Raw genomic sequence first — 53113 nt, 5'->3', positions numbered from 1 at the left:
ACGCCTCACGCCTCACGCCTCACGCCTCAGCTAGATAAATGCTATGATGCGCCCCAATTAATTAGCCAGCCATCACCGTTTGTGATGGGCGGAATCGAGGTGAAGTGGTGAGTGAAACGGTACCTACGTCATGGTTAGTTTACTGCCGTCCTGGGTTTGAGAGTGATGCGTTGGCAGAGCTACAGCATCACGCAGCATTACAGGGCATCGCCTGTGAGTCATCTCATGGTGAGGGGTGGGTAAGCTTAACGCGTGTTGATGGTGAAGCGGTAAATGATTTACACCGCCAGGCAGCGTTTAAAAAGCTGATTTTTGCGCGCCAGAGCTTAGCGGCTTTACCTGCGCTCACTCTTTCACGTGACGATCGTCTTACCGCTATCTTGGAACAGGTCAAAGCCAGCCGTTGGAGCTTTGAAGAGATTTGGCATGAAACGCCGGATACCAACGATGGCAAAGCACTGGCCGGGCTGATTAAGGCGCTTACCAAGCCGCTGGAAAGTATGTTGAAAAAACGTGGTGCGTTAAGGCGCAGCGCGGGCGCACGACGTTTACATATTTTCTGGACTGACGGTGATCAAGTGCAGCTGGCGATGAGCTTCCCAGGCAATCGTAGTGATTTGATTAATGGTATTCGGCGGCTGCGCTTCCCCTCCCGTGCGCCTAGCCGCTCAACGCTGAAGTTGGAAGAGGCGTGGCACGAGTTTATTCCTAGGGATGAGTGGGATGTGCGGCTAGCACCGCATATGCAAGCAGCTGACTTAGGGGCCGCCCCAGGAGGTTGGACGTGGCAGTTGATTCAGCGCGGCATGTACGTGTATGCCATCGATAATGGCCCGATGGAATCACAGTTGATGAAGACTGGGCAGATTGATCATCTCAAAGAGGATGGCTTTACCTGGGAGCCACCACAGCGCTTAGACTGGCTGGTCTGCGACATTGTTGATAAACCAGTGAGAGTGCTAGCCATGGTGGAGCGGTGGCTGATTCGTAAATGGTGCAAAGAGGCGATCTTCAACCTCAAGTTGCCCATGAAAAAGCGCTGGGATGAGGTGACACGTTGTCTAACGGCGCTGGAAGAGTCGCTGGAAAAAGCGGGTGTGCATGCCAACGTATCATGCCGTCACCTCTATCACGATAGGGAAGAGGTAACGGTGCATGTAAGGCTTAGGGATTAATGCTAGTGAAACCCATGTTTAATAGCTTGGCTCGTAAATCCGGATAGTTTCATCTTCGGTTAACAGCGGTAAAATACGCTGCATGGCCATTGCCCGCGCTTCGCTTGAGTGCCACTCCTTCCAAGCGCGGAGGTCACGCCATTTGGTAATCATCAGTCGGCGATCGGTATGACCCAGTTCTACCAATGTTTCACCACTGATAAAGCCCCTTACGCCTAGAGAAACGCGCATTGCCTCTCGCGCTGCTTGCTCAAATTCTTCTTCAAGACCGGGCATAATTCGCCGTTCGATGATAACTTTAATCATACTTTCTGTTTCCTACATCGAGGATATTGATGGCTGATAATACGGGTACGTTACCCAACGTTGATGCGGTATTGGACACCACAGGACTCTACTGCCCAGAGCCGATTATGCTGATGCATAACAAAGTGCGCGACATGACCCCAGGCCAAGTGCTCAAAGTGATTGCCACAGATCCAGCCACCACGCGAGATGTGCCCAAGTTTTGTCAGTTTTTAGGGCACGAGCTGCTAGAGCAGCACACCGTCTCTGAGAGCAACTACCTCTACTTTATTCGTTTAGCATAACCTTTTGAGATAGACCTTTGAGATAGTCCGTCGAAATAGCCCGAAAAGCCATGCGAGGCTCAAATCAAAATCGTTGATGTTGGCCTCGCTCACAAAGCGACATTAAGGCACTCGATTAATCACTGGCCACAACCATCATGGCTAGCGCATCAAGCGTCGCTGGATCTTCTTCCAGGATACGGTTGGCGATATGACGCTGGAAAAAGTAAACGGTCTGATGGCGGGCGTGAGCGCTGTACAGGCATTCATCCCCTAACAAAATCGGTGTCATCGCCGCTTTGTTCTCGTCGGCAAGGAGCGCGTCAAGGCTACCGTCGCTGTAGAGACGCCAACCGTAAACGGGCTTCATATGCCAGGGTGAATCGGGGTGATTCATGCACAGCGCGTGGGTGCCCAGAGTGTCGGGGATTTGCTGAATAAGGGTGACTTCGCCAGAAGCCTCATAATCAAAGTATTCAGCCGCCGCAACTAGCTCGTGGTATTTGTGATCCGGTGGCGTATCAAAAATTTCTTCCGTTTCAGGATCGCGATAACCTACGAAGTAGCCATTTTCCTGGCTGTTCAGATCATGGCAGGCTGCCAGGCTTTCCATCCACGGCACCAAACCGATGACGCTACCGTCCTCTCTTAACCCCCAGGCCAAAATAGGTAAGCCATAGTAGGCGTCGGGACTCGCAGCGAGCTGGTACACCATCTCTAAGCCATCTAGCTCAGGGGCTAAACGGACAAGGCACTTTTGCGCCTGCTGACGCTGGCGCACAGTTTCCAGGTCGATGACCTGGGCAGAGCGGGGTGACAAGGATGCGCCCATTGTGTCCCTCCTTATGCTGCGTGGTCATCAGATTGGCAAAGCTGATTCATTTGCCTCTCATATCCACAAATAGCACAACTTGCTCATAAGGTTAAGGGTTCTGCGCTTTTTAATTATCTGAACAAGTTGGAAAGCGAACTCGCAGCGCTTGATGCTCAGAGAGCGCTTGCTGAAACTGGCCCCAGGGCGCTTGGGCATTATCCAGCGAAAGCCAGCGTTCCTGGTAGCGTTGAATCGCTATTGGCTTGCCTACCTGCTGTGCGTCAATTAAGCGATTGATCGCTGTTAGCCATTGCTGGGCAGCGTTCTCCAAGCGCTCAAGCGACGGCGATTCCCAACGGCTTAAGCAACGTGTGGTATCACTCTGCCGAGCTAACAATGCATTCGCTTCTGTTAAGCGTTGAGTGGCGAGTAGCAGGGCGCGCAACACCTCAGCGGTCAATGGCCGCTCTTGCAGGGTTTTCAAATGGTTTTCAAGGGTTGAAGAGTCCTGCTGCCAGTCGAGGTCAAACTGGTGATCCGTCATTTGCTGCAAGTAATCGATCGCTTCAAGCTGGCCAGCAATAGTAGTTTCATCGATGTTAGATAAAGGCTGGCTTGCTCGTGAGAAGCTTTTAACCCACTCGCTGGAATCAAAAATAGCGTTCCAGCTTACCGCGGGTAACTGTGTCGTTTTAGTCGTGGTTAATCGGTTTAGGCGCGTTCTATCTTCATCGCTTAACTGCTCGGGAACTTCGCTATTTAAGCAGGTGCTTAGCCGCTGCCATAGAGTGCGCTCATATAGCCACTGTTGGCTAGGCGGTGCTACACGCCCCAGTTGATTGTTACGTGCAGCGATTAGCGACGTGATTTGGCATTCGCGTAGCGCGTATACATTCAACAGGCTGTCCCGGGTTTCGGGGATATCTATAATTCGATCGGGGCGCTCAGGGAAGTCGCCAATATTACCCGGGTCAGCTCTTTGAATGTTTGATAGTGCAAGGTCATTGGCGAGTTGCTGATGATAACGCTGCCACTGCTGCTCAGCGGGGTTGTCCCCACAGCCAGACAGAAGGGCGCTTAGGATGATAGCTAGAGAAAAGTTTCTCCATCGAGCCATGTTTACTCCCGAATGCTAATACGCTGTAAACGCCAGCCAAGTAGCAGTGCTGCGGTGCTCAAGCCCGCAATCAACCCAATCCAGTAGCCATGAACACCTAGCGGGGCGACCTCGCCCACTCCATAGGAGCCCAGCCAGTGGCCGCCACCCAAGCCTACAATCCAGTAGGAGAGCACCGTAATCACCATCACAATGCGGGTATCTTTATAGCCGCGTAAAGCACCCGCTAAATTGACCTGTAACGAGTCTGAGAGCTGAAAAATAACGGCTAAAGCAATGATCGAGAGCGCTAGCGCCTGTATCTCACTATTGGAGGTGTAAAGTGCGATTACCGGCTCGGCGCTAACCCACAGTACGAGGCTGTTAATAGCGGCAATGATGACGCTGATGACAATTCCATTCCAAGCGACTTTACGGGCTAGTGCTAAGCGCTGCTGACCCAGCGTATTACCCACTCGTACGGTCAGTGCCATACTCAGCGACAGGGGCAGCATAAACAGAATGGAGGTGAAACTTAGCGCTATTTGGTGAGCTCCCACCGTGACTTCACCAAAGCTGGCAATGAAGAGCGCAATGAGTGTGAACAGAGTCACTTCAACAAAAATGGCTACGCCAATGGGAACGCCCACCACCACTAATTCACGTATACCTAGCCACTGGGGCGGTGTCAGTTTTTGCCAAATCGCAACGCTTTTATAAGTACTTCCCCTGCGCGTGTAGTAGGCCATCGCGAGTGCCATCGTCCACATGGAGAGCGCCGTCGCAATGCCGCAGCCAAAAGCGCCCAAGGCAGGTAACTGTTGCAGACTAGTGGGAACCCAGGCGCCAAATAAATCAACCAAACCATCACCGCCGTAGATCAAGAGGTAGTTGGCAGGAATGTTCACGCTTAAACCGACCAAGCTGATCCATAGCGCCGGACGGGTATGATTCATACCATCTGAAAACGCTCTAAGCGCCTGAAATAGAGCGATCCCCGGCATGCCAAAGGCGACGGCTGACAGATAGGCGGCAGACTGGCTGGCGACCGCTGGGGGCACACTCATTAATTCAAATATCGGCATGATAGCCGACCAAAGCAGCACAGCCGCGATAGCGCCTAGTAGCAGCGCGACCCAAAGCGCCTGATGAACGGCTGGACGAATAGCCTCATTGCGCTTCCCACCCAGCAAATGCGCCACAATTGGGGTAAGCCCCATTAAAGTGCCCGTCATAAATAGCATGAGTGGCATCCACAGGCTCGAGCCCACCGATACAGCGGCAAGTGAGGTGGCGTCATGCCGACCGGTCATCATAACGTCGACGACACTCATCCCTGCCTGAGCCAACTGAGCACCGCAAATAGGCAGTGCCAAGTGCATTAACATTCGTGTTTCTGGCCAGTAAACCGATTTAATTTGCTGAGTAAAGCCGCCCACTTGTTGGCTCCTGAAGGGGAAAAGTTGCTGTGAAAGGCCGCTATATTAGCAGGAGCGACTCACTTTTGGGGTTAGCCGTTAGCTTGTATTAATCGTGTGGGTATAATGCCCCAAAACCAGTATCAAACGAGGTCAATGTGAGTGACAGGCAGGAGCGATGGACGCTCGAGGATATTACCGCGCTTTTTGACGGGATTTTTGCTGAGCGGTATCAAACCCGGTTGATTCGGGGCGGGGATGAGCCTCTCTATCGGCCCGCTAACAGTGAAACCCCTTATCATCAGGTTATCTTTGCGCGGGGTTACTATGCCAGTGCGCTGCACGAAATCAGCCATTGGTGTATTGCGGGAGCACAGCGGCGCCAACAAGAGGATTACGGCTACTGGTACTGCCCTGATGGGCGCGATGCTGAACAGCAAAAAGCGTTTGAGCAGGCTGAGATTGCGCCACAGGCGTTGGAGTCTATCTTCACCCGTGCCTGTGGTCGCGTGTTTCATGTCAGCGTGGACAATCTAGGCGGCGATATAGAGGTAGATATAGAGGCATTTGCAGCGCGAGTGGAGGCCCGCGCCCAGCGCTACTTGAAGGAGGGCTTTCCAGCCCGCGCAAACGCCTTCCAGGTGGCGCTTAAACGCTTCTACTCTGACCAGGCGACGCTAGCGGAAGCCGTGGCACAGGCGCATGCCACGTTGGATAAAATGGATAAAGCGCTGCCGGCTTAATCCTCTTCGGTCAGGCGCTGATGCATCGATAGCATCACTTCCAGCTCATGCTCTGGGCGCATCGGCTCTAAACCCAGCTCGCTGAACGTTTCGCGCCGTTGGCGGTGCCATTCGCCTGGGGTAAGTGAAGGGTAGAGCACCGACGCTGGGGCTAGCTCAACAAAAGGATCAAGCCCGTAGGTGTCAAAAAGGCGCGCTAGTGCCGCTTCGTCGTCGCCATTGTCGCTGGTATACAGCGTGGCGGAGAAGTGGTCGTTCTCAAGCTCGCGAATTACCTCAAGCGGACTAACCCCTAAGCTCTCCAGCTCTTCCATGCTGTAAGCGCCCATGGCATTGGTATCCTCTTTGATCCAGCTATCGTCCGGCTGAATCAATGTTTGCTTCACCCGGCCATCGGGGAGCGACCAGGCAATGGCTAGCGGGAGCCCATCGTCTTCGCCTGTTTCAATGGCTATAAACCCTGGATAATCGGCCACGCTAATACTCCTTTTAAGATTCCGTGGGAAGACGGAAAAAACGCTGGGCGGTCTGTGTGGTTGCCGCACCTAGCTCTGTTTCGCTAATACCATGCCACTGGGCGATCTCGCGGACAATCCACGGTAGCAACGCCGGTTCGTGTCGGCGACCCTTTAATTTCGCCGGTAGGTTACGGGGTAACAGATAAGGGCAGTCGGTTTCTACCATCAAGCGCTCTAAGGGTATATCGCTTACCAATGGGCGCAGGTGATGACCGCGCCGCTCGTCGCAAATCCAACCCGTCAACCCTATATGTAAGTCTAGGTCGAGATAACCAAACAGCGTATCGCGGTCAGCGGTAAAACAGTGCACCACCGCGTGGCTGATGTCGTCTCGCCACGCATGCAGGATTTCGCGCATACGCTGGCCAGCATCTCGTTCATGTAAAAACAGCGGCAAACCGCTTTCTACTGCGAGAGCCAGCTGCGCTTCAAGGGCACGCTCCTGCCCCTTGGGCGTCGAAAAGTTGCGATTAAAATCCAAACCACACTCGCCTACGGCGACCACTTCCGGCATGGCATGCAGGGCCGCCATGGCATGTTCAAGGTTCTTATCCCAGCGACTGGCATCATGGGGGTGCACTCCCGCCGTGGCGTAGAGGCCAGGATACTGCTTGGCCAGGGCAACCGCTTGCTTGGCGTGGGCAAGGTCGGTGCCAGTAACGATCATGGTCGTTACCTGCGCCGCCTGGGCGCGCTGGATAACCGCCTCAAGATCACGCTCGAAGCTTTCATGGGTCAAGTTAGCGCCGATATCCACCAAAGGAGCGCTAGGCCGAAACTGTAGTGCTTCGGGTAAAAAGTCATCGGCATCAGCAGTGGCCAAAGGTCTCTCCCGTTCAATTATACAAAGGCACCATTCATTGTAACGGCATGCGCGAGCATCGACTAATGGTGTATTGAAGAAGGTGAGCGCAAGGAAATGGCACGAATTGCAAAAAATCTGGCTCGATAGGTAAACAGCTAGGGCTTATTACCGCCTAAGATGAACGCAAGCTATTACGTGCTACGTCACTACGATTGATTCAATAACACCCTTTAATAACAACAAAAGAGAGTCACATAATTATGCAACAATCTTATCGTTCATCTCATCGTGCATCTTACCGCTTTGCTACTTCCACTCTCGCCGCTGCCATTCTGGTGGTCTGCTATGTGCCAACTACCGTCGCTGCTGAGGGTATCTCTGATAACGAAATCCGTATTGGCTATTTAGCCGATATGTCCGGCGTTTATCGCGACCCCATTGGCCCGTTGGGCGAAGACGCTATCCATATGGCGATTGAAGATATGGGCGGCAGTGTCAATGGGGCCAATATTGTGGTGTTTAGCGCCGATGACCGTAATAGCCCGGATGTAGGCTCAAGCGTCGTGCGTGAGTGGATCGATGAGCGCAACGTCGATATGGTCACCGGGCTGGTGGCATCTTCTGTCACTCTGGCGGCGGTGAGCCTGCTGGAAGAGGCGGATAAACTTGGGCTGGTCAATGGCGCTGTCTCTTCAAGCATTACCAACGAGCACTGTTCGCCCAATCATATTCACTGGGTTTATGACACCTGGGCGATGTCCAACGGTACGGCAAAGGCGATTACTGATGAGGGCCACAAAAATTGGTATCTGTTAAGCGCTGACTACTCTTTTGGTCACGCACTGGAGGCCGACGTCACGCGCGTAGTGACTGAAAATGGCGGCACTATCGTAGGCAGCGCTCGCCACCCTTTCCCCAGTAGTGACTTCTCCTCCTTTATGCTTCAGGCGCAAGCCTCTGGCGCTGATGTCATCGCGCTGAATAACGCTGGTGGCGATACGATCAACGCGGTGCAGACAGCAGGTGAGTTCGGCATTACCCAGGCAGGGCAGATTCTGGCGGGAATGGTGCTGTTTAGTACCGATATACGCAGCATTGGCTTAGAGAACGCTCAGGGGCTGCAGTTCACCAAAGCATGGTACTACGATTTAAACGATGAAACCCGCGCATGGGCGGAGCGCTTCCGTGAGCGTACCGGCAGCATGCCCACCATGGTACATGCGGGTCTCTACTCCAGTACTCGCCACTACCTTGAAGCGATTGAAGCCACCGGTACTGATGACACTCAAACCGTTCGTCAGCAAATGGCCGATACCCCCATCAACGACATTTTCGCCACCGGTGGCTACATCCGTGAGGATGGCCGCATGGTTCACGATATGTATTTAGTAGAAGTGAAAACACCTGAAGAGTCGCAAGATGAGGATGATCTCTTTCATGTTATTCGCACCATCCCTGCAGAAGAGGCCTTCCGTCCGCTTTCAGAGAGTGTCTGCCCGTTGGTAAACAGTTAAGAAACCTCTGATTAACTATTGCGCTCGGCCATACGGCGTTAAAAATCGTCTCAAAATGCTCATTTACAACCCGTAAACTCCGCTTTTTCGTTGATTTTTGCCTTGTCTGGCCTTCGCTCATTACGCTAATCAGAGGCTCCTTAAGTCTCTGCTAATAACAACTCAGAGGATTTGGCATGCCGGAAACGTCGGTTATTCAGCAAAACAGTATCGGGGCTGCTTTAAACCGCAGCGCTCGAAAATACTCACACCAGCTGGCGCTGGTATTTGGCGAGCGCCAATGGCGCTATCAAGCGCTCAACCAGGCAGCCAACCGCGTAGCCAATGGCTTGCTGGCAGCTGGGCTTTCGCCAGGTGACCGGCTGGCGGTATATGGCAAAAACTCCGATACCTATGTCATCGCCTGGCTAGCCGCTGCTAAAGCGGGTTTGGTACATGTGCCGATCAATTTTGCCTTAAGCAGCGATGAGCTGCGCTATATCCTTGACCAGTCTGGGACAACGGGTTTGCTCAGCGATATCAGCCTCGCCGACAAAGTGAGTGTCGTGACCGAAGGCTTGGATCTAGCCCTGATGGTAACCCTGCACGCGGATCAGGGGCAGGATGCAGCAAGCTTTGATGTACTCGCTCATGCTACGTCAGGATCCAATAGTGAAGAGCCCAATGTGACGGTCGACGGTGCCAGCCTTGCTCAGTTGCTCTATACCTCGGGCACCACCGCCGCGCCGAAGGCCGCGATGATGACCCATCAGGCACTGATGGCCGAATATATGGCCTGCATGGTTGAACTGGATATCAAAGGCAGCGACGCCATGCTCGCCGCGCTGCCGCTTTACCACTCAGCACAAATGCACGTCTTTCTGATGCCAGCGCTGTTGCTCGGTGCGCCTGTCTATTTGCTAGAGGCGCCGCTTCCCGAGCTGTGCTTAAGCGCCATAGCTAATCACCAGATCGCGTCATTTTTTGCCCCGCCCACGGTCTGGATCAGCCTACTGCGCCACGCTGAATTTGATCGCTTTGACCTTGGCGCCCTCCACAAAGCCTATTACGGTGCCTCGATTATGCCGGTGCCTCGATTATGCCGGTGCCGGTACTGGAGGAGCTCCAGCAGCGTATACCGGGCGTAAGGCTCTATAACTGTTATGGACAGAGCGAAATTGCTCCCTTGGCGACCGTGCTGCGCCCTGAAGAGCACGCCGAGCGCCCAGCGTCCGCTGGGCGGCCGATTCTGACGGTGGAAACCCGTATCGTCGATCTCGATATGAATGACGTCCCACCCGGCGAGCATGGCGAAATCGTCCACCGCTCACCTCAGCTTATGAACGGGTACTGGGATAAACCGGCGATGACTGAAGAAGCCTTCCAGGGTGGTTGGTTCCACTCCGGGGACGTGGGCTACTTCGATGAAGCGGGCTATTTATACGTTGTTGACCGTATCAAGGATGTGATCAATACCGGCGGCGTGCTGGTGGCTAGCCGTGAAGTAGAGGAGGGGCTATTCAAGCACCCGGCGGTATCCGAAGTGGCGGTGATCGGCCAGCCGGATGAGAAGTGGATCGAAGCCATTACGGCAGTGGTGGTACTGAAAGAGGGTCAAGAGGCAAGCGAGGAGGAACTGATCCATCATGCAAAAACGTTGATGGCGCCTTATAAAGTACCTAAGCGCATCCTCTTTGCCGATGCGCTACCCAAGAGTACCGCAGGCAAAATTCTCAAGCGCCATCTACGTCAAGACCTCAAGGGGTGAGCATGGACGAGCAAACGACCGACCTGTTTCACGCCATGATCAAACGCTGCCTAAGCCAGGAGGTTGCCCCGTACTACGATGAGTGGGAGGCAGCGGGTGAAATACCCCGTTCACTATGGCATTCATTGGGCGCTGCGGGGCTGCTCGGCATTGACCTTGACGAACAGCACGGTGGTTCAGGAGCCGATATCGCCATCACCCAGCTGGCGCTGGAAGAGCTCTCCCGCCAGGGGTTTGGTGGCCTTGCCAGTGCCTATAATATCCACGCCAATATCGTTATGCCCTACCTGCAGAATCTGGGGACAGCGGCTCAATGTGAGCGTTGGCTACCTGCCATGGCCCGTGGCGATGCGCTTGGGGCCATTGCCATGACCGAACCCCATGCGGGTAGTGATCTTGCGTCAATGAGAACTAGGGCGAAGCGCACTAACGATGGCTGGGAGTTAAGCGGTAGCAAAATCTTTATCACCAATGGCCAGTTTGCCGACCTGGTGATCGTGTGTGCCAAAACCGACCCTTCCGCCGGGTCAAAGGGCGTGTCACTTTTTTTGGTCGACACCCGCTTACCCGGCTTTTCGCGGGGGAAACCGATTAAAAAGATCGGCCAGCACGCCAGCGATACCGCCGAGCTTGCCTTTGATCAAATGCAGTTGCCCCATGATGCGCTGTTGGGAGAGGAGGGCGCCGGGTTCCGCTACCTAATGCAGGAGCTGCCCCGTGAACGCCTGGGCGTTGGTGCACAGGCGCTGGGCGCCGTGGAGGGAGCGCTGGCGCTGACGTTGGAGTACGTACAGCAGCGCCAAGCGTTTGGACAGCGGGTGGCGGATTTTCAAAATACCCGCTTTACCTTGGCGGAGATAAAAGCCCAGCAGGACGTGGCCCGTGCCTACTTTAAGCACTGCGTCGAAAAGTACCGCCAGGGCACCATGAGCAGCACGGATGCAGCGATTTTAAAACTGCAGCTCAGCGAGCTGCAGTGTCAAGCGGTGGATCGCTGCCTGCAGCTATTTGGCGGTTACGGCTACACCCACGAATATCCCATTTCACGCTTTTATCTGGATGCCCGAGTACAAACGATCTATGCCGGCAGCTCAGAGATCATGAAAGAAGTTGTCGCCCGCTCGCTGCTGGGCAAAGTGGCGTAGCAAGACGGTGAGTTTGAACACAGGAGAGAGCCATGCGGTTGGATGATGTAGTGATTTTAGGCGGTGCACGAACCGCGATCGGGAGTTTTGGCGGGTCGCTCTCAACCAAGGCGCCGTTTGAGTTGGGGGCGATAACCGCCAAAGAGGCGTTGCGCCGTGCTGGCGTTGAGGGCGGAGATATCGATCACTCGGTATACGGCCACATTATTACCACCGGCCCCCAGGATGCCTATCTGGCGCGTCATATTGCACTGGAAGCAGGCGTGCCGAAAGAAGCGGGGGCCTTCAACGTCAACCGGCTGTGTGGTTCAGGTGTACAGGCGGTGGTCTCAGCCGCCCAGCAGATTGCTATGGGCGACAGCCGCTTAGCGCTGGCAGGTGGCGCTGAGTCGATGTCGCGCGGGGCTTATCTGCTGCCTCCTCAAGCGCGCAACGGCGTGCGTATGGGGGATGTGAACGTTGAGGATTTAACCCTAGGCATTTTGAGCGACCCCTTTGGCAGCGGCCATATGGGCTGCACTGCCGAGAACATCGCTAAACAGTATGGCCTAAGCCGTGAGCAGTTGGATCAGTTTGCCCTTGAGAGCCATCAAAAAGCGGCGCGTGCCATCGCGGAAGGCCGCTTTGACGATCAAATCGTAGCAGTGGAGGTCAGTCGCGGTAAGCAAACGGTACTTTTCTCCCGCGATGAACACGTGCGCGATGTCGTCCAACTTAGCGATTTGGCGCGGCTCAAGCCCGCCTTCCAAAAAGACGGCATGGTGACCGCAGGCAATGCCTCGGGTATCAACGATGGTGCAGCCACGTTAGTGCTGGCCCATGCCGATGAAGCCTCACAGCGGGGCTTAGCGCCCAGGGCGCATCTTCGTGTTGCCACAACAGCAGGCGTTGAGCCAATGCTGATGGGCCTTGGCCCGATTCCTGCTGTGAAACGCTGCCTGCAGCAGGCAGGGCTAAGCATTAATGAGATTGATGTGATTGAGTCCAATGAAGCCTTTGCTGCCCAAGCCATGGCGGTGGCCGACACGCTAGGTTTTCCGTTAGAGAAACTAAACCCTAACGGCGGCGCGGTTGCCTTGGGGCATCCGGTGGGGGCCACAGGAGCTGTTCTGATTCTCAAAGCGCTACACGAATTGGAACGTATTAACGGTCGCTACGGCTTGATAACGCTGTGTATTGGTGGAGGGCAGGGCATCGCCCTGCTTATCGAGCGCGGCTGATCCGACTTGATTGCCACAAGAACAAGCTTATAGGAGTGTTTATGCCTTCAGTTACCCCGAAAATTTTACCCGCCGCGGCCTCTGCGACAAATCCTGCCTTGATGATTGGCGACCTGCTGGAGGCAGGCGTGCGAATGGCGGGCGACAATCAGATTGTCTACCGGGATCAGAGCCGCCATAGCTACGAGCGTTTTCGTGAGCGGGTGCATCAACTGGCCCATACGCTGACATCACAGGGCGTGCAAGCCGGTGACGTGGTGGCGGTGCTGGATTGGGATAGCCATCGCTACCTGGAGTGCTTCTTCGCCATTCCGATGATCGGCGCGGTACTCCACACGGTGAATGTGCGCCTGGCTCCGGAGCAAATCCTCTATACCATGGATCACGCCGAAGACGTTTTCGTCATCGTGCACGAAGAGTTTGTGCCACTGCTTGAGCCGCTGGCCGATAAGCTACCCCAAGTACGTGGCTACCTGCTGTGTCAGGAGACCCCGCAAACAGTCGATACCACTCTGCCGCTGGTGGGCGAGTTTGAATCGTTATTAAGCCAACAGCCTACTCACTACGATTTTCCCACCTTTGATGAAAACGCCGTCGCCACACTGTTCTACACCACCGGTACCACGGGTAATCCCAAAGGGGTTTTCTTTACCCACCGCCAGTTGGTGCTGCATACCTTGAACGAGTCTAGCGCTTTCCAGGCGCCCGGTTTTGAGCTGCTCAACCGCGACAAGGTCTACATGCCGATTACCCCCATGTTTCACGTTCACGCCTGGGGTGTGCCATATACTGCCACGCTGATGGGGGCTACCCAGGTCTACCCTGGCCGCTACGAGCCGGAAATGCTGGTCAAGCTGCTGGTCAGCGAGAAGGTCGACTTCTCCCACTGCGTCCCCACCCTGCTCAACATGGTGGTCAGCGCCGAGGCGATTACCTCAAAACAGGTCGACCTCGCCGGTTGGAAAGTATTGGTCGGCGGCAGTGCGTTAACCGAGTCGCTAGCAAGCAAAGCATGGGCGTTGGGGATTGATACCCGTAGTGCTTATGGCATGTCGGAAACCTGTCCGCTACTCACCGCCGATATTCTGCCGCAGGATATCGGCGACGCTGATTTTGAGACCCAGCTACCCTGGCGCTGTAAAGCGGGCCTGCCGATACCATTGGTTAAACTTCAAGTGGTCGATGCGGACGGCGAGCCGCTACCCAATGATGGTAAAAGCGTAGGTGAAGTGCGCGTTCAAGCACCCTGGCTGACCCAGGCCTACTATAAAGAGGAGAAACGCAGTGAGGAGCTATGGCGCAACGGCTGGCTGCATACCGGGGATGTGGGCTCGCTTGATGAGCGGGGCTTTCTGACCATTAGCGACCGCATAAAAGACGTGATTAAAACCGGCGGCGAGTGGCTCTCGTCGTTAGAACTGGAGAGCTATATCAGCCAGTGTCCAGGCATTGCCGAAGTGGCGGTGATCGGGGTGACGGACGATAAATGGGGAGAGCGGCCAGCGGCGTTAGCTGTCCCCGCCGATCTGAACAACCCGCCCACCACTGAAGCCGTGCAGGCGTTTTTAGAGCAGTTTGTCGCTCAGGGAAAACTCAATCGCTGGGGGATTCCCAGCATGATTCGTTTCGTCGATGAGATACCCAAAACCAGCGTGGGCAAGCTGGATAAGAAACGTATCCGCACCGAAATATAGCCTATCGGGCTGGCTAGCGAACGTTGCCCGCCGTGCGCGCTTTGCGATACGCGGCGGGCGAATTGCCTGTCCAGGTTTTAAAGGCACGACTAAAGCAGGCCAGATCCTCAAAGCTCAACGCCTCCGCGATGCTAACCAGGGGCTTCTCACTACAGGTGAGTGCCTGAATAGCGACATCGCGGCGGTACTCATCCTTGACCGCTTGAAAGTGGGTGCCCTCCCTTTTGAGATGCCGCGCCAGCGTGCGAGCAGACATATGCAGCGCATCGGCTACGCTATGCACGGTGCCAGACGTAGTCAGATGACGTGAGAGGTGTTCGCGCACCCGGTGGGTGAGCAGGCGATCTGCAAACGACACATAGAACCAGTCTGCGGGGGCGCGCTTTAAAAAAGCGCCCAGGTGTCTCTTGGTCTGGCGGATAGGATGATCAAGAAAACCGCGATCTATATAGATCGCGGTTTGCGGCTGCCCAAAGCGTACTGTACCAGGATAAAAGTAGAGATAATCAGCGCTGTGCGGCGGCTGGGGGTAAGCGCACTCCATCAAAATGGGCGGTATTTTACGCGCTATCATCCACGACGCGATGCCGTGAAACAGCTTGAGCATCAGCTCATGAATCAGAGTGCGGCTGCCCGTCAAGGGGGCATGTTCCACCAGGGCCATACGGGCAAGATCCCCTTCGAGCGTAAATGCATAGCCAAAGTCGTCGAGAAGAATACGGAAAAACTGCGTATAGCGGTGCAGGGCAACCTGCAAATTGGGCGCATCCAGCATGCTTAAACACAGCAGCTTCAGGGTGCCTCCCCGCAGCGGGCGGGAAAAAAAGCCGGGCGTTTCGTCGTCCAGTTCGTTCACCAGCCCGCGATACAGTTCGGCAAACTGCTCAACCGTGACGCGGCCATGGGGGGCCGAAAGTAAAAAGGGCGAGATCCCCGCCCGCTCCAGGTAGCGGGTGGGCGGTATTGTGCTGTTGGGTAAACCTTTAAACAGCTCATTCACAAAATGCATCGAGACGGTCACCGTCACTGTCAGCCCGCCTTTAAAAGTCGTTTTTTGGTTGAGATATTGTAGTTGCTGGCAAAACGGTATCACGCTGGTGATTTCCGCTCTACGATTCACCTCTATATGGTTCCCCCTCCTGGGCCGCTCATGCGTTACACTGTGCGCCTCACGATTTAGGAGGACACCGCGTGACCCTGTTACGACTCGAACAGCTGCAACTCGCCTACGGCACCCATGTACTACTCAATCGCGCCGACCTGACGGTTGAAAAAGGCGAGCGGCTGGCGCTGGTCGGGCGCAACGGCACCGGCAAATCCACTCTGCTGAAGCTGGTAGCGGGGGATATCCTGCCCGATGATGGCTCAATTTGGCGGGCACCTGGCCTCAAGATCGGTGTGCTGGCTCAGGAGTTACCCGAATCATCCGGCCTGACCATTTTTGACATGGTCGCCCAAGGGCTGCCGGAAGCCGGGGAGCTACTCTCCGAGTACGATCATCTGATCAATGATCCCGACCCCGATATGGATCGCATGGCGACCCTGCAAACGCGCCTGGAAGCCATTGATGGCTGGTCGTTCCACCAGCGTATCGACACCGTGCTGACCCGCTTAGGCCTGCCCCCCGCGGCTGAGATGAGCTCGCTCTCCGGTGGCTGGCGCCGCCGGGTGGCGCTGGCGCGTGCCTTGGTCGCCGAGCCTGATCTACTGTTGCTTGATGAGCCTACCAACCACTTGGACTTAGACACCATTGCCTGGTTGGAAGAGCAACTGCTGGCGTTTAACGGCGCGGTACTGCTGATTACTCACGATAGGGCGTTTCTTTCCAAGCTGGCCACCAATATTCTGGAGCTAGACCGTGGCCAGCTAGGGCGCTACCCCGGCAAGTACGAAGAGTATCAGGCTCGTAAGCAGCACGAGCTGGAAGTAGAGGCGCGGGAGAACGCCGAATTTGATAAAAAACTTGCCCAGGAAGAAGCCTGGATTCGTCAGGGCGTTAAAGCCCGGCGTACCCGCAACGAAGGCCGGGTTCGAGCGCTGGAAGCGATGCGCAACGAGCGGAGTCAGCGCCGCGAGCGCCAGGGTAATGCCAACCTGACGGTGGATCGTGGTGAGCGTACCGGCAAGCGCGTTGTGGAGCTGCAAGGTGTCACCCAACGGTTTGGCGATGAGGTGGTACTGCGCGATATCAATCTTGAGGTACTGCGCGGTGACCGTATTGGCTTCCTGGGGCGCAACGGTGCGGGCAAGACAACCCTGCTGAAAATCCTGCTGGGCGAGTTGGAACCCACTGAAGGCAAGGTGCAGATGGGCACCAATCTGAAAGTGGCTTATTTCGACCAACTGCGCGCTGGGCTTGAACTGGAAAAAACCGTTTACGACAACGTTGCCCAAGGCAGTGATCGTGTCAGTGTGGGCGGTAAAGATCGCCATGTGATGAGCTATCTACAGGACTTTCTTTTCACCCCCGAGCGGGTGCGCCAGCCGGTGAAAGCGCTCTCCGGTGGCGAGTCCAACCGCCTGCTGCTGGCCAAGTTGTTCACTCAGCCAGCTAACGTGTTAGTGCTCGATGAGCCGACCAACGACCTCGACATGGAAACCCTGGAGCTGCTCGAAGAGCTGCTGCTCGATTTCGATGGCACGCTGCTACTGGTCTCCCACGACCGAACCTTTATGGACAACGTGGTGACCAGCATGCTCGCCTTTGAAGGCGATGGCGTTGTACGTGAATACGTGGGTGGCTATACCGACTGGATTCGCCAGGGGGGCAAGCTGCCGCCAGCACCTTGGGAAGGGGCGGCGCGTCAGCGTACCGAACCCACCTCAGAAGCGCCCAAGAAAGTGGCTGAAGCACCTGCCGCAACGGTCAAGAAAAGCGTCAAACTCTCGTATAATTTGCAACGCGAGTTAGATGCACTGCCCGCCGAAATCGAACGTCTTGAGGGGCAAGTAGAGGTGCTGGAGAGTGAAATCGGTGACCCAGCGTTTTATCAGCAGGATGCCGACGCCGTTACGGCTAAGCTGCAAACGCTTGAAAAAGTGCAGAAGGCGTTAGAAGTTGCCATGGAGCGCTGGATGGAGTTAGAAGCGATGGCTGCCGGTGAGTAGCTTGAAAACGTTAAAAGGCGCCGTATGGGCGCCTTTTTTATAAACGTTATCGTGCCTTAGGTTACTCGTCGCTTTCTTCGCCTTTTTTACCGACGCGAACGGCTAGCACATCGCATTGAGCACCGTGCAATACTCCGGTAGAGGTTGAGCCGAGCAGTAGAGCAAAACCGTGGCGCCCATGGGAGCCCACTACGATTAGATCCACATCGTGCTCTTCAGCAAAACGGTGAATTTCAGTGTCGGGCATACCCACCACTACGTGCTGGTCAGCCTCGGCAATATGTGGGGCGGCGATTTCGGCTAAGCGTTTTTTGGCGTGTTCATCTAGCTGGTCTTGGATGCTGGTCAAGTCCATGGGGATATCGCCACCGTAGGCAAACCCAAGCGGTTCCAGGGTATGCATAATGGAGATTTTGGCTTGGTCGTTGCGTTCAGCGATCGCAACGGCACGTTCCAGAATCTTGTGGGAGTCTTTGGTTAAGTCAACGGCAACTAAAATGTGGTGATAGCTCATGGCGTATCTCCTTGGCAGTAGGTAACAAAGAGGCTCTTTGTTCAATAACCGTTACTTTAGATGGCGTGTCCTGTTTTAACAATAGCAAGCGTTTTAACAATGACTTGGGTCAAAACAGCGACCTGAGTCATGGTTTTTAGATTAGTTTATACAGTGTGGCTTATGTGGGAGGAAATGTAGAGATGGAATGGTTGATTATCGTGTTTATTATGCTGTTTGTAATTGCGCCGGTGATGTGGCTAAAGCCTAGCCCGCGTCAAAAACGCCAGCAGGCGCTGCGTACTCAAATCGCCAAACAGGGCGTCAGTATCAAGCTGGAAAAGCCGCCACTACACCATTTTAGAGGCACCATGCCAGCTTATCGCTGGCACTATCCCCAGGAAGAGCCGGGCCCTGATTTTCTATTGGTAAGAGACAGCAATGCCAGTGAAGCCTTAACGCCATTTCATGCTGGCTGGCGCTGGCGGATTGCCCCCTTGCGGCCTTTACCTGATGCCGCCACCGCAGCGTTAAAAACACTACTTGAACGCTTGCCGCAAGATGCCTTGGTGGTGCAGTCAACGCCCTATGCATTGACGCTTTGGTGGTGGGAGTCGCAAACCGCGGAGCGATTCGCGACCTATCTACCCGAATTTCAGCAACTGCGGGAGGCGCTGCGTGGCCGTGCCGACCAGCCTTTCAGCCAGCCGTTAAAGGGCACTGAGCAGGCGTCATCCACAGTCAGCGATCAAGATGTCGGATTATCCTGATCCCGTGCTTGTATCGCCAAGCCGTTTGCCTCGATCACTGCCAACCATTCGTTGAGTTGTTCGAGGTTCTCCTCGCTTAAGCCAGCGAACATCTCTTTGCGCGCTTGTTGCGCAACGCTGTCGATCTGTTCCAGCAGCGGCATAGCGGCAGGGGTAAGATAAATCCGCTTGCTGCGACGGTCGTTGTCGCAGGCTCGGCGTTCAACTAGGCCTTGTTCTTCGAGCTGGCCCAGGGTGCGCACAAGAGAGGGAGCCTCGACGCCAATCGCACGGGCGAGGTCGCACTGTGGATGGCCTTCGCCAAGACGCCACAGGTGATACAGCGTCACCCAGCGCGTTTGGGTTAACCCCAACGGCGCCAAGCGGCGATCCAAAATGGAGCGCCATAAGTGGGGCAAGCGTGCGATGCGAAATCCAATCGTTGAAGCCATAGGTAACTAGCTGCCAATAAATGTGAGTAGTCGAATTGTCATAAGCTACGCCGCTGAATGCAAGGCGCTTAACCCTTCAATCTTCCGGTCGCGCCTCTTCATCGTTAGGGCTACCCGGCACAAACCGCCGTAAGTTTAATCCACTTAGACCACTGGCGCGTATCTCTCCATCTGCCAGCGTGGCTTGCTGAGCATCGTCTGAGACCTCAAAACGTATTAATCCCAAGCGCTGGCCCGTACCTGTCATGATATCAATGCGCCAATCGCCAGTAGGGTCTTCGGGAAAGTTTTGCTTGTGGCTCCATGCGCGGTAACCCTGCTCGCGTCCACCGTCGATATTAAGCTCCACAACATCCATTGGCACACCATTGTGATGCCAGGCATGGGTAATAGTTTCACTTAATCCCCGCGGTGCCCGAATAGCGGTGTAAACATAAAGGCCATTTTCGCTGATGGCTTGTGGCGTTAACGCCATCGAGCCTTGAGGCAGGCGCTGCTCAACATTAAAACCAGGAGAGAGCGCGCTACTGGTCATCCAGAGACTGGCAGGCGGTACCCATATACGTCCCAGCCAAGCTCCATAGGCGAGTAGCAGCGTCAACACAAAAAAAGCGCACCAGCGTTTGAGCGAGCGCTGCTTAAGCAAGTGCCAAAAACTTGGCAAGGCCACCAAAATGGTGATCCCCAGGGCCAGTAGCAGGCTCTGGCCGGTGGTAAGGTGCACCATGATGGGGAGTGTGACCAGTAGTACCAGGAAGACACACTGGGCATGAAAGACGAAATAGAGACTGCGCCAGCGCTCCGCGACTTTGAAGTAGAGCGGATCGATAATCGACAGTATTGCCATGCCGCCCACCAGCAGCGCAAACAGCGTTTGCCCGCTATTCCACACCGTGGTGACTAAGATAAACGGCAGGGTGAAGAAAAGTGTCTCCTGGTGAATCATCTGGGCAATAAAAGTGGTTACGCCCCGGGGTGGCGTGGGGTGACCCCGGCGCGACAACCAGCGGCTGATCAAGCCTTCCGAAAGCAGTAGCGTCCAGGCAAACAGTAATCCCAGCGCCAGCGCTGCGCCTAACCACTGCTGGCGATCAACTAAAAAGAAGCTGCTTAGCCCGGCAGCAAAGGCCATTGGTGGCCAAAGCCAGCTCCAGGGCTTGAGGCGTTCGACAATGCGTTCAATTCGCTGCTGAATGGCTTCAATACGTGAAGGCGTGAGCAGTGCGCTCATAACAAGATAACCTGCAAAGTAAAAGGAAGCGCGATTCTAACAGGCTGTCAGGCTTAACGCTGATCTACTGCAAATCCATGCTTCTGGCGGGATCGGTTACATTCACTCAGACGGCGCTCTATGAACGGATGCCGGAGAGCGCTGGTCTCACTAAATGAGTAAATTAGCCAAAAGTCTGGGCTTGACGTTATCAGGCAACTCAACCAAGCTAAGGCAATCAAACGACCGTATGAAAGTCGTGTGGAAGCCGTATGAGAAATGTGGCGGGTTCTCTTTTCAGAGCCAGCCCGAAAATGTGGAGAGAGCGCGGATGATCTATCAAGGCAACGCCATCACGGTGACACGTCGTGACACCCCGAGTGGCAATGATATCGCAATGCTCACTTTCGATCTGAAAGATGAGTCCGTCAACAAGCTTTCCAGCGCGGTGGTCGCAGAGCTGAGCGAAGCAGTAAAAGCCATTCAAGCTGAAAATAGCTTAAAAGGTTTACTTATTGCGAGCGGGAAAGATGTGTTTATCGTGGGCGCCGATATCACCGAGTTTCACAGTCTATTTGATAAAGGCGAAGCCTACCTTGAGGAGATGAATCTCAAGGTTCACGATATTTTTAACGCTATTGAAGATCTGCCGTTCCCTACCGTAACAGCGATCAATGGTCTGGCGCTGGGTGGCGGCTGCGAAGTATTGCTGACCACTGATTTTCGCGTGATGGGCGAGAAAGCCAAGATCGGCCTGCCAGAAACCAAGCTCGGCATTCTGCCCGGTTGGGGCGGCTGTGTACGCCTGCCGCGCATTATTGGCGCCGATAATGCCATCGAGTGGATTGCCGGTGGTACCGAAAACCGTGCCGATGCCGCGCTAAAAGTGGGCGCCGTCGACGCGGTGGTGACGGACGAACAGCTGGAAGAGGCCGCGCTGGATATTCTTGACCGTGCCAATGCCGGTGAGCTGGATTACCAGGCCCGTCGTGCTGAAAAGACCAGCCCGCTGAAGCTCAACCCGATTGAGCAGATGATGGCGTTTGAAACGGCGAAAGGCTATGTCGCCGGTAAAGCGGGGCCTCATTATCCGGCGCCGGTAGAAGCGATCAAAGTGATTCAGAAAGGCGCTGGCGAAGAGCGTGGCCGTGCCCAGGCGATTGAAGCCAAAGCCTTCGCCAAGCTGGCACTCAGCAGCGTGGCGTTCAACTTGGTGGGTCTGTTCTTGAACGACCAAGTGGTCAAGAAAAAAGCCAGCAAGTATGAGAAGCAGGCGCAGCCGGTGAAGCAAACGGCCGTGCTGGGTGCGGGTATCATGGGTGGTGGTATCGCTTATCAGAGTGCCTCTAAAGGCACGCCGATTCTGATGAAAGATATCAAGGATGACGCCATTGAACTGGGCCTGAAAGAAGCCCGTAAGCTATTTGCCAAACAGGTGGAGCGCAAAAAGCTGACCACCGAGCAGATGGCGGAGAAGCTGACTAATATTCGCCCGACGCTCTCCTACGGAGATTTTGGCAACGTCGATCTCGTCGTCGAAGCGGTGGTTGAAAATCCCAAAGTCAAAGACGCCGTGCTTACCGAAGTGGAAGGTATGGTGAGCGAAAATACCATTCTCACCTCGAACACATCGACGATTTCCATCAACCGCTTGGCGCAAAACCTAAAGCGGCCTGAAAACTTCTGCGGCATGCACTTCTTCAACCCCGTGCACCGCATGCCGCTGGTAGAAGTCATCCGTGGTGAGAAGACCTCGGATGCCGCCGTTGCTGCCACCGTGGCCTACGCCCGGGCAATGGGTAAAACGCCGATTGTGGTTAACGACTGCCCAGGCTTCTTGGTCAACCGGGTGCTTTTCCCCTACTTTGGCGGCTTTAGCTTCCTGGTTGAGCAGGGTGCTGACTTCCAGCACGTTGATAAGGTGATGGAGAAGTTCGGCTGGCCCATGGGTCCGGCCTACCTGCTGGACGTGGTCGGCCTGGATACCGCCGTTCACGCCAATGAAGTAATGGCGGAAGGCTTCCCTGATCGTATGGCTCGCGACGGTAAAACCGCCATTCAGGTCATGTACGACAACGACCGTTTAGGCCAGAAGAACGACAAGGGTTTTTACGCCTACGAAGAGGACAAGAAGGGTAAGCCGAAGAAAGTCACCGACGAAGCGGCTTACGCTTTAGTTAAAGAGGTGGTGAAAGAGCATAAAGAGTTTTCCGACGAGGATATTATCGCTCGCATGATGGTACCACTCTGCTTGGAAACCGTGCGCTGCCTGGAAGATGGCATTGTGGCCACGCCAGCCGAAGCCGATATGGCGTTGATCTATGGCATCGGCTTCCCGCCTTTCCGTGGTGGTGCGCTGCGCTACATCGACGCCATGGGCGTTGCAGAGTTCGTCAAGCTGGCGGAAGGGCTAGCTGAGGAGTTGGGCCCGCTATACGCGCCCACCGACAAGCTGCGTCAGATGGCTCAGAACAATGAGCAATTCTATTCCAGTGACAACTCTGCCACCCAGGCCTAACCACCACGCACAGGAGATATAAGATGAGTTTGAATCCGAGAGACATTGTGGTGGTAGACGGTGTTCGTACCGCCATGGCGAAAGCCAAAAATGGTGCTTTTCGTAATGTTCGCGCAGAGAATCTCTCTGCTGCGGCTATGCAGGCGCTGTTTACCCGCAATCCTAATCTAGATCCTTCTGAAGTGGATGATGTGATCTGGGGCTGTGTGAACCAGACACTCGAGCAGTCGATGAACATTGCTCGTAATGCGGCGATTATGACCGGTATTCCGCGCTCGGTGCCCGCGCAAACCGTTAACCGTTTGTGTGGCTCTTCAATGACGGCGCTGCATATCGCCGCCGCCAATATCAAAGCGGGTATGGGCGACTTCTTTATCATTGGCGGCGTTGAGCACATGGAGCACGTACCCATGGCTCACGGCGTTGACGTTAACCCCGCCGCCAGCAAATACGCTGCTAAAGCGGCGATGATGATGGGCCTAACCGCGGAGCTGCTGGGTAAAATGCACGGCGTTTCTCGGGAAGATCAGGATAAATTCGGCGTACGCTCTCACCAGCGCGCCCAGGCGGCCATGGAGAAGGGCTACTTCGATAACGAAATTATCGGCGTCGAAGGCCACGATCAACGCGGCTTTAGAGTCATGGTTCAGCGTGATGAAGTGATTCGCGGTGACGCTAGCCTGGAGTCTATGGCGAATCTGAAGCCGGTGTTTGACCCGCGCAACGGTACGGTCACGGCGGGTACCTCCTCGGCGCTCTCCGTGGGTGCCTCGGCAATGGCAGTGATGAGCTACGAGCGAGCTCAAGCGCTGGGCTTAGAGCCTATTGCGAAGGTGCTCTCTACAGGCGTCGCGGGTTGTGATGCGTCGATCATGGGCTATGGTCCGGTACCCGCGTCTAAGAAAGCGCTGAAAATCGCCGGTCTTTCCGCGGCGGATATCCAAACCGTTGAACTCAACGAAGCCTTCGCGGCGCAGGGTATTCCGGTGCTGAAAGATCTCGGTTTCCTGGATGCGATGGACGACAAGGTTAACCTCAATGGCGGTGCAATCGCTCTGGGGCACCCGCTAGGCTGCTCGGGTTCACGTATCTGCACAACGCTGTTGAACGTTATGCAGCAGCGCGATACCACCCTGGGCTTGGCAACCATGTGTATTGGTATGGGGCAAGGTGTAGCGACGGTGTTTGAACGCTTGAAATAATCACCTAGCTTTTTATTGCTTTAAATCGGCAATCGGCATTGCAAAACGGCACCGCGAGGTGCCGTTTTTATGAGCAGCGAAATTATTCCGATTGAAAAGCCGTGCGGTGGAAATCCGCCGCGGCTTGGACTTCCGCAATGCCGCAGGTATCGGGCACAGGCACGGTGTTGCCCGCCAATACGGCAAGTACGGCTCTAGTGCCGTTGGACAGTGACTCCAGGTTGTAGCCGCCCTCTAATACGAACACCAAGCGGCCATCGCAGTGTTGTTCGGCCAGTTGTTGCAAGAAACCGGTCAGTGCGCCAAAACCCTCATAGGAAACGTTTAAGGCCAAATCGTGCCAGTGGGGGTCAAACCCTGCCGAAACTAAAATAATGTCGGGCTTAAACCACGCTGCGGCCGGAGCAAGAATGTCACGAAATGCCTTGAGATACGCTTCGTCGCCAGCGCCAGCCGGTAACGGAACATTGATGGTGGTGCCTTCAGCTAAACCGGCGCCCACTTCTTCCAGATGGCCTGAGCCGGGATAGAAGGGTGCTGCGCGGTGAATATCGAAAAACATTACGTCCGGCTCTGCCCAAAAAATATCCTGGGTGCCGTTGCCGTGATGGGCGTCCCAGTCAACAATCAGCACTCTCTCACAACCCAGCGCACTGCGCGCATGGGCTGCGGCGACCGCTACATTGTTGAATAAACAAAAGCCACGGGCGCGAACGGGCTCCGCGTGGTGTCCCGGCGGGCGTACAAGTGCAAAGGCACTTTTAGCGCGTTTCTCCATGACCGCTTCTACTGCGGCAATGGCCGTTCCCGCGGCGACTTCGGCGGCATCGACGCTACCCGGTGAGACCGCTGTGGTATCCACATCCAACCAGGCATTTTTCCCGCGCAGGCTAAAAATATCGCTTAGATAGGACGTGGTATGCACCCTGGCGAGTTGTTCATGGGTGGCTGCTTTGCCACCTTCAATGTGCAGGCCCGCAATGGGCGCTTTCTCAAGCAGGTGCTGAATGGCTTTCAAGCGGCCGGGGTGTTCGGGGTATTTCCATGGCACAGGGAGTCCTGCAAGCAGATGTCGAATGCGCTTATCGATCCGTTGAGGTAGAAAGTCGGCGTCAATATTGGGCTCGTGAGCGAGCACCCGATCATCATAGAAAGCAATGACTTTATGCATAATGGCTACCTAATGTACGTGCGTTAAGTAACAGCAGTAAATTCAAGCAAGTACTGCCGCCCTTTAATCGCACAATGGGCACGAAATGCTTATCTACAGTAAGGCAGGCTAGGCGAGGTTATACAATATCACTCTCAAACCATGTCACTTTCAAACAATGCCACTCTCAACACTAAACGCTAGGGTCATGCTGAGCTCTTCTACCTGATCTGCAAATGAGGGCTGCCACTCGCCGCACAAAATGAGCGGTGGCTGTACCCATCGCCAGCGTAAGCCAGTGACGATGCTTTCTACTGCGCGTTGGGTGCCCGTGCCATCGTGCCCCGCGCGAATATAGAGCGCGCAGGGTAATCCCTGTTTCTTTTCAATGACAGAATAGTAGCTGCGATCAAAAAAATCCTTGAGGGCGCCGCTCATATAACCCAGGTTTTCTGTGGTGCCGAGCAGAATCGCATCGCAAGCAAGCACGTCGTCTGGTCCAGCTTCCAAGGGCGCTTTTACCACACAGTGCACCTGCTCAAGGTCGGGATGACTCGCGCCCTGGAAAGCCGCATCACGCAATAAGCGGGTATTCGCCGAAGGGGCATGGGCAACAATTAATAGCTGTTTTTTGAACTCAGATGTCATAGCCGTAGCCTAAATAAGCAGTGAATATGTAAAGGTTTGCGACTAGTACTGAAAATGCCACACTGCTTTAGTGTCGTTAACTAGAGAGGCTATATGCCCAATAAGACTTCTATCAATGTCTTTTACGATGCGAAGTGCCCGCTGTGTCGTAAAGAGCGCCGCCGCTATGAGCGCTGGTCGGGGCGGCATGCCGCTGATATCGCTTGGCTTGATGTGAGTGAACATCACCAGGCGCTACAGCAAAAGGGCGTCGATCCCGACATGGCGCTGCGTTCTCTGCATATCGAAACAGCATCTGGGCAATTGGTGGAGGGGATCGATGCTTACCGTTTATTAATGAAGCGTATTCCCCTGTTGGCGCCGGCTGCCTGGATCATTGGTCTACCGGGCATTAAATCGGGCTTGCGGGCGCTTTATGATGCCTGGGTTAAGCGCCGCCTGAAGAAACAAGGCCGGTGGAGTTGTGAGACTAGGAGCGAAAGGCACATTAGATAAACCAAGGAGATAAAACATGACATTTGCACTTTCATCAATGCAGGTTACCAGCCCGGCGTTTGCTGACCATCAGGCGATCCCTGCCAAGCACACCGGGGAAGGTGAGGATGTTTCGCCAGCACTTGCTTGGCAAGACGCTCCCGAGGGAACCCAAGGGTTTGCAGTGATCTGTCATGACCCGGACGCGCCGTTGGTCAAAGACGGTAGCTATGGCTTTGTCCACTGGGTGCTCTATAACCTACCCGGCGATATTCAGGAATTAACTGAAAAGACGGCGGCGGGCACCGTCGGCGCAAATGATAAAGGTGGTACTGGCTATTGTGGCCCGATGCCGCCAGAAGGGCACGGCAAGCATCTTTATTATTTCTGGGTGCTGGCGCTGGATCATCAAACCTCGCTCCCTGAAGGGCTCACGCTGGCTGAACTGCTCAAAGAAGTAGAGCCTCACCTGCTGGGAATGAACCGTTTGGTGGGTACTTACCAGCGCGATTGATCTAGCCTTTGGCTGGACATTTTGCGTAACCCGTGTAGGCTCCATCGCTTTCTAACTGTGGTGATGGAGCCGTCTGATGAGTGACCTGCCTAACTGTCCTGCCTGTGCCTCTGAGTTTAGCTACGATGATGGTCTGCAATATGTCTGCCCAGAGTGCGGCCATGAGTGGTCAAAAGTGGCAGAAGAAGAGGGCGCTGATGACGCTTCAGGCGTGCGCGATGCCAACGGCAATATGCTGGCCGACGGTGATAGCGTAACGGTGATCAAGGACTTGAAGGTTAAGGGCAGTTCACTGGTGGTTAAAGTGGGTACCAAAGTGAAAAGCATTCGCTTAGTTGAAGGCGACCACGATATCGACTGTAAAATTGACGGTATCGGCCCGATGAAGCTTAAATCCGAATTTGTTAAGAAAGCCTAGCGCTAAAGCAGATCGTTAAAAAAATAGCCCCCTGGCATTGACCAGGGGGCTATTGATTTATCTAGCCTAACGTTTATTACGCAGTCGTATTAATCTGCGTACCTACGCTGCCACTGGTGGCCAGTTGCGGATCCATCGAAACACTCTCCATCAGCGCGGCAATCTGTGATGCACTGCCATCTAACGCTTGTTTAAAAACGCTGAGCTGGGCCTGTTGGCTTATCTGCACCTGCTGAAGCGCCATTGATGCACTTACCATGTTATTTACCGCTGAATCCATGTCGTCACCTCGAATAGCATTTGCCATCCACAATGATGGCATCTGATACCTAGCCGAAACTACCAGACGCCATCATTAAGTGTAAAGCCATAAAGCAAAGAATGACTGATGATAGCTTTCCTAAATGATAATGATTGTTGTTTTTGATGCTATCAGCGCCGAACGTGCCGATATTTTGCGTAAATTGCTATCCATTTTGCTCAGGGGCTTCACATCAAATTTATACAGGACTAAAATGGTACTCAATTGACGTGGCGACCATTTGATTTGCTGCGTACTGATGACATAAAGGGAGTCGACATGCTTAAGCTTTCTCGGCTGACAGACTATGCCGCGGTGGTCATGGCGCAAATTGCCCGCCATTCCCAGGCGTCGCATGCAGCGGCAGAGTTAGCAGAGGCCGTGCAGTTGCCCCATCCGACGGTGAGTAAAACGCTCAAAATGCTAGTGCGGGCAGGGCTGCTGGTTTCTCAGCGTGGCGCCCAAGGCGGTTACCGCCTGGCCCGGCCCGCATCGCAGATTACTGCCGCCGATATTATTGCGGCGATTGAAGGCCCCGTCGCCATGACCGAGTGCAGCCAAGCAGAAGGCGATTGTGAGCTTGTGGCTACCTGCGGTGTGGCAGACAACTGGCAGCGGGTCTCCTTGGCCATGCGTACTCTGCTAGAGAGCGTGACCCTGGCGCATCTGGCTGATACAGCGCCGATTAAGCTGCCAGTACAACTGCCTATTCAAACGATCAGCCTGTCGGCGGCGTCGGCCTAACGGCGGCGCGAGTACAGCAGGCCTACTTTATTATTAAAGGCGATGACCTCGCCACCCAACTGCCCGGAGGGTATCACCATGGCAAGCGAAGAAATGGAACAGTTGGTTCGTCGCGAATACAAAGATGGCTTTGTAACCGATATTGAGAGCGACACCCTGCCACCTGGCCTGGATGAAAACACCATCGCCTTTATTTCCAAAAAGAAGGGCGAGCCGGAGTGGATGCTGGAGTGGCGTCTGGATGCCTACCGCCAGTGGTTGAAGATGGAAGCTCCTTCCTGGGCGCATCTCGACTATCCGCCGATTGATTACCAATCGATCTCCTATTTCAGTGCGCCGAAACGCCCGGAAGACCGCCCGCAAAGCTTGGATGAAGTGGATCCCAAACTGCTGGAAACCTATGAGAAACTGGGTATTCCGTTGCACGAACGCGCCGCGCTGGCAGGAGTTGCCGTCGATGCGGTGTTTGACTCCGTTTCGGTCGCCACTACCTTCAAAAAGCAGCTTGGCGAAGCAGGGGTTATCTTCTGCTCCATTTCTGAAGCCATTCGCGACTACCCGGAACTGATCAAACAGTACTTGGGCACGGTCGTTCCCGTGGCGGACAACTACTTTGCCGCGCTGAACTCAGCGGTGTTTACCGATGGCTCCTTTGTGTTTGTGCCAGAAGGCGTGACTTGCCCGATGGAGCTGTCTACGTACTTCCGCATTAACGCGGCCAACACTGGCCAGTTTGAGCGCACGCTGATTATTTGCGAAAGCCGTGCCCAGGTCTCTTACCTGGAAGGCTGTACGGCTCCAATGCGCGATGAGAACCAGCTTCACGCCGCGGTGGTCGAACTTGTCGCTCTGGACGACGCCTATATCAAATACTCCACCGTGCAGAACTGGTACCCCGGTGATGAAAATGGCGTAGGCGGTATCTATAACTTCGTCACCAAGCGCGGTGACTGCCGTGGTGACCGTTCACGGATTAGCTGGACGCAGGTAGAAACCGGCTCGGCGATTACCTGGAAATACCCCTCCTGCGTACTGCGCGGCAAAGACAGTATCGGCGAGTTCTACTCCGTCGCCGTTACCAATGGTCGCCAGCAGGCCGATACCGGCACCAAGATGATTCATATTGGCGAAGGCACGCGTTCGTATATCGTCGCCAAAGGTATCTCAGCGGGCAGGAGTGACCAATCCTATCGCGGCCTGGTGAAAATTGGCCCGCGGGCCAAAGGGGCGCGTAACTTCACCCAGTGTGACTCGCTGTTGATAGGTGATAAGTGCGGTGCGCATACTTTCCCTTATCAGGAAATTGGCAATAGCACGGCGACCATTGAGCACGAAGCGACCACCTCGAAAATCGGTGAAGACCAGCTGTTCTACTGCCAGAGCCGCGGTATCTCTGAAGAAGACGCGGTCAGCATGATCGTTAACGGTTTCTGCAAGGATGTCTTCCAGGAACTGCCGATGGAGTTTGCCGTTGAAGCCGAAGCACTGCTCAACGTCACCCTGGAAGGCGCGGTAGGTTAATCGCTGGTTGTCCAGTTCACCCAATTTTATCAGTGTCGCCGTGGCGACTCGCCAGAATCAGAAGGTATTCAATATGTTGCAAGTGAAAGATTTACACGTCACCGTCGAAGGCAATGAAATCCTCAAAGGCCTCACCCTGACCATCAATGCGGGTGAAGTGCACGCCATCATGGGGCCGAACGGCGCGGGTAAATCGACGCTATCCGCGGTGATTGCCGGTAAAGATGGCTATGAAGTCACCCAGGGCACGGTTACCTTCGATGGCAAGGATGTGCTCGAAATGGAAATTGAAGAGCGCGCCCAGGCTGGCTTGCTGTTGGGTTTCCAGTACCCGGTCGAGATTCCAGGGGTTAAAAACATTTACCTGCTGAAGTCTGCGCTTAATGCCCAGCGCGTAGCCCGCGGCGAAGGCGAAATGCCAGCGCCAGAGTTTATGAAGCTGGTGAAAGAGAAGCTTGGTTACATGAAAATGGACGCTAGCTTCCTACAGCGCGCCGTTAACGAAGGCTTCTCTGGCGGTGAGAAAAAACGCAACGAGATCCTGCAAATGCTGGTGCTTCAGCCGAAGCTTGCGATGCTCGATGAGATCGATTCCGGCCTGGATATCGACGCCATGAAAGTGGTCGCCGATGGTGTCAACAGCCTGCGCGCTGAAGACCGCGCCATTCTACTGGTCACCCACTACCAGCGTCTGCTGGATTACATCGTGCCAGACCAGGTTCACGTCTTGGTCGATGGCCGTATTGTCAAAACCGGTGATGCCGAGCTGGCCAAACAGCTGGAAGCCAATGGGTACGAAGGTATCGAGGAGTCTGTGGCATGAGCGATACGCAAACCTTTTTAGACACGCTGAAGGCGCGCAGCTCGAACTACACAGCGGAACCGACCTGGATTGCTGCTCGTCGCCAGGCGGGTGCTGCACGTTTTGAGGCGCTGGGTTTTCCTACGCGTCGCGATGAAGAGTGGAAGTACACCGACGTACGTTCGATTGCCCAGGGCAACTTTGCAATAGCCGACAACGCTGAGTTCTCTCCGGCCACCGCCGCGGCGCTAACGCTGCCGATTGATGCCTACCGGCTGACCTTCGTGGATGGCGTTTTCTCATCGGCGCTCTCTGATTTGGATTCACTGCCGTCAAGCGTTCAGGTATTACCGCTTTCCAAGGCGCTAGCAGAGAACCACGAAGCCGTGGGTGGCCCGCTTGGGCGCCTAACCGGGGTGGATTTTTCGCCCTTCGCCGCGCTAAACACGGCGTTTATGGAAGAGGGGGCAGTGGTTCGCATTGCACCGGGAACAGTGGTTGAGAAGCCCATCCTGCTGCAGTTTCTGTCCCGCGCAGGCCAGCCGGTGATGTGTCACCCGCGGGTGCTGGTGGAGGCAGGAGGCCGCAGCGAGGCGACGCTGATTGAGCACTACACAGGTGAAAGCGAAGCGACGAACTTCACCAACGTAGTTGGCGAGCTGATGCTAGACCGGGGCGCGATACTGGCCCACTACAAGCTGCAAGAAGCGCCGTTGGGTGATTTGCACGTGGCGAGCATTCACGTAGAGCAGGGCCGCGATACGCGCTATACCTCCTATAACCTGAGCCTGGGCGGTGCGCTGGTGCGCAACGATCTGATCAGTGACTTGAACGGCCAGGGCGCTGAAACCAACTTCCTGGGTCTGTTCTTTGGTCAGGGTCGCCAACACGTCGACAACCATACCAAGGTCAACCACAATGCGCCGCTGACGTTCTCCAATGAGAACTACAAGGGCATTCTGGATGATCGCGCCCACGGGGTGTTTAACGGCAAGGTCTACGTCAAGCGCGATAGCCAGAAGATCGAAGGTTTTCAGAGTAACCAAAACCTACTGCTATCGGATCGTGCCCACATTGATGCCAAGCCTGAGCTTGAAATCTACGCCGATGACGTTAAGTGCTCACACGGCACGACTACAGGCCAGCTAGACGAAGAGGCGATTTATGCGCTGCGTACCCGCGGTATCGATGAAGCCACCGCTCGCGGTCTGCTAACGCTCGCTTTCGCTGGCGAGGTGTTGGACAAAGTCACCCTGGATGCGATTGCCGAGCGCGTTGAGTTAGCGGTCGCCGGTAAGCTGCCAGAGCGCTTCAACCTTGCCGGGCTTGTCGAAGCGGCGGTTTCACTTAACGACTAGCGCCACTACCCAATCAGGAGCGTCTGATGCCACATTCCGTTATTGAGCCAACGTCTAGCCCTTCTCAAACAGGCACTGTGCAAACAAGCCCTGCGCAAGCGACCTTTGATGTTATGCGCCTGCGCCAGGACTTTCCGGTGCTGGCCCGTGAGGTGCACGGCAAGCCGCTGATCTATTTAGATAATGCGGCCACTAGCCAAACGCCTCAGCAGGTGATTGACGTGTTTAGCGATTACTACTCGCGCTATAATGCCAATATTCACCGCGGGCTGCATACTCTCGCCGATGAGGCGACGGCGGCGTTTGAAGGCACGCGCCACCGGGTTAAGGCGTTCCTTAATGCGGAAGATGCGCGTCAGATCATCTTTACCCGCGGCACCACGGAAGCGATTAATCTGGTCGTGCATAGCTGGGGGCGTGCAAATCTTGCACCTGGCGATGAGGTGTTGATTTCGATGTTGGAGCATCACTCCAATATTGTTCCCTGGCAGCTGTTGGCCGCCGAGATTGGCTTTACTATTAAGGTGATTCCCGTTGAGGCCAACGGCGCGCTGGATATGGCTGCCTATCGCTCGCTGCTGAGTGAGCGCACTAAGCTGGTGGCGGTGAACCATGTCTCTAATGCTCTGGGAACCATCAACCCGGTGCAAGAGATGGCAACCCTTGCCCATCAGCAGGGTGCGCTGATTCTGATTGATGGTGCTCAGGCAGCACCTCACCAAGTGGTCGATGTGCAGGCAATCGATGCTGACTTCTATGCCTTCTCTGGCCACAAAGTGTATGGGCCGACAGGCGTTGGTGTGCTCTACGGCAAGCAGGCGCTGCTTGAAGCGATGCCGCCCTGGCAGGGGGGCGGGGAGATGATCAGCACGGTCTCCTTTGATGCGGGTACCACTTTTGCCGCTATTCCGCATAAGTTTGAAGCGGGCACGCCCGCTATTGCGGAGGTCATTGCCCTGGGTCGAGCGCTTGAGTGGATGGAGAGCATTGGCATAGATGCCATCGGCGCCTGGGAAGGCCAACTGCTCGATCACGCTACCCAGGCGGTCGGTCAAATCGATGGTCTACGTATTTTAGGCACTGCGCCGGATAAAGCGGCCGTTCTTTCCTTTATTGTGGAAGGGGCGCATTCGCAAGATATTGGCTTGCTGATCGATCAGCTTGGCGTCGCTATTCGTACCGGTCACCACTGCGCGCAGCCCTTGTTGCATCATTTTGGGGTCGACGCGACGTGCCGCGCTTCATTTGCTGCGTATAATACGCTCGAAGAAGTGGATCGCTTTGTAGAAGCACTCCAACGTGTCATTGGTATGGTGCGTTAAGGTCGGTTCTTTAAGAATCGTCATTTAAGGACAGTTATGGATCTTGAGCAAGTTGCCAGTCTGGAACGTGGCCAACAGTTACCGCTCCAGCGCGATGTGGAAGCCATTGCCATTCCGTTTGGCAGTACGGAAACACTGGCTGAAGATAGCGTTGTTAGCGTTATGCAGGCGAAAGGCAGTACGGTAAGCGTTGGTTTTGAAGGGCGCCTCTATTTGATTGAGGGGCAAAACCTGGATGCCCTGGGGCTTGAGTCGCTCCCGCGTCCTACGCTGCCCGAAACGGCTACCGAGGAAGAGATTGAGCAGTTCGTGTGGGATCAACTGCGCACCTGCTTTGACCCGGAGATACCGGTCAATATCGTTGACTTGGGGCTTGTCTACGGCTGCCGTATCGAGCGCCTTATCAGTGGTGAGCGTATGGTAACTATCCGCATGACGCTGACCGCCCCTGGGTGTGGGATGGGCGATGTAATCGCGGCGGATGCGCGCAATAAGATCCTCGGTGCGCCGCAGATCAGCAAGGTTCACACCGAAATAGTCTTCAGCCCGCCCTGGAGCCGTGACATGATGAGTGACGAGGCCAAGCTTGAACTCGGCATGTTCTAACCCCGGCTGGGGAGCTGGATGCATAACCTTTTGTTGAAATGGCTAAAGCGTTTATTAATGTCGCTAGGAGCACTGTCGCTGCTGGCGACATTGCTGTTTATAGGCGGCAATTTTTGGGTGCTCGCGACGACCGCCGCTTACATTGAGCGTCAGCCGCAGCAGTGTCGTCCAGCAGAAGTGGGGATTGTCTTCGGTACGTCTCACTGGACGCGTAGTGGGGTGAGAAACCCGCACTTCCATGCGCGCATGCGAACCGCTGCTACTTTAATTGAGCAGGCTCAGGTCGAGCATCTTTTGCTCTCTGGGGATAATCGTACCCAGGCGTATAACGAGCCGCGCGCAATGTGGCGCGAGCTGTATCGACGCGGTGTCGCGTCTGAACAGCTGACCATGGATTTTGCTGGTTTTAGCACCTACGACACGCTAGCGCGTGCCCGAGACGTTTTTCAGCTGGATAAAGCCCTGCTGATCACCCAGAGCTGGCATCTTCCCCGCGCGGTATTTATTGGTCGTGCGCTAGGTATCGATGTCACTGGCTGTGTGGCGGATGATCCTACCGTAGCAGTGGGGTGGCGTTTAAAGCTGCGCGAGTGGGCAGCACGCGTAGCCACCCTGGGTGATCTCTATGTATGGGGGAGGGAGCCCTATTTTCTCGGTACGCCTGAGCCCATCGAATTACCCAGGCGGACGCCCATAGACCTTATTCTGCCATCACTAAACGAGCGCTTTAGCCCTCCATAGCCCTTTGACCAGGCCCTTGAGCATAGAGGTCCTGAGCATAGATAGCTTAAAGCCCCTAGCAGCGTGTCTATAGGGCGTTAGCGGTGGGTTTTGCGCTTTTGCAGCGCATACAGCTCGCGGATAAGCTTACGGCACCCCTGCATGCACTCTTCTACCACCGGTTCAATCGGATCGGGTAACGGGTGGGTATACAGAGAGGAGAGCGCCTGCATTAATACACGCTCTTGCTCTAATAGCTCATTGATGAGTACTTGGCTATCGTTGCCGACAAAGCTTTTTAGACGGCTCCACAGCCATAAAAAATCATCGCGCTCAACGTCTGCATCCCGGGGCAGCATTTTTAAATGCGCACGGGCCAGATCCTGCAGCTGGCGCATCTGCTTGAGCCGCGCAGCATAATGCGGCTTTAAAGCGTCACGCAGCGACGGGCGCAGGCGTTCAATATTGTCTTGGAAATAATCAATGCTATCGGCCAGCGCTTCCAATACGCTGTCCATCGCCACTTGGCGATTATCGAGAAACATGAGCGTCTACCTCCTTCGGTGACGCAGATTGTGGGGGTGACAGCGACTATTTGCCACCCCCGAAACGGATTATTTTAATATTTTGCCTTAGCCTTTAGGCTTGGGCGGTGCTTTACGGGCTGGTGAAGCGTTTCTTTCAATGTGCTCAATGATCATTCCCGCAATATCTTTGCCGGTGGCGTTCTCAATGCCCTGCAAACCAGGCGAAGAGTTAACCTCCATAATCACCGGGCCGTGATTGGAGCGTAGCAAATCGACACCGGCAACGCGCAGGCCCATGGCTTTGGCTGCACGGATCGCCGTTGAACGTTCCTCAGGGGTGATGCGGATCACGGTGGCGGTGCCGCCGCGGTGTAGATTCGAGCGAAACTCACCGTCCGCCGCCTGGCGCTTCATTGAAGCGACCACTTTATCGCCAATCACGAAGCAGCGAATATCGGCGCCACGCGCCTCTTTGATGTACTCCTGCACCATGATATTGGCTTTCATGCCCATGAACGCTTGAATGACGGATTCAGCGGCTTGGTTGGTTTCCGCCAATACCACACCAATCCCCTGGGTGCCTTCGAGCAGCTTAATGACCAGCGGCGCACCTTTGACCATGGTGATCAGGTCGGGAATGTCATCGGGGGAGTGGGCAAAGCCGGTAATTGGCAGCCCCAACCCCTTACGCGACAGCAGTTGCAGTGAGCGTAATTTATCCCGCGAACGGGTAATCGAGACGTTATCGTTGATAACGTAGGTGCCCATCATTTCAAACTGGCGCAGCACCGCACAGCCGTAAAAGGTGACCGATGAACCAATGCGCGGGATCACCGCATCGAAAGGCTCAATCTCTTGGCCTTTATAGTGGATCGAAGGGTGGTGCGAGGTAATGCTCATATAGCAACGCAGCGTGTCCACCACGCGGGCGGTATGCCCACGCTGCTCTGCGGCTTCAACCAGGCGGCGGGTAGAGTACAAATTGCGATTGCGTGACAGCAGAGCGATATGCATGTAGGAGACTCCGAGCTGAGATTGAAGCGACTAATAAGGGGTTAAGGCTCACCGTGCAAGAATGCGGCACCGGGGGCCACCAGGAGGCGGCGCATGGCACTACGGCCTAGTAGCATCGGGTGGCGCATATTGCTGCGGTCAGTAAGGGTCAGTTCAATGGGGAAATTCAAATCGCCCATCTGCATCGGGGTACGTATAACATAGCGCCACTCGCTATGACCGTTGGAACTGGTGACCCGGCGTCGATCATGCAGGTGCAAACGGAAGCGATGCGCTGGCGTGTCTGGCCCTCCGCTATGGGTGATAAAGCTAACCCACAGTTGACCATGGTCATCTTCATCGGTCTCTATCTCTTCTGCATGCAGTGCAGATGTTCGCGCGCCAGTGTCAGCTTTACAGCATAGGTGAAGCCCTAGTTCAGGTAGCGTCACCATCTCGCGGCGGCCAATGACCGCTTTGGCCTGATAGGGTAATTCCTTCACGGCTCACTCCTTGCAATTAAAAGTGACATCGGATCAAGCGTTCCTCTGTGACATCATCAGTGTCAAACGGCGTTGGGTTGCGGAGCCAGCAGGCGCATCCCGCAGTGCCATCATGACCGGTAAGCGTAGTCGTGGTATTAACGCAATATCACGCACTACGGCGGCAAAATCGCTACGCTCATCTTCTGCTAAGCGTTGCAGAAAAAGTGGCAGGCGCTGCGCGTCTTCAAGATAGCCCCAGCCGCGCCCGGCTATTGCCGCGAGCACATCCGGCCCACAGGCCGCTGAGTTGTTAAGTAAGGCCGTGTACCAATTACCCACCTCTGATGCATCCGTATTGCCCACTGCGCGCAGACAGGCACACAGCGTTTCGATGTCGCCCGCTTGTGCAGCGGCTTCGCCACGACGCTGCAGTGCCGCGACTAACGCCTGTGGCAATGGCTGGTGCTCTAAACAGTAGCACAAGGAGTGGATAACGGCGGTAGGCAGTTCAGGCAACCGCTGCGCGAGCGATTCAGCGTCAAGTGTTTCCATTCTCACGACGTAATCGGCAATCCCTTGTAACCCCAATGCCTGCCAATCGATCGCTTGCTGGCCGCTCAAGTAGGCATCAACCGGCTCAAAATGCTGGCTGGCGGGTAGCCCACGCGCATGGGTGGCGCGTGCATTGAGCATGGCTTGGAAGGTGACGTTAGGCGTGAAGGCGAGGGGATTATCCTTCATTAAGTGATCCACGTCCGCTGTTTCTTCACGACCCACGTTAGAAACCGCGCGCCCCAGTGTTTCCAGCAGCCGGTTTAAAAACGCATCGCGCTGGGCGGGGGCAATCATTCCCTGCTCGTCCAGTGGCAAGGCTAAGAACCAAATAGCCGGTTCGGGCATATCGCCAAGGCGAAACACAATGGCTAAGCGCGCTTGGCCTTGCCAGGGTTCTGGCCAGGCCATTTCGCCACCTTCAAAGGCGGCAAGTGACTCCCGCGGGCAGGAGACGACATGGCGCCCCATATGGTAAAGGGAAACCTCGCCACCGCTGCGGGTAAAAAACTCATCAAGGGTTTGAATTGGTTGCATGACATCCTTCCGCGTTGCAAGCCTGCACTCTACCTTGCTGATGTGACACTGTCAGCCGCAGAGACTGATAAAACATGGTGTTAATGACAATGCCTTAAGGCATTAGCATTAATGACAATGCGGTTAAAAATTAATCAACTGTGCGAAAGCCCCATGAGAGCAAGCGTTGCGACACCTTTCCATAGTTTATCCACAGGCTCGTGCAGGTTTTCTGTGAGTCTATGGATAACTTCCCGCAAGCGTTGATAGGTGGCAAGGCACTCGCTGAGTGGGGATAATGGGCAGACGACACACTTTTCATTTTCCGAGGTAGTGACACACGTCTTTATGAGTACTTATCAACCGCTGCAGACAGCACTTCTAGAGCTTGAGGCGTCGATGAAAGCCGCCGATCTATGGCGCATGCCAACACCCGATGCAGAGGCGTTTGCCAGCCAGCAGCCATTTTGCATCGACACGATGTCGCTGCCTCAATGGGTACGCTTTGTGTTTATTGCCCGCTTGAACGCTTTGATGGATGCCCGTGCAGCCATGCCCGCAAAGTGCGAGGTGGCTCCCGCCGTGGCGGCCTATTTACAGCAGGAGAAAACACCCGCCCACCACCAGCTGCTCATCGTGCGGGCGGTAGAGAAGGTCGACCAGATCGTCACTGAAAGCGCTTAAAGCGGCATGCTACTAAACGCACAAAGCCCACCGTGAGGCAGGCTTTGTGGATAACATCCGCTAGCGGTTTTGCAAGTGGCTTAGAAGCGGTAACTGAGGCCTGCCATGACCACGAGAGGATCGATCTCAACGGTACCTGCCGCCGCACCGTTAACGCTCGCATCGGTATCGATATCGATGTACCAAGCAGCGGCGTTCAGCGCCCAATGGTCATCAATTAATAGATCAACACCTACCTGGCCTGCCGCTCCCCAGGAGTCATCCAGGTCTAAATCACCAATCGTCAGCTCCTCATCGGAGAAAAAGGTGTAGTTAATACCGGCGCCGACATAGGGCTGTACGCGTGACTGAGTGCCGCCCAGCGGGTAGTACTGCAGTGTTAGGGTCGGCGGCAGGTGCTTGGTTGAGGCAATGTTATCGCCGTTTAAATGGATGTCGTGTTCAAACGGCAGCGCCGCCAGTAGTTCCACGCCGACTTTATCGTGGAAGCGATAGCCCAAGGTGAACGCGAAATCGGTTTTATCCTGTACATCCACTGATAGCGCACCGTTGGCCAGTGAGCCGTTGTCGCTGGTGGGGGCGACTTTGGCCACACCCACGCGGGTGAAGAAATCGCCAGCGCCGTAGGCGAATGCCTGGCTGCTGGTCATCATTGCCGCAGCGGCAACAGTGGTGACGAATAATGTAGGCAGGGCGGCTTTACGCATGGGATCACTCCAGGTGTTAACGCAGATAGTAAGATTAGACGGCTTTTCGATAGCCGCTTAACGATGAAACCAGTGTAACGAGACCCAGGGAGTGGATTATTGATCCAGGGCAAGAGTTATTAGACATGGGGGGGTTAGGGGGAGGGGAGGCTGGAGAGACCTAATTCAGAAGCGGGCTGCTAACCATTTGGCTTGCCCATTTGTATGGATGCATGCGCAGTGATATGAAGTATTTTTAGTCTGTAATGCGTGTTTTTCTGATACGCTCAGCAAGAGGTATGATCAAATATTGCCAGAATATTGTTTATAAAAATAAATTAAAACAGCAGGTTGTAAAACATCTGCTCGTGTTTATAGGCAATGCGAAAAGATGGTCAGGAATGAGCATGCGCATTTTTCTAGCGAGCATTTGAATGGGAGTTGGTAATTTGCCCATTACTATTAACACATTGGAGTTTTTTTATGGTGTTACGCTTTCTAGGAAAATACGTATGCGCAGAAATAAACTGCTATGCAATACGAGGCAAGAAATGAAGAAAGGAGTGTTGACATTTTTCTGCGGGAAAATGGGGGCAGGGAAAACTACAAAGTCTCTTGAAGTTTCCCAAGAACGAAACGCCGTACTGCTTTCAGAAGACGAGTGGCTTGCGTCGGTTTATCCCGATAGCATTAAGACACTGGAAGATTACGTAAAATATGCTGGACGGCTCAAGCCTCAAATGAAGAAGCTGGCTCAGTCGATCTTGGCGTCAGGCACTAATGTGGTAATGGACTTTCCTGCAAATACGATTCCGCAACGAAAATGGCTTAGAAGTGTCTTTTCAGAGATTCAGGCTCCCCATGAGCTAATTTACATTGACCAGCCAAATGATACCTGCTTAGAGCAGATAGCCAAAAGGCGTGCAGAACAACCGCAGAGAGCGACAACGGATACTGAAGAGATGTTTGAGCAGGTTACAAAGTACTTTGTTGCGCCCACACCTGATGAAGGGTTTAACATAACTGTAATTTCGGCAAATGGATAATAGCCGCAGGTACAGCGACTGCTTGTACGTTGCGGCTGCGCCTTTATTACAAAGCCGCGCACGTTGCAGCGTTATGTCATTTTGGTGAATTATGAAACTTGATTTGTTCGTACTACGGTGCAGCGATTTGCGGGCCAGCAAGCAGTTCTATGAGCAGCTCGGTTTCAGCTTCGTGGAAGAGCAGCATGGCTGTGGGCCAGTGCATTACTCGTCAGAAAATGCGGGGTTTGTATTCGAGTTGTATCCATTGGTTAGCAGCGAATCAGTAGACAACACGCGACTAGGATTTTCAGTGGAAGGTCTGGGCAATATCATCCCTGACTTAGAATTAGTGGACCAGTATAAGTTTGGCGGAAAGCATGTTTATGTCGTCCAAGATCCTGATGGCAGAAAGGTTGAGCTTAGTGAGCAGAAACCATAACAAGCGGCATCACGGTGAGCGCTTTTCCGCTGCTCCAAAGCGCAGCTTGTACCGGGAGTTATAACGTCATTGCTACCGTTTGAGATCGTGGTAGAAATTTTCGTGTGAGCCCAAGACCATCAGTTCAAGGACAAGAGCACCATCATCAAAACTGTAGCCGAGCAGAGTCAGTTGCTCGTTCATTTTGAACTGATGGACTCTAGCGCAAACGCTAAGAAGCTTGTTGCCGCCTGAAACAGCCCATTTAGGCCGTGCACCGGATGCCAACCCCTTCGCTGCGTTTGCCCACGCTGATGACTGTCTTGAGCTGCTTTAAAGAGGAATAATTGCAATGAGCAACAGTATTGAAAACTCAGACCAGTTGGCTGAGGCCAACCAAAAAATTGTTTCAGAAGGTCAGGTTCTTCCTTCTGTTCGACTTAAAGATGGTAGCAAGGTACAGACGGGCACTGTCGCAACCATGCTCCACAACATTAATCTATACAATTCAGGCGAGCGCGGGCAAGTAGAGAAAGAGCTTGAGCTGGCGGTGCCGACACTGATCAAGGTAGGACTGTTTGAACTATTTGCGCCTGATGATTGGATAAACGGCTCTAATCCTGGGCGTCGTTTCGTAGGCGAGCTTGCAAAAGGCTACTTGTCAGAAGCAAGGGGCTAAAGCAATGTACGCAACAAGCTTGGGATTACGGCGTTACGTGGAGAGAAGGCGTTGAACCATAGCGAACACTCGTCTTTTAGAGAAAAGCTCGTTGAGCATCTTTTCATTGGCGAACTGCTAAAGCTTTCCTGGAAGGAATTTGGCTGCACGCTAGAGGTGGCGAGTCCAGAAGTTGATAACGCTGGCTATGATCTAATAGCGGAAGATAATGGGGTCGTGAGGCACATACAGCTTAAAGCTTCATACGTTGGCGGCAAAACAGCCAGCCAGAAAGTTCATACGAGGCTTTCTGAAAAGCCCTCTGGGTGTGTTATTTGGATTTATTTCAACGAAGATACCTTGGAGCTGGGGCCATTCCTCTTCTTTGGCTCTCTTCCAGGCGAGAAATTGCCTAGCCTTGACGGGCTTAAGGTTGCAAAACATACCAAGGGCGACCAGGGCGGATTTAAAGCCGAACGCCCTAATATAAGGGTTTTGCCAAAAGGTTGGTTTAAAAATTTCAGTTCTATCGATGAGGTCTATGAGGCCTTATTTGGGGCAACATGTTACAAGGCCGCTACCACGAAACCGGGAGAAAAGGCTCAATGAGTATCAGGGCCATACACGCGAAAGACGTATTCTGACGATGTTATGCGCAACGTTCGTCTTGACGTACGTACCCAAAGGCGTACATTGTTAGAAAATTGAATGAGCAAGAGGGCGTCATGACCGGAATCACAGCAACTGAGGCGCGCAGCAATCTTTATCGGTTGATCGACGAAACTGCCGAGTCTCACCAGCCCATCGTCATCATGGGCAAGCGGAACAAAGCTGTCTTGGTATCCGAGGAAGACTGGTCGGCGATTCAGGAAACACTTTACCTGCTCTCCGTGCCAGGTATGCGGGAGTCTATTCGTGAGGGGATGAATACCCCCCTAGATGAATGCGATGAGGAGCTGGACTGGTGACATGGAAGTTGGTTTACACCAAACAAGCCCAAAAAGATGCGAAGAAACTGGCCTCCAGCGGCCTCAAGCCAAAAGCCCAGGATTTACTGGTACTGATTGCAGAAGACCCCTACCGTAAGCCGCCTCCGTTTGAGAAGCTTATTGGTGATCTTGCTGGCGCCTACTCACGCCGGATCAATATCCAGCATCGCCTAGTCTACCAAGTGCTTGAGGACGAGCGAGTGGTGAAAGTTCTTAGGCTCTGGAGCCACTACGAATAATGCATCACTAGCTGCTATTACCGGAAAACTCGTTCGTTAGATAAAAAAAGCCGCTAACGAGTAGTGGCTAACTATTGATTACTGAGACAGTCTGGGTGGAGGGCGAGCGACCTCAATGAGTCGCTCGCCTCCTAAGCACCGATCCCTAAGCACCTACCATTTAGCGCCGACCTATTCAGCCGTTGCCAGCAGGCTGGCGTTACCACCCGCTGCGGTTGTGTCTATGCACAGATGACGTTCCACCACGTAGCGATCCGGCGAGATGGTCTGGGTCTCGAGCGATACGATGGCACCGTCGCGCTTGGCCAGCGCCATCCGCAGTTCACGAGTCCAGTCGCTGGCGCCAGCGGCGGCGACCGCTGCAATGCCTTTGACTTCGCTCAGTGTCTCGGCTGAAACGCTTCCATCAAGCCCAGCCACCGGTGCGCCGGCATCGGTCAGTGGCTTCACGGCTTGCTCGGCACCTGATGCGACTACGACAGCGGCACAGCCCGCGCCTAGGGCCTGTGCTGCTTGAGCAATGGCGATATCCAGCGTCGGCCCTAGGCACAGAACCACTCCCTTGGGGTACATTGCCAGGCGGTTGCTTTCCCCTGTCGGCCCTGGGAGGGTCTGCGGTGTCATATCTAACGCTGCCGTTTCGGCAAGTGCCTTGCGGATCACGCCGCCTTTGCCGGAGAGCGCCTTGCGCAGTACCTCGATGCGATTGGGTCGTACCGCCCAGTTACGCGCATCCAGCCCGTCTATGGCCGATTGGAGGTCGCCGAGTGATACGGCTTTTCCCTCCGGCGTCTCGTGGCACTCGGCTTCAGCGGTGCGGCGGAAGCGATTGACGTAGAGCGGGCCGCCAGCCTTAGGCCCGGTACCTGAGAGGCCTTCACCGCCGAACGGCTGAGAGCCAACGATAGCGCCGATCTGATTACGATTGACGTAGACGTTGCCGACATGGATGCGCTCGACGATCTGCTGCACGCGGTCGTCGATGCGGGTGTGCAGGCCGAAGGTCAGCCCGTAGCCCTTGCCATTGATGTCGTCGACGACCTTGTCGATATCTCGCGCCTTGAAGGTGGCCACGTGCAGCACCGGGCCGAAGATTTCACGTTCGAGATCTTCAATGCCTCCAACCTCGATCACCGCCGGGGTCACAAAGGTACCGGTGTACGGCGCAGACAGCTTCTTCAGTACTTTGCCAGCTTTCTCATTCGACGCCACGTAGTCGCTGATTTCTTGTTGTGCATCGACGTCGATCACTGGCGAGACGTCGGTATCGGTATTCCAAGGGTCGCCAATGGTGAGCGCGTCCATGGCGCCATAAAGCATGTTGAGCAACCGGTCGCGGGCCTCTTCCTGAACATACAGCATGCGCAGCGCTGAACAGCGCTGGCCAGCCGACTGGAAGGAGGAGATCAGGATATCGCGCACCGCTTGCTCGGTCAGCGCCGTGGAGTCCACGATCATGGAGTTCAGACCACCGGTCTCGGCGATCAGTACGGCGTCGGGACCTGCGTTGTCCGCCAGAGCCTTGTGGATGATCTGTGCCACCGGGGTCGAGCCGGTGAAGCAGACGCCAGCGATACGTGGATCGCTGGTTAGCGGGCCGCCCACCGTTGGGCCGTCGCCAGGAAGCAACTGTAGTGCCGCTTCCGGTAGGCCAGCCTCACGCATCAGCTCGACGGCGCGGGCGGCGATTAGTGGTGTCTGCTCGGCGGGCTTGGCGAGCACCGCGTTGCCAGCAACCAAGGCGGCAGCGATCTGGCCGGTGGTGATGGCCAGGGGAAAGTTCCACGGGCTGATGCAGACGAAGATGCCGCGGGCGCTGCCGGGCTCTTCCGCTTCCAGCCGCTCGCCCTCGTTGGCGTAATAACGCAGGAAATCCACCGCTTCGCGCACTTCGGCAATACCATCGAACATCATCTTGCCCGCTTCGCGGGTGGCGATCACGGTCAGCTCGGCAATGTGTTCCTCGTAGAGGTCGGCGGTGCGTCGGAGTACCGCGGCGCGTTCGGCTGCCGGGCGCGCCGACCACTCTTTGAAGCCTTGCTCGGCGGCGTCGAGGGCAGTGGCGACCTCTTCCGGGGTGGCTTCATGCACCTTGCCGATCACCCGAGAGCCGTCGGCGGGGGAGACGGTATCGCGCGCCGGGCCCTGGGGAGCGGGGCTGCCCACCAGCATGGGGCCTGCGGTCCAGGTGGCGTCGGCAAATGCTTCGCGGGCATTGAGCAGCGGCAAAATCGAAGCGGGTTCGTTGATGCGGTAGCCCTTGGAATTCTTGCGGTCGGGCTCGAACAGCTCGCTGGGCTGGCGGATCAACGGGCTTGAGACGTCGTTGCCGAGTTGCTTGAACCCTTCAATGGGATCTTTTGAGACCTCGCTCGCCGGAATCGAGCTATCCACCACCTGGTTGACGAACGAGGAGTTGGCGCCATTCTCCAGCAGACGGCGTACCAGGTAGGCCAGCAGGTCGCGGTGCGCACCGACAGGGGCGTAGATGCGACAGTGCGTACCTTCTGACTCCTTGACGATGTGGTGTAGCGATTCGCCCATTCCATGCAGGCGCTGGAACTCGTAGCTGTCTTTGTCGTCGCCCGCCATTTCTACAACGGCGGCGCAGGTGTGGGCGTTATGGGTCGCGAACTGCGGGTAGATGCGGTCACGTCGGTCGAGCAGCATTTGCGCGCAGGCCATGTAGCTGACATCGGTGTTGACCTTGCGGGTGAAGACCGGGAAGGTCTTCACCCCCATCTCCTGGGAGAGCTTGATCTCGGTATCCCAGTAGGCGCCCTTAACCAGCCGCACCATAATCTTGCGGTTAAACCGCTCGGCCAGCTCGTAGAGTGTCTCGATCATCGGCGCGGCGCGGCGCCCGTAGGCTTGCACGACGACCCCAAAGCCGTCCCATCCGTCCAGGCTGGGGTCGGCCATTAGGGCCTCGATCACGTCGAGGGAGAGATCCAACCGATCCTGCTCTTCGGCGTCGATATTGAAACCGATATTGGCCTTGGCCGCCTGCTGCACCAACTCCTTGGCGCGTGGCACTAGCTCTGTCATCACCGTGTCACGGTGTGTGTACTCATAACGCGGATGTAGCGCCGAGAGCTTTACTGAGATGCCGGGGCTTCCGCGCACGTCGCCCTTGGCCTGCTCGGCAATCGCGGTGATCGCCTCTGAATAAGCTTGGTGATAGCGGACGGCATCTTCGTCGGTGCGTGCCGCTTCACCCAGCATATCGTAGGAGTAGGTATAGCCCTGTTTCTCCAGTTCGCGGGCATTCTTCATGCCTTCTTCGATGGTCTGGCCAAGCACGAACTGGCGGCCGAGAATCTTCATCGACTGGCCAACCGCCTTGCGTACCACCGGCTCGCCCATCCGGCGCACCAGGCCGCGCAGCGCTCGGGTCGGGCCCTTGGGGTCTTCTTCCAACACCTTACCGGTCAGCAGCAGTGCCCAGGTAGAGGCATTGACCATTGATGACGAGGACTTACCCAGGTGGGCGCCCCAGTCGGAGGGCTCGATCTTGTCGTGGATCAGGTCGTCGATGGTTTCTGCATCGGGCACGCGCAGTAGCGCTTCTGCCAGACACATCAGGCCAACGCCCTCAGTGGTCGAGAGCCCGTACTCGGCAAGGAACGCCTCCATCATCGAGGGCGACCTTTCCTTGCGCACACGCTCCACGTAGTTGGCGCCAACGGCGGCGACCTTCTTGCGGTCATCCTCCGACAGCTTGATACGCTCGACCAGCCCGTGCAGCACATCTGCCTCGTTGGCGTCGTAGTTGGTGCGAATGCGTGAGCGTAGATCACTCACGTCGCTATGCAGATGGTCGTTCATACAGGGTCTCTCCTTGCTAGCCGACACTAAGGCGTTGCTGCGTCGGTTAGGGTGTAGTCATACTTTTTGCAGTCAACACAAAATAACTAACCTAAAGAGGGCTCCCGCGGGAGCCCTCTTGATACGCTCAATGTGGCTGAGCGCTTACTTGCGTTCGATATGCTGATATTCACCGGCATCGTCAGTCGCATTGCTGACTACGATGATGGCGATGAAGGACGCGATGAAGCCAGGAATAATCTCGTACACGCCAGGACCACCCAGGAATTCACCGTTCCAGCCCAGTGAGATCCAGATCATAACGGTGAGAGCACCCACGACCATGCCTGCGATGGCGCCATTGCCATTGGTGCGTGACCACATCAACGACAAGATAATCAACGGGCCAAACGCGGCGCCGAAGCCTGCCCAAGCGTTACTGACCAGCCCCAGAACCTGGGAGTTTTCGTCAGAGGCAATAACCGCTGCCACAATGCCCACAAGTACTACACAGACACGGCCTACGGCGACACACTGCGCTTCCGTTGCGTTCTTGTGCAGGAACAGGCGATAGAAGTCTTCGGTTAGTGACGAAGAGGCCACCAGAAGCTGGCTTGAAACGGTGCTCATAACCGCTGCAAGCAACGCCGCATAGAGGAAGCCGGTAATCAACGGATGGAACAGTAGGTCTGCCAGGATGATAAAGATCGTTTCCGGATCTTGGACATCAATACCGTTGCGGATCGCATAGGCCCGGCCGAAGATGCCCAAAGAAACGGCACCAATCAGCGAGATGAGCATCCAGCCCATGCCAATGTTGCGGGCAATGGGCACATCCTTGAGTGTGCGGATCGCCATGAAGCGCACAATGATGTGCGGCTGACCGAAATAACCCAGGCCCCAGGTCACAGCCGACAGCCACCCGATGAAGGTCAGCCCCGACGTCCAGGAAAGCAGGGTGGGATCGACTTCATTCAGGGTCTGTGTTGCCTGCGATAAGCCGCCGCCACCTTCGCCAAACAGCACCACCGCTGGCATGATCACCAACGCTAGCATCATGATGCAGCCTTGCACGAAGTCCGTCATGCTCACTGCCAGGAAGCCGCCGACAACCGTATAAATAAGCACCACGCCCAGGGTGATCATGACCCCCATGGCGTAGTTGCTCATATCGCCGAAGTTGTAAATGCCAGTAAACGCGCTTTCAAACAGCTTGCCGCCTGCCACTAGGCCTGACGCGGTATAGACTGCGAAAAAGATCACGATGACGACAGCGGAGACTGTCCGCAGTGACATTGACCGCGTTGGGAAGCGGTTTGCCAGGAAAGCCGGAATGGTGATCGCGTTGCCGTAGTGAACCGTCTGTTCACGTAGACGAGGGGCGACTAGAATCCAGTTGAATAACGCCCCCACGAGCAAACCAATACCGATCCACGCCGAGCCTAAACCCGAGACGAACATTGCACCGGGCAAGCCCAGCAGCAACCAGCCGCTCATATCTGACGCACCGGCCGACAGGGCCGCTACTTTTGGGCTGAGGGTACGACCACCCAGCATGTAATCTTCAGAGGAAGAGGTGGATTTGCGCATCGCATAAATACCGATGGCAACCATTAGCGCAAAGTACGCAATGAGACTGATCCAAACACCTATAGCCATGTAACTTCTCCAATTATTCAGGACGGAGCTAGCTCCGACAGGTTAGTGCGCATACCGAGAAGAGTACGGTAGTGGCGCAGTCTTGTTGTTGTTAGCCCCTTTTCATATCCATGTTATTGGCCCTGGTGAGCCCGCTATAGATGAAGACAGAAAGGTCTGTGGTGCCTTTGTATGTAACGATCCCTATATTATTTTCGACCATGAGATAGTTTCCTGTTCAGGAGTTCAGGTTAGTGATGTTGATGAGTAGCTCACTCATCGCCTAGCGCCAACAGCGACGCATTCCCGCCTAAGGCGGCGGTGTTATTCGTAATCGTTTTCTCGGTGACAAAGCGCTGCAGATAGTGAGGGCCACCGGCTTTTGGGCCAGTGCCTGAAAGGCCTTGACCACCAAACGGCTGCACGCCCACCACTGCACCGATGATATTACGGTTGATGTACACGTTACCCACGCGCATTTTCTGGGCGACTTCAGCGGCAAACGATTCGTTGCGGCTGTGCACGCCAAACGTCAGGCCGTAGTTGCGACCGTTGATGTCGTTGATGACCTTATCAAGCTGGCTAGATTTGTAGCGCACGATATGCAGGATTGGCCCGAACTGCTCGCGGGTCAGCGCATCGATGCTGTCGATAATGAAAGCGATGGGGGCCACGAAAGTACCCTCCTGGGTATGCTCAGCGGCCATTGGCGTTTCAGCGACAAGGCGATTTTCAGCCTTAAGTTTTTCGATATGCTCCAGCAGGCCTTTGCGGGCGTCTTCGTCGATGACAGGACCAACATCGGTTCCCAGTTCGCGGGGGTCGCCAATGTGTAGCTCGTTCATGGCGCCTTTGAGAATCTCGATCACTCGGTCGGCAACATCGTCTTGCAGATACAGTACGCGCAGTGCCGAACAGCGCTGGCCGGCGCTCTGGAAGGCTGACTGAACCACATCCACCACGACCTGCTCGGGCAGGGCAGTGGAGTCGACAATCATGGCGTTCATGCCGCCGGTTTCGGCGATTAACGTGGGCAGCGGGGCGTTCTCCCTTGCCGCCAGGGCGCGGTTGATAATTTGTGCGGTGTCAGTGCCACCCGTAAAGACCACGCCGGTAATCCGCGAGTCGGAGGTCAACACGCTGCCTACCGTCGGGCCATCGCCGGGCAGTAGCTGAACCACATCCCGGGGCATACCGGCTTCGTAGAGCAGCTCTATGACCCGGTGGGCAATAATGGAGGTCTGCTCCGCCGGTTTGGCCAGTACGGTGTTGCCCGCCACTGCCGCGGCCACTACCTGGCCACAGAAAATTGCCACTGGAAAGTTCCAGGGGCTAATCGCCGCGAATACGCCTTTGCCGCCCATCATCAAGCGGTTGGATTCGCCGGTGGGGCCGGGCAGCACAATCGCTTCGCCAAAGTCCTCTTCTGCGCGCATGGCATAGAAGCGGCAGAAGTCGACGGCTTCTCTGATCTCATCGACGCCATCGGTAAGTAGCTTGCCACCTTCCCGGGAGCAGAGTGCCATTAGTTCCGCCATATGCTCTTCCATCAAATCGCCCAGGCGACGCACGATAGCGGCACGTTCAGCCACGGGCGTAGCATCCCAGCGGGGGAAGGCGGCCCAGGCAGCATCCAGGGCCTTGGTTGCCTGCTCTTTGCTAGTCCACTGCACGCTGCCCACGGTTTTGCGGCGGTCATAAGGGCTGGTGACGCTATGGGTATTAGCCGTGTCATCGGCAACATCAAAGGCCAGCAGCGGCTTGGCCGGGTACTGCTTGTCCATAAACGCGGCCATCTTCTCCATCAGCGGGTAGTAGTGGCTGCGAATGTTCAGGTTGACCCCGCGAGAGTTGCGTCGTTTAGGGCCGTAAATATCCTTGGGCAATGGAATGTTCGCATTGGCCAGGTTTTTCTGCTGACGCAGGGTCTCAACCGGGTGCTGACACAGCGACTTGACCGGTACATCCGGGTCGACCAACTGGTGAACAAACGATGAGTTGGCACCGTTCTCAAGCAGGCGACGAACCAGGTAGGGCAGTAGGTCTTTATGTGCTCCCACCGGGGCATAAATGCGGCAGTAGGTGCCTTTCGGTGCGCGCTCAAGCGCGGCGTCATAAAGGGCTTCACCCATGCCGTGTAGGCGTTGAAATTCGAACGGACGGCTGTCGCGGTTGGCGAACTCCAGAATCGTCGTCACCGTGTGAGCGTTGTGGGTCGCGAACTGCGGGAAAATACGCCCACGGGTATCGTTAGAAAGCAGGAACTGTGCACAGGCGAGGTAGGCAACATCGGTGCCCGCTTTACGGGTAAACACTGGGTAGCCGTCAACCCCGAGCTGCTGGGACTCTTTGATTTCAGTATCCCAATAGGCGCCTTTGACCAAGCGTAGCGGAATCTCATCCCCCTGCTGGTCGGCCAAACGATTGATGTAGTGCAGCACCGGCAGGGCGCGCTTGGAGTAAGCCTGGACGACCAAGCCAAAGTGCCCCCAGCCTTTGGCGGCTGCGCTTTCGTAAACCGCGCGGAAGACCTCTAGGGAAATCTCAAGGCGATCAACCTCTTCAGCGTCAATCGTAACGGCCACATCCAGCTCGCGCGCCTTGCTCACTAGCTTGATAACGGTGTCGACCAGCTCGGCTAGCACCTGCTCGCGGCGGCCAAACTCATAACGGGGGTGGAGCGCAGAGAGCTTGATGGAGACCGACGGCGCCGGGGTCTTATCGCTTAAGGTTTTGCAAGTTTTTCCCACTTGTTCGATCGCGCGTGCGTAGTCGTCAAAATAGCGCTGCGCGTCGTCCTGGGTGCGCGCAGCTTCACCCAGCATATCGTAAGAGTAGGTGTAGCCTTTATTGAACAGTGGCTTGGAGCGCTTGAGGGCTTCATTGATATCGCGGCCCAGCACAAACTGCTTGCCCATGATCTTCATCGCTTCGTACATGGCGCGGCGAATAACCGGCTCGCCCATGCGATTGACCATGCGATTAATAAAGCTGGCGGGCTGACCCTCCTTAGGGTGATCCATTTTCAGCACACGTCCAGTCATCAATAAGCCCCAGGTAGAGGCATTGACCATCCAGGATTCGCTCTTACCTAGGTGAGACTGCCAATCGGCGGGGCCGAGTTTGTCCTCGATCAAGGCGTCGGCGGTGGCTTTATCGGGGATGCGCAGCATAGCTTCCGCAAGGCACATCAGCATCAGGCCTTCATGGGTATCCAGGCTGTACTGCTGTAACAGTTCGTCGATGGTATCGACAGCCGTGTCCATCTTACGGACGTCCTCAACCAGCGCAGCGGTATTGGCTTCAATGCGGGCGAAATCTTCGCGGTTGGCATTCAGCACCTCGATCAGTTCACTGACGTAACTATTTTCGTCCACTAGGTAGTGGTCGCTAACGCGCGCCATGAGGGTGTCGAGATCGGTTTGCCAGATGGCAGGGTCACGCATGTGGTTGGCATTGAGCATTGAAGCCCCCGAAAGTCTGAACAGAACAAATGGGTAACAGGGCATTTCGCCCAAGCAAATAAGCGAATGTAGAGTGCAGCTACCTTTGGTGTATGTTGATTTCAGGGCAAAACGTGTCAATTCCGCGGCAAGAGTAGCCTTTATACGACTTTAGTAGAGTTTTTACTGGCCTGCTACTGACCCTAAAGCAGCGTTTGATGGGTTAATCGAGATCGGTGGTACATCTGCCTGGCGTAATTTCCGCGGCGATAATCCGTAACTGCGGCGAAATGCATGAGAGAGCGCGCTTTGGTTGGCAAAGCCGGTTTGAATCGCAATATCGGTGAGGGGCAAGCGGCTTTGCAGGATCAGTTGACGGGCCGCATGTAGACGTTGGCGCTTGACGTACTGCCAGGGCGAAAGCCCCGTTTGAGCGCGGAAGCAGTCGGAAAAATGCGCTTCGCTTAGACAGGCGAGCCGCGCTAGATCAGCGACGCGGAGCTCTTCAGCGAGATGTTGACGAATAAAACGGTTAATACGCGTCAAATCCAAGCGCTGCTGCGTACTGTTGGCGGTAGTACCTAGGCGCGCTTTTAGTGAACCCAAAAGCGTGGCGGCTAAACGGTCTTGCTGAAAGGAGTTTGTCGATGTATCCAACCCTTGAGCAAGTTCGCTCTGCATAAACGCTAGGTAGTGGCGTAGTGCGTTATCCAGGCCAAAAAAGCGTGGGGCATCGAATAGTGCTACCAGTTCGCGGTTCTCACCGGTTAGCGCAGGGGCGTCTTCGGGAAGATCGAAAATTAACTGCCGGTTATGGCCGTAACCTGAGTAGTAGTGCTCGTGGTTAGCGGGCACGATACAGCCCGAGAATGCATTTACTCGCCCACCCAAGCCTTCAATTTCAAATTCTGAAGAGCCGCATAGCGTAATCACAATCTGATGAAAATCATGTGTGTGGTGATGTGTAGCGCTAGCTAGCGGTATTTGTCGAATGGTACTGGGCATGCAGTTCTCCTGAATTGCATTAGGTCTCCTGAACCGCAATACGCCTTCAAAACACAACAGCTACTGCTGGCGAAGGGCAGTGTGGGCGGATAAATGGTCGCGAAGGGCCTGAAGCTCTGCCTGTCCCTCTTGATTGAGCAACGGCTTGCCCTGGGCAACCATCCAACGGCGGCCGTGCTGTTCCATCAGGTGTGCGGCACGGCGCCTGATGCCGTCCAAGTACTCGTTGTGCCGAATAGGGTAACCGATTATCGCGTTCCACTCGGTTTCGCTCACTTGGCTGCTGAGCGCTTTATCAAACAGCGCCAGTAAATCTTTAGGCTCAGTACGGTAACGTGGGGTGCTTGACGTCATCAGCACCAGCATTACCGCACCAATCACGAGTAAGCAGACTCCAAACACTAATAAATACAGCGCCATTCGCTCTGCTCCTGGGCGTCATCCGTTAATAAATAGCTACGTTATTATACGCTTGGCGCCGCTCGGGTCGGAAATTTTACTTTTTTGCGAACTTTTACTTCATAGCGTGTCTGAGTATGTACAGGCAACATCGCGATAGCAGTCGCTAAAGTTGTTGTCCTGGCTCTTTGTTTTGATCCCTTGCTTCCGCTACTTCTTGAGTAGCGGCTTTTTTTTGTCTAAAGCTCAACTGTTCTTCGACACCTGATTTGAAACCG

The 53113-nt window shown here is 55.1% G+C and carries 53 protein-coding genes and 1 pseudogene; 30 read left to right on the top strand and 24 right to left on the bottom strand.

Translation table 11 applies throughout. The annotated features are described in order from the left end of the window. The first annotated feature begins 104 nt into the window (after positions 1–104). Positions 105–1175: a 23S rRNA (cytidine(2498)-2'-O)-methyltransferase RlmM gene (gene rlmM / locus K7H09_RS11285; protein WP_041159552.1), complete on the top strand. Its 1071-nt coding sequence runs from the start codon at positions 105–107 to the stop codon at positions 1173–1175. 18 nt (positions 1176–1193) lie between these two features. Here rlmM and K7H09_RS11280 read toward each other — a convergent pair whose 3' ends face one another. Next, entirely contained in the window at positions 1194–1481 is a 288-nt protein-coding gene (locus K7H09_RS11280) for an antibiotic biosynthesis monooxygenase family protein (protein ID WP_022522948.1), read from the bottom strand. 29 nt (positions 1482–1510) lie between these two features. Here K7H09_RS11280 and tusA point away from each other — a divergent pair, with 29 nt between their 5' ends. Continuing rightward, complete coding sequence (tusA, locus tag K7H09_RS11275) at positions 1511–1765, top strand: sulfurtransferase TusA (RefSeq protein WP_022522949.1); 255 nt, start codon at positions 1511–1513, stop codon at positions 1763–1765. Between the two features lie 115 nt (positions 1766–1880). On the opposite strand, the gene K7H09_RS11270 is transcribed toward tusA, so the two are convergent. The 3 genes from K7H09_RS11270 to K7H09_RS11260 all read right to left on the bottom strand — a co-directional run bounded on the left by K7H09_RS11270 (position 1881) and on the right by K7H09_RS11260 (position 5093). After that, positions 1881–2576: a hypothetical protein gene (locus K7H09_RS11270; RefSeq protein ID WP_009288633.1), complete on the bottom strand. Its 696-nt coding sequence runs from the start codon at positions 2574–2576 to the stop codon at positions 1881–1883. Between the two features lie 109 nt (positions 2577–2685). Next, a complete protein-coding gene (locus K7H09_RS11265) occupies positions 2686–3675 on the bottom strand; it encodes a DUF3080 family protein (protein WP_041159551.1) in 990 nt (329 codons plus the stop codon). A gap of 2 nt (positions 3676–3677) precedes the next feature. Continuing rightward, complete coding sequence (locus tag K7H09_RS11260) at positions 3678–5093, bottom strand: MATE family efflux transporter (protein ID WP_041159550.1); 1416 nt, start codon at positions 5091–5093, stop codon at positions 3678–3680. A 137-nt stretch (positions 5094–5230) separates the two neighbouring features. Here K7H09_RS11260 and K7H09_RS11255 point away from each other — a divergent pair, with 137 nt between their 5' ends. Then, positions 5231–5815, top strand: a complete 585-nt coding sequence (locus K7H09_RS11255; protein WP_027958879.1) for an elongation factor P hydroxylase — start codon at positions 5231–5233, stop codon at positions 5813–5815. Here the strand turns inward: K7H09_RS11255 and K7H09_RS11250 are convergent. Then, positions 5812–6291, bottom strand: a complete 480-nt coding sequence (locus tag K7H09_RS11250; RefSeq protein WP_022522953.1) for a hypothetical protein — start codon at positions 6289–6291, stop codon at positions 5812–5814. The two genes, K7H09_RS11255 and K7H09_RS11250, sit on opposite strands and share 4 nt — an antisense overlap. A gap of 13 nt (positions 6292–6304) precedes the next feature. After that, positions 6305–7156 carry a TatD family hydrolase gene (locus K7H09_RS11245; RefSeq protein WP_041159549.1) on the bottom strand — a complete coding sequence of 284 codons (852 nt, stop codon included), beginning with the start codon at positions 7154–7156 and terminating at the stop codon, positions 6305–6307. Between the two features lie 242 nt (positions 7157–7398). On the opposite strand from K7H09_RS11245, the gene K7H09_RS11240 reads away from it, so the two are divergent. The 6 genes from K7H09_RS11240 (at position 7399) to K7H09_RS11220 (ending at position 14458) form a co-directional block, all read left to right on the top strand. Continuing rightward, on the top strand, positions 7399–8652 hold the full coding sequence (locus K7H09_RS11240; RefSeq protein ID WP_230804640.1) for an ABC transporter substrate-binding protein: 1254 nt from the start codon (positions 7399–7401) through the stop codon (positions 8650–8652). A 176-nt stretch (positions 8653–8828) separates the two neighbouring features. Continuing rightward, the gene (locus K7H09_RS24610; protein ID WP_442908119.1) at positions 8829–9779 is read left to right on the top strand and encodes an AMP-binding protein; all 951 of its coding nucleotides are present in this window, start codon (positions 8829–8831) and stop codon (positions 9777–9779) included. Continuing rightward, the gene (locus tag K7H09_RS24605; RefSeq protein WP_442908118.1) at positions 9731–10399 is read left to right on the top strand and encodes an AMP-binding enzyme; all 669 of its coding nucleotides are present in this window, start codon (positions 9731–9733) and stop codon (positions 10397–10399) included. Before K7H09_RS24610 ends, K7H09_RS24605 begins: the two co-directional genes overlap by 49 nt. A 2-nt stretch (positions 10400–10401) precedes the next feature. Beyond that, positions 10402–11544 carry an acyl-CoA dehydrogenase family protein gene (locus K7H09_RS11230; protein WP_230804638.1) on the top strand — a complete coding sequence of 381 codons (1143 nt, stop codon included), beginning with the start codon at positions 10402–10404 and terminating at the stop codon, positions 11542–11544. A 32-nt stretch (positions 11545–11576) separates the two neighbouring features. Next, positions 11577–12764: a beta-ketothiolase BktB gene (gene bktB, locus K7H09_RS11225; RefSeq protein WP_041159545.1), complete on the top strand. Its 1188-nt coding sequence runs from the start codon at positions 11577–11579 to the stop codon at positions 12762–12764. A gap of 41 nt (positions 12765–12805) precedes the next feature. After that, a complete protein-coding gene (locus tag K7H09_RS11220) occupies positions 12806–14458 on the top strand; it encodes a fatty acid--CoA ligase (protein WP_022522959.1) in 1653 nt (550 codons plus the stop codon). A gap of 13 nt (positions 14459–14471) precedes the next feature. Here K7H09_RS11220 and K7H09_RS11215 read toward each other — a convergent pair whose 3' ends face one another. Further along, positions 14472–15485, bottom strand: coding sequence for an AraC family transcriptional regulator (locus K7H09_RS11215; protein ID WP_141440911.1), 1014 nt, complete (start codon positions 15483–15485; stop codon positions 14472–14474). 164 nt (positions 15486–15649) lie between these two features. Here K7H09_RS11215 and K7H09_RS11210 point away from each other — a divergent pair, with 164 nt between their 5' ends. Beyond that, positions 15650–17566 (top strand): ATP-binding cassette domain-containing protein, encoded by a 1917-nt coding sequence (locus K7H09_RS11210; RefSeq protein ID WP_141440912.1) that lies wholly within the window; start codon positions 15650–15652, stop codon positions 17564–17566. A gap of 61 nt (positions 17567–17627) precedes the next feature. On the opposite strand, the gene K7H09_RS11205 is transcribed toward K7H09_RS11210, so the two are convergent. Continuing rightward, the gene (locus tag K7H09_RS11205) at positions 17628–18080 is read right to left on the bottom strand and encodes a universal stress protein (protein ID WP_022522962.1); all 453 of its coding nucleotides are present in this window, start codon (positions 18078–18080) and stop codon (positions 17628–17630) included. 182 nt (positions 18081–18262) lie between these two features. Here K7H09_RS11205 and K7H09_RS11200 point away from each other — a divergent pair, with 182 nt between their 5' ends. Beyond that, positions 18263–18829 (top strand): preprotein translocase subunit YajC, encoded by a 567-nt coding sequence (locus K7H09_RS11200; protein ID WP_141440913.1) that lies wholly within the window; start codon positions 18263–18265, stop codon positions 18827–18829. Here K7H09_RS11200 and slyA read toward each other — a convergent pair. Beyond that, entirely contained in the window at positions 18808–19260 is a 453-nt protein-coding gene (gene slyA, locus K7H09_RS11195) for a transcriptional regulator SlyA (protein WP_141440914.1), read from the bottom strand. The two genes, K7H09_RS11200 and slyA, sit on opposite strands and share 22 nt — an antisense overlap. Positions 19261–19336: 76 nt before the next feature. Beyond that, positions 19337–20491 carry a DUF5924 family protein gene (locus tag K7H09_RS11190; RefSeq protein ID WP_009288643.1) on the bottom strand — a complete coding sequence of 385 codons (1155 nt, stop codon included), beginning with the start codon at positions 20489–20491 and terminating at the stop codon, positions 19337–19339. A 310-nt stretch (positions 20492–20801) separates the two neighbouring features. Between K7H09_RS11190 and fadB the strand changes: the two genes are divergently transcribed. Both fadB and fadA read left to right on the top strand, forming a co-directional pair. Further along, positions 20802–22988 (top strand): fatty acid oxidation complex subunit alpha FadB, encoded by a 2187-nt coding sequence (fadB, locus tag K7H09_RS11185; protein ID WP_027958889.1) that lies wholly within the window; start codon positions 20802–20804, stop codon positions 22986–22988. A gap of 23 nt (positions 22989–23011) precedes the next feature. After that, the gene (gene fadA, locus K7H09_RS11180; RefSeq protein WP_009288645.1) at positions 23012–24190 is read left to right on the top strand and encodes an acetyl-CoA C-acyltransferase FadA; all 1179 of its coding nucleotides are present in this window, start codon (positions 23012–23014) and stop codon (positions 24188–24190) included. Positions 24191–24272: 82 nt separating this feature from the next. Here fadA and K7H09_RS11175 read toward each other — a convergent pair whose 3' ends face one another. Both K7H09_RS11175 and K7H09_RS11170 read right to left on the bottom strand, forming a co-directional pair. Beyond that, positions 24273–25361 carry a histone deacetylase family protein gene (locus K7H09_RS11175; protein ID WP_041158652.1) on the bottom strand — a complete coding sequence of 363 codons (1089 nt, stop codon included), beginning with the start codon at positions 25359–25361 and terminating at the stop codon, positions 24273–24275. 150 nt (positions 25362–25511) lie between these two features. Further along, positions 25512–25988 carry a flavodoxin family protein gene (locus K7H09_RS11170; protein ID WP_041158651.1) on the bottom strand — a complete coding sequence of 159 codons (477 nt, stop codon included), beginning with the start codon at positions 25986–25988 and terminating at the stop codon, positions 25512–25514. 93 nt (positions 25989–26081) lie between these two features. On the opposite strand from K7H09_RS11170, the gene K7H09_RS11165 reads away from it, so the two are divergent. The 3 genes from K7H09_RS11165 to K7H09_RS11155 all read left to right on the top strand — a co-directional run bounded on the left by K7H09_RS11165 (position 26082) and on the right by K7H09_RS11155 (position 27394). Continuing rightward, a complete protein-coding gene (locus K7H09_RS11165) occupies positions 26082–26483 on the top strand; it encodes a thiol-disulfide oxidoreductase DCC family protein (protein WP_009287121.1) in 402 nt (133 codons plus the stop codon). A gap of 16 nt (positions 26484–26499) precedes the next feature. After that, positions 26500–26976, top strand: coding sequence for a YbhB/YbcL family Raf kinase inhibitor-like protein (locus tag K7H09_RS11160; protein ID WP_041158650.1), 477 nt, complete (start codon positions 26500–26502; stop codon positions 26974–26976). A 76-nt stretch (positions 26977–27052) separates the two neighbouring features. Further along, positions 27053–27394, top strand: coding sequence for a zinc ribbon domain-containing protein YjdM (locus K7H09_RS11155; protein ID WP_022522972.1), 342 nt, complete (start codon positions 27053–27055; stop codon positions 27392–27394). A 76-nt stretch (positions 27395–27470) separates the two neighbouring features. Here the strand turns inward: K7H09_RS11155 and K7H09_RS11150 are convergent, their stop codons facing one another. Continuing rightward, positions 27471–27674, bottom strand: a complete 204-nt coding sequence (locus tag K7H09_RS11150; protein WP_027958665.1) for a putative motility protein — start codon at positions 27672–27674, stop codon at positions 27471–27473. A gap of 300 nt (positions 27675–27974) precedes the next feature. On the opposite strand from K7H09_RS11150, the gene K7H09_RS11145 reads away from it, so the two are divergent. The 7 genes from K7H09_RS11145 to K7H09_RS11115 all read left to right on the top strand — a co-directional run bounded on the left by K7H09_RS11145 (position 27975) and on the right by K7H09_RS11115 (position 34789). Further along, positions 27975–28439: an SUF system Fe-S cluster assembly regulator gene (locus tag K7H09_RS11145; protein ID WP_022522974.1), complete on the top strand. Its 465-nt coding sequence runs from the start codon at positions 27975–27977 to the stop codon at positions 28437–28439. A 78-nt stretch (positions 28440–28517) separates the two neighbouring features. Continuing rightward, positions 28518–29960: a Fe-S cluster assembly protein SufB gene (sufB, locus tag K7H09_RS11140; RefSeq protein WP_022522975.1), complete on the top strand. Its 1443-nt coding sequence runs from the start codon at positions 28518–28520 to the stop codon at positions 29958–29960. A gap of 73 nt (positions 29961–30033) precedes the next feature. Next, complete coding sequence (gene sufC / locus K7H09_RS11135; protein ID WP_027958666.1) at positions 30034–30783, top strand: Fe-S cluster assembly ATPase SufC; 750 nt, start codon at positions 30034–30036, stop codon at positions 30781–30783. Further along, complete coding sequence (gene sufD, locus K7H09_RS11130) at positions 30780–32120, top strand: Fe-S cluster assembly protein SufD (protein WP_027958667.1); 1341 nt, start codon at positions 30780–30782, stop codon at positions 32118–32120. Before sufC ends, sufD begins: the two co-directional genes overlap by 4 nt. A gap of 26 nt (positions 32121–32146) precedes the next feature. Further along, a complete protein-coding gene (locus tag K7H09_RS11125; RefSeq protein WP_041158649.1) occupies positions 32147–33442 on the top strand; it encodes a cysteine desulfurase in 1296 nt (431 codons plus the stop codon). 36 nt (positions 33443–33478) lie between these two features. Next, complete coding sequence (gene sufT, locus K7H09_RS11120) at positions 33479–34048, top strand: putative Fe-S cluster assembly protein SufT (RefSeq protein WP_009287114.1); 570 nt, start codon at positions 33479–33481, stop codon at positions 34046–34048. A gap of 18 nt (positions 34049–34066) precedes the next feature. After that, a complete protein-coding gene (locus tag K7H09_RS11115) occupies positions 34067–34789 on the top strand; it encodes a SanA/YdcF family protein (RefSeq protein ID WP_009287113.1) in 723 nt (240 codons plus the stop codon). A 77-nt stretch (positions 34790–34866) separates the two neighbouring features. Here K7H09_RS11115 and K7H09_RS11110 read toward each other — a convergent pair whose 3' ends face one another. From K7H09_RS11110 to K7H09_RS11095, 4 genes are all read right to left on the bottom strand, one after another. Continuing rightward, complete coding sequence (locus K7H09_RS11110) at positions 34867–35313, bottom strand: hypothetical protein (protein ID WP_009287112.1); 447 nt, start codon at positions 35311–35313, stop codon at positions 34867–34869. Between the two features lie 87 nt (positions 35314–35400). Then, on the bottom strand, positions 35401–36309 hold the full coding sequence (gene rimK / locus K7H09_RS11105) for a 30S ribosomal protein S6--L-glutamate ligase (RefSeq protein ID WP_009287111.1): 909 nt from the start codon (positions 36307–36309) through the stop codon (positions 35401–35403). A 41-nt stretch (positions 36310–36350) separates the two neighbouring features. Next, positions 36351–36791, bottom strand: coding sequence for an ATP-dependent zinc protease family protein (locus K7H09_RS11100; RefSeq protein WP_009287110.1), 441 nt, complete (start codon positions 36789–36791; stop codon positions 36351–36353). A gap of 33 nt (positions 36792–36824) precedes the next feature. After that, complete coding sequence (locus tag K7H09_RS11095) at positions 36825–37862, bottom strand: DUF3549 family protein (protein WP_009287109.1); 1038 nt, start codon at positions 37860–37862, stop codon at positions 36825–36827. Positions 37863–38189: 327 nt separating this feature from the next. On the opposite strand from K7H09_RS11095, the gene K7H09_RS11090 reads away from it, so the two are divergent. Then, positions 38190–38525 carry a YqcC family protein gene (locus K7H09_RS11090; protein WP_027958669.1) on the top strand — a complete coding sequence of 112 codons (336 nt, stop codon included), beginning with the start codon at positions 38190–38192 and terminating at the stop codon, positions 38523–38525. Between the two features lie 80 nt (positions 38526–38605). Here K7H09_RS11090 and K7H09_RS11085 read toward each other — a convergent pair whose 3' ends face one another. Beyond that, on the bottom strand, positions 38606–39232 hold the full coding sequence (locus K7H09_RS11085; RefSeq protein ID WP_022522983.1) for an OmpW/AlkL family protein: 627 nt from the start codon (positions 39230–39232) through the stop codon (positions 38606–38608). Positions 39233–39762: 530 nt separating this feature from the next. Between K7H09_RS11085 and K7H09_RS11080 the strand changes: the two genes are divergently transcribed. Together K7H09_RS11080 and K7H09_RS11075 are read left to right on the top strand one after the other, a co-directional pair. Further along, positions 39763–40257, top strand: coding sequence for an AAA family ATPase (locus K7H09_RS11080; protein WP_041158675.1), 495 nt, complete (start codon positions 39763–39765; stop codon positions 40255–40257). A 91-nt stretch (positions 40258–40348) separates the two neighbouring features. Beyond that, positions 40349–40678 carry a VOC family protein gene (locus tag K7H09_RS11075; protein WP_035538312.1) on the top strand — a complete coding sequence of 110 codons (330 nt, stop codon included), beginning with the start codon at positions 40349–40351 and terminating at the stop codon, positions 40676–40678. Between the two features lie 72 nt (positions 40679–40750). Here K7H09_RS11075 and K7H09_RS11070 read toward each other — a convergent pair. Further along, a pseudogene (locus K7H09_RS11070) lies at positions 40751–40879 on the bottom strand (type II toxin-antitoxin system RelE/ParE family toxin); the annotation flags it as partial. 130 nt (positions 40880–41009) lie between these two features. On the opposite strand from K7H09_RS11070, the gene K7H09_RS11065 reads away from it, so the two are divergent. From K7H09_RS11065 to K7H09_RS11050, 4 genes are all read left to right on the top strand, one after another. Then, positions 41010–41336 carry a DUF7709 family protein gene (locus tag K7H09_RS11065; protein WP_027958672.1) on the top strand — a complete coding sequence of 109 codons (327 nt, stop codon included), beginning with the start codon at positions 41010–41012 and terminating at the stop codon, positions 41334–41336. A 51-nt stretch (positions 41337–41387) separates the two neighbouring features. Further along, complete coding sequence (locus K7H09_RS11060; protein ID WP_041158648.1) at positions 41388–41924, top strand: hypothetical protein; 537 nt, start codon at positions 41388–41390, stop codon at positions 41922–41924. A 116-nt stretch (positions 41925–42040) separates the two neighbouring features. Further along, on the top strand, positions 42041–42283 hold the full coding sequence (locus K7H09_RS11055; RefSeq protein WP_027958673.1) for a type II toxin-antitoxin system Phd/YefM family antitoxin: 243 nt from the start codon (positions 42041–42043) through the stop codon (positions 42281–42283). Next, the gene (locus K7H09_RS11050) at positions 42280–42543 is read left to right on the top strand and encodes a Txe/YoeB family addiction module toxin (protein WP_039859212.1); all 264 of its coding nucleotides are present in this window, start codon (positions 42280–42282) and stop codon (positions 42541–42543) included. The genes K7H09_RS11055 and K7H09_RS11050 overlap by 4 nt, the downstream gene beginning before the upstream one ends. 171 nt (positions 42544–42714) lie before the next feature. Here the strand turns inward: K7H09_RS11050 and putA (K7H09_RS11045) are convergent, their stop codons facing one another. The 5 genes from putA (K7H09_RS11045) to K7H09_RS11025 all read right to left on the bottom strand — a co-directional run bounded on the left by putA (K7H09_RS11045) (position 42715) and on the right by K7H09_RS11025 (position 52856). Then, positions 42715–46371 carry a bifunctional proline dehydrogenase/L-glutamate gamma-semialdehyde dehydrogenase PutA gene (putA, locus tag K7H09_RS11045; RefSeq protein WP_052475639.1) on the bottom strand — a complete coding sequence of 1219 codons (3657 nt, stop codon included), beginning with the start codon at positions 46369–46371 and terminating at the stop codon, positions 42715–42717. A gap of 144 nt (positions 46372–46515) precedes the next feature. Further along, a complete protein-coding gene (putP, locus tag K7H09_RS11040; protein WP_009287104.1) occupies positions 46516–48009 on the bottom strand; it encodes a sodium/proline symporter PutP in 1494 nt (497 codons plus the stop codon). Between the two features lie 251 nt (positions 48010–48260). Then, positions 48261–51452: a bifunctional proline dehydrogenase/L-glutamate gamma-semialdehyde dehydrogenase PutA gene (gene putA / locus K7H09_RS11035; RefSeq protein WP_230804635.1), complete on the bottom strand. Its 3192-nt coding sequence runs from the start codon at positions 51450–51452 to the stop codon at positions 48261–48263. A 162-nt stretch (positions 51453–51614) separates the two neighbouring features. Beyond that, the gene (locus K7H09_RS11030) at positions 51615–52436 is read right to left on the bottom strand and encodes an AraC family transcriptional regulator (protein ID WP_041158645.1); all 822 of its coding nucleotides are present in this window, start codon (positions 52434–52436) and stop codon (positions 51615–51617) included. Between the two features lie 60 nt (positions 52437–52496). Continuing rightward, positions 52497–52856: a hypothetical protein gene (locus K7H09_RS11025; RefSeq protein WP_022522992.1), complete on the bottom strand. Its 360-nt coding sequence runs from the start codon at positions 52854–52856 to the stop codon at positions 52497–52499. Positions 52857–53113 lie beyond the last annotated feature (257 nt).

Source organism: Halomonas sp. IOP_14 (assembly GCF_021021315.1).
Lineage (GTDB): Bacteria > Pseudomonadota > Gammaproteobacteria > Pseudomonadales > Halomonadaceae > Vreelandella > Vreelandella titanicae.
Note: the sequence above shows the minus strand (reverse complement) of the source record. Positions and strands in the feature narration are given on the sequence as shown.

What these genes read in the sequence shown, in the direction of transcription:
- K7H09_RS11075 (WP_035538312.1), top strand. Translation starts at nt 40,349, where the DNA reads ATGAAACTTGATTTGTTCGTACTACGGTGCAGCGATTTGCGGGCCAGC.
- K7H09_RS11125 (WP_041158649.1), top strand. Translation starts at nt 32,147, where the DNA reads ATGCCACATTCCGTTATTGAGCCAACGTCTAGCCCTTCTCAAACAGGC.
- slyA (WP_141440914.1), bottom strand. Translation starts at nt 19,260, where the DNA reads ATGGCTTCAACGATTGGATTTCGCATCGCACGCTTGCCCCACTTATGG.
- sufD (WP_027958667.1), top strand. Translation starts at nt 30,780, where the DNA reads ATGAGCGATACGCAAACCTTTTTAGACACGCTGAAGGCGCGCAGCTCG.
- K7H09_RS11160 (WP_041158650.1), top strand. Translation starts at nt 26,500, where the DNA reads ATGACATTTGCACTTTCATCAATGCAGGTTACCAGCCCGGCGTTTGCT.
- K7H09_RS11085 (WP_022522983.1), bottom strand. Translation starts at nt 39,232, where the DNA reads ATGCGTAAAGCCGCCCTGCCTACATTATTCGTCACCACTGTTGCCGCT.
- K7H09_RS11110 (WP_009287112.1), bottom strand. Translation starts at nt 35,313, where the DNA reads ATGTTTCTCGATAATCGCCAAGTGGCGATGGACAGCGTATTGGAAGCG.
- K7H09_RS11240 (WP_230804640.1), top strand. Translation starts at nt 7,399, where the DNA reads ATGCAACAATCTTATCGTTCATCTCATCGTGCATCTTACCGCTTTGCT.
- sufB (WP_022522975.1), top strand. Translation starts at nt 28,518, where the DNA reads ATGGCAAGCGAAGAAATGGAACAGTTGGTTCGTCGCGAATACAAAGAT.
- K7H09_RS11155 (WP_022522972.1), top strand. Translation starts at nt 27,053, where the DNA reads ATGAGTGACCTGCCTAACTGTCCTGCCTGTGCCTCTGAGTTTAGCTAC.
- K7H09_RS11095 (WP_009287109.1), bottom strand. Translation starts at nt 37,862, where the DNA reads ATGCAACCAATTCAAACCCTTGATGAGTTTTTTACCCGCAGCGGTGGC.
- K7H09_RS11190 (WP_009288643.1), bottom strand. Translation starts at nt 20,491, where the DNA reads ATGAGCGCACTGCTCACGCCTTCACGTATTGAAGCCATTCAGCAGCGA.
- bktB (WP_041159545.1), top strand. Translation starts at nt 11,577, where the DNA reads ATGCGGTTGGATGATGTAGTGATTTTAGGCGGTGCACGAACCGCGATC.
- K7H09_RS11025 (WP_022522992.1), bottom strand. Translation starts at nt 52,856, where the DNA reads ATGGCGCTGTATTTATTAGTGTTTGGAGTCTGCTTACTCGTGATTGGT.
- fadB (WP_027958889.1), top strand. Translation starts at nt 20,802, where the DNA reads ATGATCTATCAAGGCAACGCCATCACGGTGACACGTCGTGACACCCCG.
- K7H09_RS11230 (WP_230804638.1), top strand. Translation starts at nt 10,402, where the DNA reads ATGGACGAGCAAACGACCGACCTGTTTCACGCCATGATCAAACGCTGC.
- putA (WP_230804635.1), bottom strand. Translation starts at nt 51,452, where the DNA reads ATGCTCAATGCCAACCACATGCGTGACCCTGCCATCTGGCAAACCGAT.
- K7H09_RS11170 (WP_041158651.1), bottom strand. Translation starts at nt 25,988, where the DNA reads ATGACATCTGAGTTCAAAAAACAGCTATTAATTGTTGCCCATGCCCCT.
- fadA (WP_009288645.1), top strand. Translation starts at nt 23,012, where the DNA reads ATGAGTTTGAATCCGAGAGACATTGTGGTGGTAGACGGTGTTCGTACC.
- rimK (WP_009287111.1), bottom strand. Translation starts at nt 36,309, where the DNA reads ATGCATATCGCTCTGCTGTCACGCAATCGCAATTTGTACTCTACCCGC.
- K7H09_RS11080 (WP_041158675.1), top strand. Translation starts at nt 39,763, where the DNA reads ATGAAGAAAGGAGTGTTGACATTTTTCTGCGGGAAAATGGGGGCAGGG.
- K7H09_RS11115 (WP_009287113.1), top strand. Translation starts at nt 34,067, where the DNA reads ATGCATAACCTTTTGTTGAAATGGCTAAAGCGTTTATTAATGTCGCTA.
- K7H09_RS24610 (WP_442908119.1), top strand. Translation starts at nt 8,829, where the DNA reads ATGCCGGAAACGTCGGTTATTCAGCAAAACAGTATCGGGGCTGCTTTA.
- K7H09_RS11150 (WP_027958665.1), bottom strand. Translation starts at nt 27,674, where the DNA reads ATGGATTCAGCGGTAAATAACATGGTAAGTGCATCAATGGCGCTTCAG.
- K7H09_RS11200 (WP_141440913.1), top strand. Translation starts at nt 18,263, where the DNA reads ATGGAATGGTTGATTATCGTGTTTATTATGCTGTTTGTAATTGCGCCG.
- K7H09_RS11145 (WP_022522974.1), top strand. Translation starts at nt 27,975, where the DNA reads ATGCTTAAGCTTTCTCGGCTGACAGACTATGCCGCGGTGGTCATGGCG.
- K7H09_RS11065 (WP_027958672.1), top strand. Translation starts at nt 41,010, where the DNA reads ATGAGCAACAGTATTGAAAACTCAGACCAGTTGGCTGAGGCCAACCAA.
- K7H09_RS11030 (WP_041158645.1), bottom strand. Translation starts at nt 52,436, where the DNA reads ATGCCCAGTACCATTCGACAAATACCGCTAGCTAGCGCTACACATCAC.
- K7H09_RS11090 (WP_027958669.1), top strand. Translation starts at nt 38,190, where the DNA reads ATGAGTACTTATCAACCGCTGCAGACAGCACTTCTAGAGCTTGAGGCG.
- putP (WP_009287104.1), bottom strand. Translation starts at nt 48,009, where the DNA reads ATGGCTATAGGTGTTTGGATCAGTCTCATTGCGTACTTTGCGCTAATG.
- K7H09_RS11280 (WP_022522948.1), bottom strand. Translation starts at nt 1,481, where the DNA reads ATGATTAAAGTTATCATCGAACGGCGAATTATGCCCGGTCTTGAAGAA.
- sufC (WP_027958666.1), top strand. Translation starts at nt 30,034, where the DNA reads ATGTTGCAAGTGAAAGATTTACACGTCACCGTCGAAGGCAATGAAATC.
- K7H09_RS11205 (WP_022522962.1), bottom strand. Translation starts at nt 18,080, where the DNA reads ATGAGCTATCACCACATTTTAGTTGCCGTTGACTTAACCAAAGACTCC.
- K7H09_RS24605 (WP_442908118.1), top strand. Translation starts at nt 9,731, where the DNA reads ATGCCGGTGCCGGTACTGGAGGAGCTCCAGCAGCGTATACCGGGCGTA.
- tusA (WP_022522949.1), top strand. Translation starts at nt 1,511, where the DNA reads ATGGCTGATAATACGGGTACGTTACCCAACGTTGATGCGGTATTGGAC.
- K7H09_RS11270 (WP_009288633.1), bottom strand. Translation starts at nt 2,576, where the DNA reads ATGGGCGCATCCTTGTCACCCCGCTCTGCCCAGGTCATCGACCTGGAA.
- K7H09_RS11055 (WP_027958673.1), top strand. Translation starts at nt 42,041, where the DNA reads ATGACCGGAATCACAGCAACTGAGGCGCGCAGCAATCTTTATCGGTTG.
- sufT (WP_009287114.1), top strand. Translation starts at nt 33,479, where the DNA reads ATGGATCTTGAGCAAGTTGCCAGTCTGGAACGTGGCCAACAGTTACCG.
- K7H09_RS11165 (WP_009287121.1), top strand. Translation starts at nt 26,082, where the DNA reads ATGCCCAATAAGACTTCTATCAATGTCTTTTACGATGCGAAGTGCCCG.
- K7H09_RS11265 (WP_041159551.1), bottom strand. Translation starts at nt 3,675, where the DNA reads ATGGCTCGATGGAGAAACTTTTCTCTAGCTATCATCCTAAGCGCCCTT.
- putA (WP_052475639.1), bottom strand. Translation starts at nt 46,371, where the DNA reads ATGAACGACCATCTGCATAGCGACGTGAGTGATCTACGCTCACGCATT.
- K7H09_RS11175 (WP_041158652.1), bottom strand. Translation starts at nt 25,361, where the DNA reads ATGCATAAAGTCATTGCTTTCTATGATGATCGGGTGCTCGCTCACGAG.
- K7H09_RS11220 (WP_022522959.1), top strand. Translation starts at nt 12,806, where the DNA reads ATGCCTTCAGTTACCCCGAAAATTTTACCCGCCGCGGCCTCTGCGACA.